We start from the raw sequence: 53,149 nt of genomic DNA on the forward strand, positions 1-53,149 counted from the left end.
AAGGTACCGCGGCAGCGAGGGGTGCTGGCTGAGCCAGCGGCCTACAACCTCGCCGTCCGACTGTAGGGGCTGAGGATGCGGACCGTTCGAGACCGGAAGTCGACCGTCACCGCGGCTGCTTCCACGTCTATGACGCGACCCATGCCATAGGAGTCGTGGGAGACCAGGTCGTTGAGTGCGTACTGCTCGATCGTCGGCTCGGGATCAGGCTTGAAGGGACTGCTGGCCAGATGCCGCCGTCTTCCGGCTGGAGTTGTCATCCCCTCCAGTATCCTCCGGCGTCCGTTCAGTGGGACGGGGCTAGAGGGTTTCGGAACCAGCACGGGTGGCGGTAGCGAGATGGGCCTGCGCGTAGTGCGACCTGCTGTCGGGTCCCAGATCCGAGTTCCTAGTCATCTGGAGGCTGCTGACTCTCGCGATGCGAACTTGACGGCAGATGCATTCAGGGCGGCTTCCACATCCCGCCGCCCGTGGGGGCGTTCCACGCGCACTCGAAGCGCGGGGCGCCTGGGCGGTCGCCCTCAGCCTTCGTCGAGCACTGCCTGCGCGACGTCAACCAGGCGCTTCTGGCTCGACCGTGCTCGACTACGGAGGAGCTCGAATGCCTCGTCGGTAGTGATGCCACGAAGAGCTGCGACGGCCCCCTTGGCCTGCTCGACCACGACCCGGCTGGTCAGGGCGCCTTGCAGCTGCTCGGTGAGCTCTTCGGCACGACGAATGGTGCGTTCCTGCATCAACGCGATGGTGGCGACGTCGGCCAGCGCCTGCACGACGCGCACGTCGCCTGCGTCGAAGAAGGCGTCCGCTGAGCCGAACAGATTGAGCGCGCCGATGATGTGGTCTCGGAGCCGCATCGGGAAGGCGTGGACCGATTGATAGCCCAGCTGGATGGCGCGAGGGGCGAAGGTCGGCCAGCGGTCGGCGGCGTGGGCCAGGTCCGCGTTGACGACCGGCTCTCCGGTGGTGAAGCAGTCCAGGCAGGGACCCTCGGAGTTCTGCAGTTGGAAGAGTTCGAGGGTTTCGCCGTTGGGGTTGGAGGCTGCCATGAACCTGAGGTGGCCCATCTGATCGGTCAGCATCAGGCCGGCTGCGTCGGCTCCGCTGATGCCTGCCGCATGGACCGTGAGGTTGTGCAGGAAGTCGATGACGTCGAACTCGTCGACGAGGGTGTCGGCGACCTCCACGAACAGGTCCGATATGCGTTCTGTGGAGATCATGGTTCGGCCCTTCGTTCGGGGTTGTTCGATGTCATGGTGCTCCGTCCGTGTCCGGTTCCAGGTGTGTCCGCCCGGCGAGTATGTCGGCCGCGACTGCCGCGAGCTCTTGGTTGGACGCGAACGCGTGTGCCCGCATGCGGGCCAAGGCTTCGCGGAGGCTGACTCCCAGTGCGACCATCACCATGCCCTGCGCCTGGTAGATCTCGTCGCGGCGATCGTCTGGTCTGAGGAGAGGCACGTCGACGGGGGTGTGCTCCCCGGCCGGAGCGTAAGTGTCCAAGACGATCTCGGTGGCGAGCTCGGTGAGCATCAGACTGGTCGCGGTGTCGTGGTCGGTCAGGGTTCGGGCCCGGGAGCAGTGCAGGTGGACGACCCCGAACCGGGCCGCTCCGATGAGCATGGGGAACGCGAAGGTCGCTCGTACGCCGGCGGCCAGCGCCGCAGGCACGTAGCCGGGCCACCGGTCGAAGGCCTTTTCCAGGTCAGGGGTGAGAACCGGCCGGGACCCCGAGAACGCGTCCCTTCCGGGTCCTTCCCCGAGGCTGAACTCGAGTTCGTCGACGGATCGCGCCCCGTCGCTGGAGGCGGCCGTGATCGTCCCGGACTGATCGCCCGTCGCGTGGACGGGGGTCATCAGGCTCACCACCGCGCCCGACATCCGCAGTTCTCCGATGGCCACCTCACACAATCGGGTGAGCATCGACGCGCCTGCTGTCGCCGGGCTGCCGCGGACCAGTGCCCGCACCCGTGACCGCTCAAGCTCACCACCCGGTGTGGTGCCGCAGGGCGTGAACTCGGAGATGGCCGCGGCTCCTGCCGGCGAGGTTGTCGTCCGCGATCGAGGGGACCGTGTACGTGTCGTGCAAGTCCTCGTCTCGAGGAACTCCCCAGGCTAACCGGTTCAGGTGGGCAGGGCGACGCACACAGGGGTCCGTGAGCGGCCGGCACCGGGGGACGACGTCGTCACAACGCCGGCCTCGCCGTCCGCGGCTCCCGCAACACCGGATCGGGTCAGGAGGCGATCCTGCTCCGGACCCTGGCGGCGGTGATCGCGGACTTGCCCCGGACCTTGCCGGCCTCGAGGTCGCCCATGGCGTTGGCTACCCGCTCCAGCGGATAGATCTGGTCCAGGGCCGGAGTCAACGTGCCGTCGGCGATGAGCCCAGCGAGTTCGTCGAGGTCCTCGGAGCGTTCCTTGCACAGCATCGTGGTCAGACGCTGACCGCTGAGGCGTGTCAGGAGGAGGGCGCGCAGCTGGCGGCCCATGCCGCCGGTGAGCCGACCACCTTCCTCACCGCCGACGATGACCGCGGTTCCTTCCGGGGTGAGCCCGCGACGAAGCCGCAGCACTCCCGGGTTTCCTCCGAGGTCGAGGATGAGGTCGTAGTGGTGGGTTCCGTCGGCGAAGTCGTTGCGGGTGTAGTCCAGGACGTGGTCGGCGCCCAGCGAGCGCACGAAGGCGGCCTTGGCCTGGCTGCAGACCCCGGTGACCTCAGCGCCGTAGGCGTTCGCCAGCTGGACGGCGTAGCTTCCGACACCGCCGGAGGCGCCGAGCACGAGCACGTGCTGGCCCGCCACGAGCCGGCCCACCTCCCCCAGTGCTTGGAGCGCGGTGAGCCCGGATATCGGCACGACCGCCGCCTCCGCGAAGGTCAGGTTCGGTGGCTTGTGGGCGAGCTTGTCCTCCCGGGCAGCCGCGTACTCGGCGAAGGTGGCTGCGCCGATGCCGAAGACCTCGTCGCCGACCGAGAACTTGGTCACGGCGGCACCGACCTCCAAGACCGTGCCGGATACCTCGCGCCCGAGTCCGCGCTGGCGCGGCCGGAGGAACCCGAAGGCGAGGCGAAGCAGGAAGGGCCGGCCGGTCATCAGGTGCCATGCCCCGCGATCGAGCCCGGCGACTTCCACACGAAGCAGCACCTCGTCCGGTGTACTCCGGGTGCGCAGAATCTGTTCGATCTCGATCATCTTGACTCCGCCGTATCGGAGCCGGACGACCGCACGCATGGTCTCGGCGTCCACCGACCGCTGGGCCTTCGAGATCGGGGGAGCCTGGGCGGCGGGTCGCATCTCGGAGCCTCTCGCGTCGGCAGGTGATCCCGCCGTACTTTGTACGACCATTCTACCGTACTTAGTACGATTCGGCTATCGTCCACGCTGTCATGCCTGTGGGGTCTGATCCGACCGCTACCCGCCCGCGTCTCACCCGCGAGCGGGTTCTCGGGTGTGCTCTCGACGTCGCGGACGCCGGGGGCATCGCGTCGCTGACCATCCGTTCTTTGGCCGCCGAGCTCGGCGTCAAGCCGATGTCGGTCTACCACCACGTCGCGAACAAGGAGGCGATCCTCGACGGCATCGTCGACCTTGTCTTCGCCGAGATGGAGCTGTTCCCCCGCGACGCCGACGGCGCGTGGCGCGACCAGATCGTGCGGCGGGCGCACGCGACCCGGCACGCGCTGCGACGCCATCCGTGGGCCATCGGGCTGCTGGAGTCGCGGAGCACGCCGGGACCGGCGACTTTGCGACACCAGGAGGAGACGATTCGAATCCTGAGGGAGGCCGGGTTCTCTGTCGAGATGACCGCCCACGCCTCGGCGCTGCTGGACAGCTTCGTCTGCGGCTTCGCGGTTCAGGAGGCCGCCCGGCCTTTCGGTGTGACGTCGACGAGGCCGAGCGACGAGCGTGGTGACTCGTCTCCGGTGGATACGGAGGCCTACCCTCACCTCGCGGAGATGGCCGAGAAGCACATGCTCCGCCCGGGCTACGACTTCGGCGAGGAGTTCCAGCTCGGTCTGGACCTCATCCTGGGCGCCCTGAACCGCTCGGCTCACGCCGGCCACCTCGCCCCGAGCTGAATCTTCTCGGTGCCTGCGTGGGACTCTCCGGGAGACGGCTCGTTCTCCCCCTGTCACCGCGCCTTCGCTGCCGCGAGACACGTGTTGTGCCGGGAGCGATGGGCGGGATAGGTTGAGGCCTTCAGACGTGAGTCCCTGATAGTGGTGTAACGCGGTCCGCGTGGTCGTCGCCGGTGTGTCGCCGGGACGAAGCAGCGGTCACCGCGTGATCTTTCGAGTGAACCTCTCACAGCACTCTCGAAAGGGATCATCACGATGACCGCTCCTCACATTCTCAACCCCGTCGCGCTCTTGGAGAAGGGACTCTCCGACGCCTCGCCGGACCTGATGCGGACCCTGCTCGCAACTGTGATCAACGCACTGTTGTCGGCGGACGCGGACGCGGTGTGCGGCGCCGAGTACGGGCAGCCCTCGCCGGAGCGGGTGAACTCCCGCAACGGCTACCGCCACCGCGACCTGGACACCCGGGTCGGCACGATCGACGTCGCGGTCCCCAAGCTGCGGGCGGGCTCCTACTTCCCCGACTGGCTGCTGGAGCACAAGAAGCGAGCCGAGGCCGCGCTGATCAGCGTGGTCGCGACCTGCTACCTGCTGGGTGTGTCCACGCGGCGGATGGACAAGCTGGTGGCCACGCTGGGCATCACAAGCCTGTCCAAGAGCCAGGTGTCGCGGATGGCCGCCGACCTCGACGAGCAGGTCAAGGCGTTCCGCACCCGCCGGCTTGATGAGTCCGGGCCGTTCGCCTTCGTCGCCGCGGACGCGTTGACGATGAAGGTCCGTGAGGACGGCCGGGTCATCAACGCCGTCGTGCTGGTCGCCACGGGCGTCAACGCCGACGGGCACCGCGAAGTGTTGGGCGTCCAGGTCGCCACGTCCGAGACGGGGCCGGCGTGGAACACCTTCTTCGCCGACCTCGTCGCCCGCGGCCTCACCTCCGGTCCCGACGGGGTCATGCTGGTCACCAGCGACGCTCACGCCGGCCTGGTCGAGGCCATCGCAGCCAACCTGCCCGGCGCAGCCTGGCAGCGGTGCCGCACCCACTACGCGGCCAACCTGATGGACACCTGCCCCAAGTCCAGCTGGGGCTGGGTCAAGGCACTGCTCCACAGCGTCTACGACCAGCCCGACGCCGACGCCGTGCATGCCCAGTACGACAAGATGCTCGACGCGCTGGCCGACAAGCTCCCCGACGTGGCCGACCACCTCGACACCGCCCGCGCCGACGTGCTCGCCTTCACCGCGTTCCCCAAGGAGATCTGGCGCCAGATCTGGTCCAACAACCCCAACGAGCGCCTCAACCGCGAGATCCGCCGACGCACCGACGTGGTCGGCATCTTCCCCGACCGAAACTCCGTCACCCGCCTGGTCGGCGCCGTGCTCGCCGAGCAGCACGACGAATGGATCGAGGGCCGCCGCTACCTCGGACTCGAGGTCGTCGCCCGCGCCCGCGTCGCCATCAAGGCCGCCGCAGCCCGAGCCGCCGCGGCACAGCAGACAGACGTCCTAAGCGAGCCTGTCCTGCCCGAACTGGAGCCCGCAGCATGAGCCGCCCGATCACCACACCCGAGTCCAGCCAGCGCGAGCAGGACCTCGCCATCTTGGCCGCCGGGGGCTTCACCGGCTGGTGGGACGAGCACGGCCAGCCCGCCCCCTTCCCCGACGACTTCATCGACCCCGACACCGAATGGAGGCCCACCAACAGCGACACCCCGCCCGAGCTCGCCAACGACGAGCAGTCCTTCTAGCCAGCCCTACTCGGAAGATCCGTCGTTACACCACTCCCGGGGACTTGACCGCCTTCAGTCACCTGAACGGTGCTGCCCCGGACCCTGGTAGCGCGTGCCGAATGCACAGCTACGCAGTGGTCCACCTTTCTTCTCAACCCGCCGCGGCTCTGCCTCGTCACCTCATGCGTGGGTGCGCCTGGCGGCATGCGGGGGGAGCCGCCGGGCGCATTCGCTTGTTCAGGACGCGCGGCTGCGGTCAGCTCGACCGCAGGCTTGAGCCGACGTCGTGCAGGTGCCTGACGGCGGCGGTATAGGAGGCGATGGCCGAACATTGCGCGTAGGGGATTCCCCGTTGGGCGCAGAAGTTCTCGACCACGGGTTGGGCATGGCGCAGGTTGGCGCGCGGCATGCTCGGGAACAGGTGGTGCTCGATCTGGTAGTTCAGCCCGCCGAGGACGATGTCGATGAGCGGTCCGCCTGCGATGTTGCGCGAGGTGAGGACCTGGCGCAGCAAGGGGTCGGTGGCCTGGTCGGCATCGAGCGTCGGCATGCCCTTGTGGTTGGGAGCGAACGAGCACCCCAGGTAGAGGCCCTGGACTCCCTTGTGGAGCCCCACGAACAGCAGGGCCTGGGGCCAGGTCAGGGCAGTCGCCACGAGGACGAGGTAGCCGACGAAGTGGGTGCCGAGGAGGATCGCTTCGGGCACTCGCAGGCGCAGGCCCGGCGCGAACAGCCGGCGGACGCTGGAGACGTGGAGGTTGACCGCTTCGCCGAGCAGGAACGGGAAGAACAGAACTGCTTGGTGGCGGGTCGTCCAGGCCTCGATGCCGCGCCGCTGGTTGGCGTGGCCGGAGTCGAACACCAGCGCCCCGGCCCGCACGTCGGGATCGCGCTCGAGGTCGTTGGGGTGGGCGTGGTGGGCGTTGTGCTTGGCGACCCACCAGCCGTAGCTGAGCCCACCCAACAGGTTCCCGTCGATCAGGCCCAGGATCCGGCTGCGGGCGGAGTTGCGGGTCACCTGCAGATGGCCGACGTCGTGACCGAGGAATCCCAGCTGCGTGGCGATGACCCCGAGGACGGGGGCGAGGAACAGCAGCCACCACGAGTCTCGCCAATGCAGCATCGCGATGACCACACCGGCCATCCCGGCGAGGACCACACCGAAGCTGATCGCATAGGACCAGGGTCTGCGGCGCAGCAGGCCGAGCTCGCGGATGCTGGCGAGCAACTCTCCATATCCGCCGCCTTGAGCAGGATTCGGCCGGTCGGAGTCACCTGGGGACCGTGAGCACCCCCTGGGCCGTCGCTGGCCGGTCGGAGTTGGCCGCGGGGGACCCGTTGTGGCGGCCACTGTTTGGGGCACCGGGGATCGCGCGGGCTTAGAGATGGCCGCCCTCGTTGTCCCACGCAGGCTGCGGCTCGGTGCGGTGGTGGTTGGCACGGACGTCTGCGACGCCCCTCACACCGTCCAGGATCTCCTGCGCGTCGCGATCAGGAGTGTCCGGAGGGATGACGGTGATCGAGCGACGACTTCCATCGAGCAGGGACAAGGTGAGCTGGTGGGTGTCGTCGCGGGGAAACGAACCGGTCTTGACCATCCTTCCCGGCACGTGGACAGAACGAGGGTGGTCCTCCCAGTCCGGTGGCGAGTACAGCACCCGGGCGATACGACCTCGCTCCGGAGGCCAGAACGCGAAGAGCCTCCCGAGCTGGTCGCTCAGCCGGCGATTTTCGGGCCACCAGGCGCCGTCGGGCAGGTGCCGGTCGAAGACCGGCCGAAGTGCGAACCGTGAAGCAGGAGCGTGCGTGGCCATCAGCCGCCGCCTTTTGTTGCTACGGCGGTCAGACTCAGTCGACCGGCCGGGCCGGGGTCCGGGGCCCTGATCTGTGACCTGATGCTCGCAGTGGATCCAGACTACCTCATCTGGCATCACGATCGGACGAGTCGCGGCCCAAGGGTCCAGGGGTGGTGGCCCGGCCGGTGACCGGGTCAGCGTCCCGCCAGATTCCACGCGACGGGCGCGCCGGCGGAGATGAGCTCCCCTGGCCAGGTCAGGCCGGACCGGCCCAGGCAGTTTCGGGCGCCCTGCGCACACACCGGTGGACTGCCCGCGTTGCCGCTGGTGGCCGGAGCGTCGGCGACCGCGAGCGATGCCAGCCCTTCGCATCCAGCGACCCCGACGAGTCGTCGACCATCCCCGGGCGGGTGCGAGCTCAGCAAGCGGGTGCGAAGAGGGCGTGTCGCCCAGGGGGCCTTTCTCACTTCGAACCCCTGGTGATGACTCATTGTGACGGGTTCGCCTCGACATCGGACCCGGCAAGCCCCGCTACTTCTGGCTGCCGTCCCAGATTGACTGGACCGCAGCATCGGCGTCCGATTGCTTCGCGGCGCGGACCCTGGACTCGGCGGACGCAAGAGTGGTGCGAGCCTCGGCCAGAGGGGACAGCCATTCTTTCCGGTACAAGTCGTGGGGGTTGACGAGGTCTTGAGCGCCGTGCTCCCCGTCGCCGCGGATCGCGAAGCCATGGCTGTGAAGAACCTCGACGAGCACATCCATCCGTCGACCGTGCAAGTAGCTGAACAGGGCAGCATCCAGGTGGCGGGTGGGGACCTCGCCGTACCGCACCGACTGCTCCCGTGGCCAGCTGATCTGTGCCGCCCGGATCTCCGTGGCTAGCTGGTCGGCCTTCTCCGCGAGCTCTGCTCGCAAGGTTCTGATCCCGCCGCTCCCGAGCTGCCTGGTGACCTCGGGCTGAGACTCGGCTGCGCGCCTGGCGATGCCGTCGATGGCGCCCGGGAGGCCCGCGGCGATCCGGTCGAGCAGCTCGCGCTCGCGGCGCTCGGTCGTGGTCTGCTCGGCCGCCAGCCCTGCCTCAGCCCTCGCCAGTGCATCGCCGGGTTGATCGCTCACGTAGTCGACGGTAGTCCCCGCCTCACCACCGGTGGCTCGCGGACACCTCGTCAGCGACCCGGGAGGCTAGGCTGGCACCACTGCGGCCGCAGATCACTGAAGACAGGTTCTGGCCGGTTCTTCCGCAGCAACCGAAGGCGGTGGCCCATGGCCACACAGACTCAGCTCTCTCAGACAATCAGTTACCGAGGGCCGACGGTCCTCCTCGGCGCGCTTGCTCACCTTCTGCGTGAGGAAGGGGTCGACTTCACCAGACCACGAGATGACCGAACCAGCGTCGCCGAGGTCGTGGAGGTGACCCTGACTGTGAGACGTGGCGACACGGTCCTTCATCGGACCCTGGAAGACATGGTCGACACCGCGGTGGCGACGTTCAGAAGGCGCTTCGGCGACTCCCCGGCGTCGATCACCGTCGGAGACCTCGACGGTCCCCAGGCGTAGTCGAGCAGCGTCAGCACGCGGCGCTTGGACCTGGTCAGAGCCCGCGCGGGACACTTGCTGCGCGGCGGCTTCCCGCTCCAGGCCGGGTGTCGCCGGCCCAGTCAGTCTTATGCCGCAGTCCGTGCGCGGTGTGGCGAGGTGAGGGCGATCGGGGAGGAGGCACAACACGGGCTGGCCGCGCCTTGACGAGCCGAAGCGGCCTCACCTACCGGAGATGACGAGACTGCTTCGTAGGCCATGTGGCTTGGGACGCGGGCCTCGTCTCGACAATGAGCAACCCTGGTCAACTATCCCGCTCGGCATCGGGCGGCACACGCTGTTCGCCACCCAGGGTCGCCGCCTTGCTCAAACTACGCCGTACAGGTCGCAGCTCGGCCGGGCGCTCCATATCCGGACAGACATCGGCACCGCGGTGGGCATCCCGATGGTGCGTCATGGGCATCGACCGCCATCGAGCCTTCGCCTTCCTGACCCGGAACTCACAGAACCGGAACATCAAGGTCCGAGACCTGGCTCAACGAATCATCGATGGCACCGTCGAGCGCACACCGCGGCGAAGACATTGAGTCGCGGCGGTGTTCTGACTGTTTGACCTGACCCGAACCTGGGTACGTACGCGGGACCCGCCCCGGCATGGGTCTTGCCCGTCCTTGTCCCGGTCCGTGATCTCTCGGCCACCAAGAACAGGGAATGGCATCGGTAGCAGCCTGGTGGCATGAACAGGGTCTTGCCGGGGAAGCCGCCGAGCGTGGCACTTGCCCGTGACTTCGTGTGCAAGCACCTGCTTGCCCACCACCAATCACATCTGGTGGACGACGTGCGCTTGATGGTCAGTGAGCTTGCGACCAACGCGGTCGTGCACGCACAGACGCCGTTCGGCGTCTGCCTGTCGCGCGTGCCAGGGGTCGGTGCTGCTAGCCATCCGTGACGAGTCCAAGTCGCCTCCCGTCCCATCGGGCCCCGACGTCATGGACATGAGTGGCCGCGGATTGATGCTCGTCGAGCTGCTGAGCCAGGAGTGGGGAACCAGGACCGACGATCACGGGTTCAAATCGGTGTGGGCGTCCTTCCCCGGAACGGTCCGGTGACATGCGCAGTCACCTCGGCGTGAGGAGGCCCTCCCGGCGGCCGACGATGAGCGACCATGCGACGGTGACGAGGGCCGCAGTCAAGGTCAAGGTCATGACCGCGCCGCTCTTGATCAGTACGAAGTTGACCGGGGACAGGGTCTCGAGCAGCCACAGCGTGATGCTGCCCTTGACCAAGATCACCAGGCCCCACATGAGCGTGAGCCTTCGCAAGTGTGCGCGCACCTCGGGACGTGCAGCAACCTCGGCGTCCATCGGGTAGAACTCCGGTGCCAGGCGAGCGATGGCTGGCCTGGCCGACCACAGCGACACCAAGAAGATCCCGGCAACGGTGATGTCCACCAGGACCGGTTGAGCGAAGTAGACGAAGGTATTGCCGGTAGCCAGCGTGAAGGCTGTCTTGACCACCAAGATCCCCAAGGTCAGCAGGAGCAAGCCTGACACCGGCCGCCCGGTCGCCCATCGCCAGGTCATGACACCCACCATCCAGACGAGAGCAGCGACCACAGCGGCAGAGACGTTGAAGAAAGCCAGCATCGCCCACAACAACACCGCGGGCGCGACGACCGCGATGCCCAGGCTGGAGACAACCCGGGCGATGACCTCACGCACGCGCGGACCCGGCGGCCGTTCCCCCACAACGGAGGGACAACTGGCGGTGGTGCCCTGGACTCTCGCCATGTCGTGGCCCGTCCCCCGGTCACCGGCCGGATCTCATGGTGCACAACCCAGAACGACGAAGTCGCGCAGTATCGCCATGCTGGCAGGTGCGACTTCTCGGTGCGGAGCAAACCGCCCAACTGGCCCAGAGCCAGCGGGACGGCCCCACCCGGACCGCTCGGGCCGGATGGCCCTCCGACTCGTCCCCCCGGTCGAGTTGGAAGCCACTGCTTGCCAACCTACCCGCCTCGAGCCAGAACCGTGATTCCCCGACGCCGTTCAGCGTCCGGGCCGCATCCCGCTCATCGGCTACTCGTTCCGTTGACCCGGTGCCCGGTGAGTGGCGCCACTCGTGGGGCGAGCCGCGATGTGCTCTCCCGTTGGTCGAGGCGGGTGGACGGGAAGGGGATCTCTGTGTGGCTAGGGGTACTGGCCGGTTGATCCGGGCGTCGGTCGGTCGGCGTGTTCGGGGTGATCCGCGCCGAGCACCACAGCGGCTGCCACGTGCTGCCAGGCCACGACCAAGGTCGTGGATTCTCCCGAACCCGGGTCGAGGATCGGGAGGCGCCCGGTTTCGCTATGGCCCAGCCGAGTGATCGCGGCGTTGACCACGTCCAGTTGGCCATCGTCGATCTGCCATCGCTGGGTCCAGCCGGGACCGTACAGCAGCAGGTAGGCCATGACCACGGCTCTCATTCACATCCAGCTGTGCGGTTCCTCGGTTTTCGACCGGGCGGGGGCAGCCCCATTGGTTGCTCTGGAGGAATCGCCAACCCCGGTGGCCTGCAGCTGCCGGTCCGCCTCGGCCGGGTCGGTGGCGCTGGCGATCACCTTGAGGCTCACCCGCCGTCCGGAGGCGAGCAGAAGGATCATCAGATGGGTGTCGTCGCGGGGGAACGAGCCGACCTTGACCGGGCCTCGCCGGGCCTGGATCCGGCGTACTCCGCGGCCGTCGACCACCGGGTTGTCCCAATCGGGCCGAGAGAACAGCAACCGGTCGATGTGACCGACCTGATCGGGAAAGTGGTCCACCAGGTCGGCGGCCTCGACCTGGAGGTTGCGCGACTGGGGCCACCACGTGCCACTGATAGGGCCGGAGGCGGGAGGCTCCGCCAGGTGCATGCGCAGCGGCACTCGGCTGGCGGGGGCGTGGGCGGGGGTACTCGGCGACGTCGTCATGACGTCCACCCTTCGTTTCTGTCCTGCAGCTCGACGAGCTGGCGCGACAGATTGGTTACCCCCGAACCTACACCGCATCCCTCGACGTTCTAGCGAGAACGCTCCATCGAAGGGGGCCGGCCTTATCGGCGCGTACTGCCCGGCGGCCCCCGCGAGCTCGAAGGTGCTCTTGAACGCCAAGGCCACCGGGGCCGCCGCTCCGGAAGCGGTGACGGCTGATCACCACTACCGGCTGGCGCAGTGTCGACATAGCGCACCACTCAGCGGGACGTCACCGTGTGGACGGGTCATCGCTGTGCCTCGGCGCCGCCGGTCGTTAGCCGCGTGCTAGTTTCGAATCAGGACTGTGATTGTCGGGTTGGTACGCCGCTCCTGGCGTCCTGGATACCGCCAAAGGCAGCGAGGCCGATAGGCGCGGACGAGATGGACTCTTCCGACCACCCCTAGTGGTTCCCACTCAGCAGGCGCACCGTGCGTTCACGCAGCGGCGGGGTGTGCCGTCCAAGACTCCCGGGCCGGACCGTGGGCTCGGGGGTCATGACCGTAAGGTCAACTCCCGGTGGGTGGTGTCGTGTCCAACGACGATCGCTGGCGGCTGCAGATACTGCAGCTGGACCGGCTGTTGGCGCAGGTCGACGACGCCCGGAAGTCGGTGGTCCGGGCACGGCGCGGGAACCGCGACTTCTCGGCGTGGACGCCGGCACGCCGGGCGCGCTCCTGAGCGCCTTGGTGGCCTACGGCGCCGGGCTTGCCTCGGCAGGCGGACCGATGCCGTGCCGGCTGGGCACCGAACTCGTCATCCACCGGCTGCTCGCGGGTTGGCCGCAGCTCTGGTCGGACACCTCACACGAGGGGTGATGGCATGCCCGAGGTCGTGATTCGCGTTCGATTCACCTGTGGTGACCGCACCGATGTCGTCTATGCGGATTCAAACGCAGACACGACGGAGAGCGTCGTGGAAGACGTGATCGCCGTGCTGTCCGAAGATGCAGGGGTCCTTCGATGCCAGCACGGCGACCGCCTGATCGTGCTCTTCTCGCGCGGAGTCGCAGGCATCGAGGTGGCGCCTCGTGGAGCCGTGCTTTGATCTGAGGCCCGGTGCTGATGCAAGCTCGCGGCCGACCGGTCCGCGCTTCGAGTGACCCCAGCTTGCCCGCTGGTCAGGCTTCCCCACCTTCGTCGGGGTCGTCGTACTCGTCGTGGCGTTCGTCCTCACGTTCGTGGTGATCGCGCGCGATCTCTCGCGCACGCTCTTCGATCACCGCGGGGTCTCGGACGTCGTAGAGCTCTTCACGGGCTTGTTCCACGGCCCACGTCGGGATCGCGGCGGGCGCTGCGCCGTCGTCCGGCTCTGGCATCTTGCCCCCTGCGGCAGAACTGGGTCAGGAGTTCGACGCTACGCCACATGGTCAGGCAGGGAGACTTCGGATGCGGCTTCGCGCCAGGCGTACGGTGGTGAGGGGGCCAGCCGAGTGTCCTCACAAGGAGAGCTCATGGCCGACAAGTCACCTCGCCAACACATGTCGAAGAAGGCGGGCAAGAGTCTCAAGCAGAAGCGCGCCGAGAAGCACCTGAAGGCGGCGGCCAAGAACAAGACCGAGATCGTGCTCCCCGGCAACGGTCGCTGAGCCGTGCCACGGCCGGTGCAATAGCCCTCCCACCAGCGATCGGGTCGGTCGAGGCGGCGGTGTGCATCGGACGGTCCTTGCGGTGCACCGTGATGCTGACGAAGTCCACGCCTGGGATGTTGCCGGCGGCCGACACCGCTAACGCTTCCATGGCGGCGGCGTCGCGATCGCTGGACGACGCCTCGCGGTTACGGCCAGCGTCTTGGCGGTCCTGATGGCTAGCGCGCCGGTCGACGGCCCGCGTCCCGATGATCGCTGCGGGCGGCGTGCAGCGGCTCGCGGAGATCCTGCCGGGCCAGCTCCGCCGCAGTGGCCGCCATCTTTCGGTCGATCAGCGCCTGCTCGAGCACGGCGGTGGCATCCAGGTTTGCACCCCGCAGCTGCTCACGTTGGGTACTCGCGTCGATGCGGAGCTGTTCTGCCCACAGTCGGTCTCGGATCGCCTGATCCCGCTGCAGCGCCCACTCCCCGCGCTGGTCTGCGAGCTCACGTCTGTGGGCAGCAGCGTCACGGTCAGAAGCGGTCAGGTCGCGACCCTCGGCGACGTCGTCGCGTTCGGAGGGGGTCCCCGTCGGCTTCATGTCCTGACGCTACCGCTGGATAGCCGACCCGCGTACCCGAGCGCATCGCGCGTGCATGGGAGTTCCGAGCAGCGGGACCGACCGATCGGCGCACTCGACCGGCTCGGACAGTGGTCAACTCGGCCCGCGACCTCCCACCCTCATCCAGTGTCGGAGCAGCGCGGGTTCGGGGGCCCCGGCAAGCAACTTGGACGCGCGTGCCATGGCGTTGGTGAGGTCGTTGGCGTGCTGGGTCTCGATGAGCTGGTCCATGGCCCGGCGTCGCCGGCCCACGCTCGATGGGATCCCCAGCCAGTGGTCGACGGCTCTTTGATGATCCGGGCTGCGGACGCTGGGCGGGTCGATCTTCCGGTAGCCGCGGGTGAGCTGGTGGCCGCGGTCAAGGACGGCGACCAGGGCACCGTCGATGACCAGGCCCCTGCTACAGGCGGTGCCGTGGATCAGTGCGAGCCGGAGGAGGATCTGGAGGTCGGCAGGAAGTAGGCCGGATTCCCAGTCCAGACAGGCGAGGTCGACATCGCGGTCTGTGTGCGCGAGCTTGAGGATGTCCGCGGAGCCCGGTGTGCGGTTGTGCAGCACCGTGAGCGAGGGCGTCGGTTCCAACAGATAAAGCACGTGCTGTCCTTCGTCGAGGGCCGTGCTGAATGGTGGTCAAGCTGCCTGCAGTCAACGGTACGCCCCGTCCGAAGCCTCGCACTCGGCCGCGACGGCGCGGGTGCCACTACCGGGCTGTGGGGTGGTCGACGACAGGCCGGACGGACAGGAGTGTGCCCCGCGGGCTCCGCGCGTGTGGCTTCGGATCGACCTTCGCCCGACCCTGTTCTCCCAACACCGGTGCACCCCGCGAGGATGCAGGCCGGCCTCTTCAGCACTGTTAGAGTGACGGTGTTGAAGAAAGCGCTCGGCGTTTTCCCGTGGCCGTCGGCCGCGGCTCATCTTCACGATCTTGGTCTTCGGTTCCGCTGGACATCAGGCGCAGTACAGGTGTCTTCAGCGTGGCGCTGGGCAGGTCGCTCGGCACCGAACTACCGAAGGTAAGCAAAATGGCACAGGGAACCGTCAAGTGGTTCAACGACGACAAGGGCTTCGGCTTCATCGCACAAGATGGCGACGGCGCCGACGTCTTCGTCCACCACACGGCGATCGCCGGCACCGGCTTCAAGTCCCTCAAGGACGACTCACGCGTCGAGTTCGAGATCACCCAGGGGCCCAAGGGCCCGCAAGCTGAGAACGTTCACTCTCTCTGAGCTCAGCGCAGCGACGGCGGCTCCAGACACGCTCTGGGGTCGCCGTCTTCTGGTTTCACGCCGACTCGGCCCAGACCCGCCCATCACCGCCGCTCACTCGGGCGATCTGACGCAGGCCGATTCGGCCGCATCAGCGTCGACCGCCGCATCCCTTACCCTCCGAGGGCTCCTCCGGTTGGGCCCGCCCCCTCCCCAGCACGGGCCGGCCGGTGAGGGTGTGGGCCATGACGAACCAGCCCACCACCCCCCTCCCTTCTCCCGACGCTCGCGAGTCTCCCGACTGCCGGTCTTCCTGATGGCCCGCCCAAGGCGCCTGCCGGCGGATGTCGGCTCGAGAGTTGCCCAGAGTTCCCCTGATAGGGGCGACCCTGACCGGATCTCTTCGGGGCCATCGAAACTCCGCAGGTGCCACGAACTCACGAGATTCTGGCTGCTAGGGTGAGCCGGTCACATGGGCCGCATGGGTGGCCCAAACCGGGCGTCGTGTGGCAAGGATTGGCGTACGCAGCCTCTACAACCTGGGGCCGTCGCGCGAACCGTGACGGCCTTGGGCGTTTTCGCGGCCGGTTCATCTGGGACTGCCGAAGCCCGTAGGCCGGGAGGTCAGGTCATGAGCGACCCAGACCCGCGCGCGCTCGCTCTCTCCATCTTCCTTCGTGAACAAGCCACCGGCTTCGGGCTGTCGGCCGACGTGAACGACTCGCCCCAGATCGCCGAGGCCGGAATGGCACTGCTCGCGGCTGCCGACTTGGCCGCGAGGCTCTACTCGCGTGAACCGCTGCTGGTCGAGATGTCCGAGCGTGGCATGTTCGAGTCGATGCCCGACCGCGGAGCACGCGTTGTCCCCACAGAAGCAGTCAAGCGCTTCATCCGCCGCGGCGTCTTGGAAGGCCCTCGCGACCCCGAGGCGATCCTGCAAGGGATGCTGGACGCGCTACCTCCGGGACCGCGCGGGTGAGGCGTGGCCGGGACGGCGCCGGGCTCCCTTGCGACCGGTCGGCACCAGCCATCGTGGCGCAGCACGTGAACGAGCTGGGTCTCTAAGACTCGGCCGCCCACCATCTACCCTCCAGATTCAGTCGCAAGTCGATCGGCAGCTGGGGGAGCGTCGCGACCAGCTGTCGCTCGGCCGAGTGGACGAGGCTGCCGCCATCCACGACCGCGCCCGGGAGTCGGCGCGAAACTCGCGCGCCGTCGTCGGTGTGGTTGGGCCATCCGGATCTAGCACGTTCAAGAGCGTCATGGCGGCGCGCATCTTCGGAGATTACGCCGAGGCTCGCCGTCCAGGAAGGCCATGTCATCGCGCTTGAGCGCGCTCGATAGGTGGTAGGAGCGGGCGATTCAGGCCATCGGGCCTTACGTGGGGTCGGGCCGCCAACCTTTCGTCGGCATCGCCCTTCGCGTCGTCGAGAGCTGCAAGCCTGCGGTGCTGGGCAGCCCGGTCGGGTAGGTCCGCCGCCGCGTACATGTCGGCCAGCCGTCGGTGAAGTTCGGCTGCCTTGTGATGTGCCTCCGCTGCCCGTCCTGCCGCGAATGCTGCACGGTCGGTGGCCACATAGGCGGCCTGGATGGCCTGCTCGAGGGCCAAAGGATGGCCGGGGTTCCCCTCACGGAGTTCGGCGAGCCGGTCAGACAGTTCGGTGGCACGTACTAGAGCAGTCCGCGCTCGCTCCGCTGCCTGCTGGCCACGCCGATCCTCCACAGATTCAGTGTGGCAGCCACGGCCGTGACGATCATTGGCAAGAGCCTGCCCGAGCGGCCGCGTGAGCGTGCGTTTCGGGAGGTGTCTTGGGTAGGAAACGGCTCGAGGACCCGCGGTCTGGAGCCCCCGAACCTAGCCGGTGTGACTCCCCGGGGAGGCACTCCAGGTAAGGAGGCGGTACCCGATGCGGGGCGGCGTAACCCACCACACGCGAAGTGCGCACGAGAAGTCGGTGCCCTCAGGGCGAGGGAACCTGACTAGGCCCCCGCTGATTGAGGTGTGCGTCGGGCAAGACACCTGTGTCCACCAGCGTCTGGGCGACCTGGTGGAGCTTGATGTTGTGCGTTTGGGACATGCGTCGGAGCACCCCGAACGCCTGATCTGTGGTGAGCCCGAATCGCTCTCGCAGGATGCCGGTGGCTTCGCCGATCATGCGCCGGGTCTCCAGCGCCCGACGTAGGTGGTCCTCCTCCAGCGTCCCCGCCAGTGCGACGGCGGCGTGTGCTGCCACGATCAGCCCGTCGAGCACATCCTCACTCTTGAAGGCATCGGTCTTCATGGCGTAGCAGTTGAGCGCTCCCATGTTCTGGTCGCTGGTGAAGAGCCGGATGCTCATCGAGGAGTGGACGTCGAGTTCGCGAGCGATGTGCGGACCCCAGTTGGGCCAGCGGGGGTCCTCGGCCAGGTTGTTCACGACCAGAACGTCGGTCTGCTTGAGGGCATCGCGGCAGGGGCCCTCTTCCATCTCGTACTGCAGCTCATCGATCAGGCGCAGGGCTTCGTCGGTGGCCGCTGGGGTGTCGATGCCGGTGGGCCCAACGATGGAGATGCCGGCGAAGTCACAGTGTTCGAGCATGTCGGTGGCCATCTGCACCGCGCGGTCGAGAGTGGCTTGCGTGCCCCTCTCCTCCGACATCGCCCGGGCCGCCTCGGCCAGGCTCCGGTTGAACTCGTAACGATCGCTCATGGGGTCCACCTCGCGCACGCGCTGACAGATGCATGCTGCGGCGGTGACCGTTCAAGGCGCACGTAACCGAGCACCCCCGGGCGAGTCCGACTGCAGCCCCGGTTTGGCCGCCGCGAGCGGGCCCCAACACCCTGCCTCGTACCGCGACGAACCCATTCTGCTCCGCCGAACAAGTGCCCGAAAGGGTGTGCGCACCAGGTTCATCCAGCCGACCGCTCGTCGGAACCGCGAATCGCACAGCGGCATGAGCCGACGCTGACCCCACCCCGCTGAGCACGCGCGTGCGAAGCGGCATCGATCGTGGCCGCATGGTTTGCCCCCAGCGGGTACGTGGGGACTGTCGGACAACTCATGCCTCTCGGCAGCAGGCTGACGGCGGGCGCGCCGACCGTGACCCAGGGGGTGCACGGTGCAGCCGATACCCGAGACAGTCGAGGCACTTCGAGAGTTGACCAGGTACGGAGACGACACGATTGCCCGCACCTTGTTGCACATCAGTCGGGGCGTGGAAGGCGTCGTGCCACAGATGGTCGGGGTCAGCCTGTCCCTGATCGAGGAGGACCAGACCTTCACCCTGACCGCGACCACCGGGCCGGTGGCGGCGCTGGACGGGATGCAGTACCTCGACGGCGGGCCATGCGACGAGGCGGTGCGGACCGGCGAGCTTCACCGGTATCGCGCGGGCGACGTGATCGATGAGGACCGTTGGCAGCTGTTCGCCCGGGCTACCGCGGCGGCGGGTGTGGAGTCCACACTGTCGTTGCCGATCCTGCACGAGGGGCTCGTGGTCGCCGGGGTCAATCTGTACGCCTCGACCTCCGATGCGTTCGACGGACACCACGAGGAGCTGTCCCGTTCCTGCGGCGCGTGGGTGGGCGGTGCGGTCAAGAACGCCGACCTGGGGTTCACGACCCGGTTTGACGCAGCCGAAACCCCGGACCGGGTCCGCGCTCAGGCTCAGGTGGACATGGCCGTGGGCACGCTCATGTCGCGATGGAACTTGTCGGTTGAACAGGCTGAGGAGCGGTTGCGGAACGCCGCCCAGCGCGCCGGGCTCAGTGACGCCCAGATGGCAAGCGCCGTCCTCGGGCTGTTCTTGGAGGCATCAACCGAAGATTCCGACGACGAGGACTGACCCCTGGCTGTGTTCGACAATGACCTGCTCGCCTCCCTGGTGTTCACCGGAGTGTTCCTCGCATCCATCTCTGGGCTTCTCTTCTGCTTGGCCTGGCTCGAGCAGCCGGCCGCGGAGCGCTGGCGGCCAGGGCGGTGCCGGGTTGCGGTTGGGCACGAGTCGTCGGTCTCGCGGGTAGCTCTAGAGCCGAGCGCTGGGCCTCCCCCACTCGCAGGCCAGCGGCCTGACAGGAGCCGCCGTCAGACCCGTGCCGCGGGGGGCTCGAAGCCGTGCTGCAGGCACCAGCCGACAGCCTGGCTGCGCGTGGTGACGTCGATCTTGCGCTAGGCCGCGCGCACATAGGACTTCAGTGTGTTGGGCTTGATTCCGAGGAGCTGGGCGATCGCCTCGTTGCTATACCCCTTGGTGATGCCGCTGAGTACCTGGACCTCGCGCAGTGTCAGTGAGGCTTCCCAACCCAGGTCATGCGAAGTTGTCGGCATCTCACCCGAGCTCGCCACATAGCGGATGGCGGCCACGATCTCGGCGGCATCGGCGTCCAGGGACACCGAGCCAGCCGCGCCCTGAGCCGAGGCCCGAGAGGCCAGGTCCGGGCGGAGGTCATGGGCCACCACAATGATCGGTGGCTCGTTCTTGACCTCGCGGAGGAACCCCGCATCCTCGTCGCTGGCCATCGCAAGGCGTCATGCAGCACCACGTCGGGAACGTCCCCGAACTGCGGGTACCGTTCGATCATCTCGATCCCGTACGCGCTGGCAAGGATGCCGCGCAGACCGGTGTCGATGATGTCGTGCGCGGCCACGATCGCGACTCGAATGGTGGTCCCGGGCACGGCACCGTATCTAAACAGGCAACGATGCGCCGGGTTTCACCCCAAGGGGTGCATCGCCTGCACGGTCATCTCTCAGAGGCGGCTGCGGCCACCTCGGACGCGGGTAAAGATGAACACCGCAAGCGCGACGATTGCCAGGATGATGAGAATGGTCCACAGCATGTCGGAACTCCGTTCGAGCTGATCGTGATGGCCGACGACCACCGACCCAAGAACGGACCGGTCGAGACAACCGTCTAGCACCCGCGCCGTTCCCCTCCTGGCCACGAGGAAACCTCGACACGCCACGTCAGGCATGTCGTTGCGCCAGGCGAGCGCTGGGACACCGCCTCGTTCGAGGCGCCGGACGAATCCGGCGCTTTGATTCCTACCGCTCATCGGCTATCGGAACACATTCTGCGATGCGAGTGCCGCCGCGATCGGGATCTCCACTGACCCCGCCGGGCAACGCTGGGGCAACACAAGGGTCAGAAGCGGCCGTCGACAGCCAACGAGTGCCAAGCTCGGAAGTGCCCTCTGACCTGGGCGTTCACCGGTTTTCGTCGATGTCCGGCGGCGCCTCGATTGCTCTTTCACGGCGGTAGCACGGGTTCGAATCCCGTTGGGGGTGCTGACCGCCCGGCGCCGGACCGGATCAGTCCCGTCCGGACTCCTCGTGCCCCGAGCGCAGCCGGGCAAGCATCTCGTTGTACGCCGCGAGCGCGGCCTCGTCCTCGTCGATCCGCCCGGTCGGGCGCGTCACCTGTACGCCGGAGTGTTCGGCGTGGGCCATGAACGTCGACGTCCGGACCCCCTCGAGCCAGTCGCCGAGGAACCGGTCTCGGGTGGCGCCGGCGAGCAGACTGACCATGAGGCCGATGGCCATGCACATCATCAAGCCGTCGCCGGCCGCCCACATGAGCGATCCGCCGACGTCCAGATCGTGCATGGCGCTCGGCGTCCAGGACGGCCGCATCGCCATGTAGGTCGGGAAGGGGTTGTCCGGCGTCTGCAGCAGGACGATGCCGACGAGGGTGTCGGGGATCATCGCCATCACCAGCAGGACGAGCCGCATCAGGTACGGCGTGCGCCACCGGATCGGCTCCTCGCCGATGGTGGCCAGCAGCAGCCACACGCCCGACCCGAGGTAGGCGACCTGCTCGACGAGCATGAGGTCGGGATCCGAGGCCATCCGGTCCATGAACGGGGTCAGGTGGGTGTAGAAGACGACCACGCCGTACGCCACCAGCCCGACCAGGGGGTGGGTCACCACGGAGATCGGGGGGCTGTGCATGGAGGCGTCGAAGACCCGCTGCCACTCCGGGCCGCCGGCCTGGCGGAGCACCGTGAGCGGATGACCGAGCACGAGCAACGCCGGGACCAGCGTGATGAGCGTCAGGTGCTCGATCATGTGCATCCAGAACAGCGACATGGCATAGGCGTCGACCGCCGAGGTCATGCAGATCGCGAGAGTGACGACCCCGAGGACGAAGCAGCAGACCCGGGTCGCGCTCACCGATCGGTTGCCGCGACGCGCGGCGGCATACAAGCCGAAGCAGTACGCACCGAGCAGAAGGGCGCAGAAGACGAGCCAGCCGGGCCGGAGCTGCCAGGTGGTCAGGAAGGCGTGCCAGTCCAGCGCCGGGGGCGTGTGGTGGTCCATCACGACGGGCTCACGGAGTCTCGGGTCTCCTTCGTGGCGAACGTACAGGTGGGTTCGAAGCGACCGGTCACCCGGCCCGGTGGCCGTGCGCCGACGACTCTCCAGGAACGGCCGCACGGTCGATCCGCGACGACTGAGGATTGGGAGGCGTTCGGCACGATGGGTTAGAGTTCCATCCGCTCCGGCGCTCACGCCGAGCACCACCAGGCCCCGTAGCGCAGTTGGTTAGCGCGCCGCCCTGTCACGGCGGAGGCCGCGGGTTCGAGTCCCGTCGGGGTCGCCATCTCGTGCAGACGCCCTGGTCCATGCGGACCGGGGCGTTCGTCGTCACTGGCTACGCTCGGCCGGCATGGAGCTCGACCGGGAGTCGTTCGAGGTGCTGGTCGAGGAGGCCCTCGACCAGATCCCGGACGAGATCGCGAGCCTCGTGCACAACGTCGTCGTACTCGTGGAGGACGACGCGCCCGGCGACGAGCCAGACCTGCTGGGGGTGTATGACGGGGTGTCGCTGACCGAGCGCGGCAGCGACCACACCGGGCTGCCCGACCGGATCACGATCTTCCGGCGTCCACTGCTGGAGATGTGCGCGGACGCCGAGGAGCTGGTCCGCGAGGTGCGGATCACGGTGGTCCACGAGATCGCCCATCACTTCGGGATCGACGACCGCCGACTGCACGAGCTGGGCTACGGGTGAGCGCGCGAGAGCCGGGAGAGGTGGTTGTTCGTCCACGGCTTCGGCTCGTCACCGGAACCCTGCCGGACGAACTCGCCGAAGAGCCAGGTCTGGAACTCGACCTGCTCAGGGGTGCGGGCGAGCGTCAGCAACCGCTCGTTGCGGCAGAACGCGTCGGCGAGGTCGTAGAGCTCCATCAGCCGGGCAAACCTGTCGGAAGCGTCGAGCGGCGCGGTCACGTCGATGTCGGTGACCTCGTCGCCTTCCTGGATCGCGGTCATCAACGCCTCGCCGCCGAACTGCCAGCGGAAGTCGCGGGCCAGCGCGCTGAAGTACGCCGACAGGTCGGATGCCACGGGGTAGGTGTCCTGATGGGCGACCGCGAGCAGCCGCAGCTCGCGCCGTAGCTCCGCCCCGTGGGCCAGCGTGCCCTGCATGAGCTCCACCGGCACGTCGCGCAGGCGGACCGTGAGGGTCTTCTCGTGCGCGAACGACATCTCCTCGGACTCTTCGTCCCAGCCGAGTACGACGCCGATCGCCGGCTCCTCGGGTGGAGCGGCAGACGGCACGAACCAGACCAGCTTCCCGTCGCCGTCGCGCTCGGCCCCCCACGCTTCGGTGAAGCAGGCGACGATGGCGAGACCACGACCGAACGTGGGCAGGTCGTCGAGGAAGTCCTGCGCCGGGTCGTCGGCGGCCAGCTCGGGCGGCTCCGCAGAGGCGTCGCGCACTTCGACCCGCGGATGTTCCCGCGTGCCGCGCAGCCGCACCGTGATCGGGTCCTTGCCGTGGAGGATGGCATTGGTGACGACCTCGGACATCGCCAGCTCGGCGTTCTCGAGGAGGTCGTCGCGACCGATCTCGCCACAGACGCCGACGACCCAGCGGCGCGCCTGAGCGGCGGCGCGCGGGCCGGGCTCGAGCGGCTCCGCAGGTCGGTTCAGTGGCACTTTCTCTCCACATGGTCAGGCGCGCTGGCCGCACCAGTCCCGGCTCGTGTACCCGGGCGAACGGCGCCTGAAACCTCATCTCGCACTTCAGTTCCACGCGCCCCACGACTGTGAGCAACGAGATGATCGCCCCGATTGTGGCACGAGAGTGCGTCAGGAGGATCGTTGAGGCATGGAAGAGTCGCAGAAACCTGGTCGCCACCAGGTGGTCGTGATCGGGTCCGGATTCGGCGGATTGTTCGGGACGAAGGCGCTGAAGCGTGCGGACGTCGACGTCACCGTGATCGCCCGCACCAGCCACCATCTCTTCCAGCCGCTGCTCTACCAGGTCGCCACCGGCATCCTCAGCGAGGGCGAGATCGCTCCCTCGACGCGGGAGGTCCTGGCCCGTCAGCGTAACGCGCGTGTACTCCTCGGCGAGGTGACCGGGATCGACCTCGCGGCCCGCACCGTGACGTCGCAGGTGCTGGGGCGGGCGACGGTCACGCCGTACGACTCCTTGATCGTGGCCGCCGGAGCCGGCCAGTCCTACTTCGGCCACGACGAGTACGCCGACTTCGCGCCGGGGATGAAGAGCATCGACGACGCGCTCGAGCTTCGCGCCAGGATCTTCGGTGCGTTCGAGCTGGCCGAGCTCGAGGCCGCGCGCGGGGAGAACGTCGACTCCCTGCTCACCTTCGTGGTCGTGGGCGCCGGGCCCACCGGCGTGGAGATGGCCGGCCAGATCGCCGAGCTCGCACATCGGACGCTGCAGCACGACTTCCGGTCCATCAACACCAAGCGCGCGCGGGTGATCGTGGTCGACGCCGCCGGGCAGGTCCTGCCGCCGTTCGGCGCGCAGCTCGGGGCGAGGACCAAGGTCGCGCTGGAGAAGCTCGGCATCGAGGTGCTGCTCGGCGCGATGGTGACCAACGTCGACGAGAACGGCATCGAGGTCCAGTACAAGGACGGCCGCACCGAGCAGATCGCCGCGGTCACCAAGATCTGGGCCGCCGGCGTACAGGCGTCGTCCCTCACCAAGACCCTGTCGGAGCAGACGGGTGCCCCCCTCGACCGTTCCGGCCGGATCCGGGTCAACCCCGACCTCACGCTGCCCGGCTACCCCGAGGTGTTCGTGGTCGGCGACATGATCGACCTCGAGCACCTGCCCGGGGTTGCACAGGTCGCCATCCAGGGCGCCAAGTACGCCGCTGCCGAGATCAAGCGGCGCCTGGGCGGGAAGCCGCCCCAGAAGCCCTTCCGCTACTTCGACAAGGGCTCGCTGGCGACCATCAGCCGCTTCCGGGCCGTGGCCCTGATCGGCGGGTTGCGGCTGACCGGCTTCGTCGCGTGGCTGCTCTGGCTCGGCGTCCACATCGTCTACCTGACCGGGTTCAAGAACAGGGTCACGGCACTCGGGCACTGGGCCGTGTCGTTCGTCGGGCGTGGGCGCTCGGAGCGGACCGCGACCGAGCAGCAGCTCTTCGGGCGCCAGGCCCTCGAGCGGCTCGACGGAGGTACCGCCGGCCTCGTGTCCGCGCCACCCGACGACGGCGCGGCGGTGGCCGCGGCGATCGCCGCGCGGCGCAAGGAGCTCGAGGAGCAGGCGCTCGCCGAGATCCGGCTCACCGACTCCGGGGAGCGCGGCCAGCCGGAGGCGGCGTCCTAGGCCGCGTCGGCAGCCGATCCCTTGTCTGCCGCGCGGGCGCGTCCCTACGCGACGTTCTCGAGCACGACCGCCAGCCCCTGCCCGACCCCGATGCAGATGGCGGCGACGCCCCAGCGCTCGTGGCGCTCGACGAGGACCTTGGCGAGCGTGCTCAGCACCCGTGCGCCGGACGCGCCGAGGGGGTGGCCGATCGCGATCGCGCCGCCGCAGGTGTTCACGATCTCGGGGTCGATCTTCCAGGCGTCCAGGCAGGCGAGTGACTGGACCGCGAAGGCCTCGTTGAGCTCGACCGCGCCGACGTCGGCCCAGCTGATGCCGGCGGCCGCCAGGGCCCGGTTCGCCGCATCGACCGGAGCGATGCCGAACCGCTGAGGCTCGAGCGCCGCGGCTCCCCGGCCGGCGATCCGGGCGAGCGGTTCCAGGCCGAGCTCGGCGTCCTCGGAGCCGACCAGCACGGCAGCCGCGCCGTCGTTCAGGGGCGACGCGTTGCCGGCGGTGATCGTCCCGTCGGGGCGGAACGCCGGTTTGAGGCCGGCCAGGGTCTCCGCGCTGGCGTCCGGCCGGATGCCCTCGTCCCGCTCGAGGCCGTCGACCGGGAGCACGAGGTCATCGTAGAAGCCGTCGGCCCAGGCCCGCGCCGCCTGCCGGTGCGAGAGCACGGCGAACTCGTCCTGCCGCTCGCGGCCGATGCCGAGCTCGTCGGCGAGCTGCTCGTTGCACTCACCCAGCGACGCGGTGAACTCCTCGGGCATCCGGGGGTTGACCAGCCGCCAGCCGAGGGTGGTCGAGACGAGGGTCTCGTGACCCGCGGGGTAGGCCTTGGCCGGCTTCGGCAGCACCCACGGCGCACGCGTCATCGACTCGACGCCGCCGGCGACCACCACCGACGAGTCGCCGGTCTCGACCAGACGAGAGGCGTCCATCGCGGCCTGAAGGCTGCTGCCGCACAGCCGGTTCACGGTCACTCCCGGCACGGTGACCGGCAGCCCGGAGAGCAGCACCGCCATCCGCGCCACGTTGCGGTTGTCCTCACCGGCGCCGTTGGCGCACCCGAGGACCACGTCGTCGACCTCGGCCGGGTCGAGGGACGGCGCACGCTCGACCACGGCGCGGACGACGGTCGCCGCCAGGTCGTCCGGCCGGCTGGCGGCCAGCGCTCCGGCGTACCGCCCGAACGGCGTGCGCAGCCCGGCGTAGATGAAGGCATCTCCCATGTAGGCCCTGTGGGACTCGAACCCACAACCCATGGATTAAAAGTCCACTGCTCTGCCAATTGAGCTAAGGGCCCGCGACGTGGGAGATCCGATCGGGACGAACCTCCCGGACGTCGCTGCCATCATCGCAGGAGCGCCGGACTCCGAGGAGGCTGGAGGGTGGGATCCGAGATGATCGGCCGGTCAGCGGACCAGGCCCACGACCTCCCAGTCCCGGGAGCGGGGCCGGTACGTCGTGACCAGGCCCTGGCTCTCGGCAGCCGCGACCATCGCGTCCGGGGGATGGATGAAGGCCCGGAAGCTGTTCCGGGAGATCTTGCGGTAGAGGTTCTCGCCGCCGAACATGGCGCGGGTCAGGAGGTTGTCGGCGGGGTGGCTGAACACCAGCCGTCGACCGGCATGTGCAGCAGCCGTTGTCAGGAGCCGTTGGTAGTCGGGGTAGCAGCAGACCACCCGGTGGAGCACGACCACGTCGGCCGGCTCCACCTCGTCGGGGGCGAGCGCGATGTCGAGGATGCGGCGGGTGACGCGTCCGCTGAGGCCGGATCGCTCGAGCAGCCGGGCGGCTTCGTCCTCGTACCCGGCCGAGATCTCCAGGTTGGTCACCCGAGCCGCGCCACGCTTCAGCAGCTCGACCTGGAGCTCCCCTACGCCGCCGCCGATCTCCAGCACCGATGCGCCCTCGATGCCCTCCGCCGCGAAGTCCAGGAGCCGGGTCGCGACCGGGGTCAGCCCGCGCTTGCGGTACCGGCGGGACCGGCGTCTGGCGAACCGGCCGCTGAACACCGACCGGTAGTCCTCCGGGTCGCAGCAGTCCGTCATGGCAGAAGTATCGGGGCGCGGTGAGGGTTAGTCACGGTGCTGGGGGTTCCCCTGGCCCATCTGGTTGGTAGTGTCATCCCGCAGCAGATGCAGGTTCCAGCAGGTTTGCGCCAGCGGAGTTTGTGATCCAACGGCGTTCTCTTCGTGGGTGCCACCCATGCAAGTCGGAGCGACGTGTCACCGCATCTGGTGCAGGGCCGTCGCAGTGACGGCCCGTCGTTCCGAAAAACAGGAGTAACGAGCAGATGGCTCAAGGCACCGTGAAGTGGTTCAACGCCGAGAAGGGTTTCGGCTTCATCGCACAGGAGGATGGCGGCGACGACGTCTTCGTGCACTACTCGGCGATCCAGACCCAGGGCTACAAGTCCCTCGACGAGAACCAGAAGGTCGAGTTCGACGTCACCCAGGGCCCCAAGGGTCCGCAGGCCGAGAACGTCCGCCCGCTCTGATCGACTGATCGAGCGGTCCCGGGCTACTCGCCCGGGCCCCAACGGACACGGGACCTCACCCTTGCGGTGAGGTCCTTTCCGTTTGTCCGGAACACCGGCTATTTTCTGGTTTGGGGGTGCTCGGGGCAGGGAAGCCTGGATATTTGACCCCTCACCAGACCCCCGATGGTTCGCAAGGAGTGTCGTCCGTGCCCGACCAGTTCGACGTGTCGCTCGAGGACAGCGACCTCCTGGGCGAGGTGGAGCTGACGACCAACCTGATCATCGCCGCGAGCGAGACCGACCAGCACCTCTCCGACGCGGAGATCGACGAGATCCTCGGCGTCGCACCTCAGGCGCCCGCCTGAGCCGTACGCCCGTACAGGCTCGCCGGCCCGGGTCGGACCGCACTGCTCCGCGAGCGTTTCGTCAGCTTCGTGGCGGTTGCGATCCCCTCGAAGCAGGCGGGTACCCAGCCAGGCGGGTGATCCGACACGGAACGCCCCGTCACCGGCGGCTCACCGGGATTCCGGAGCTCAGCAGGTGGCGAACAGCACCGGCCCGGTGCTGAGGTCCGACAGCACAGACGCGTCCGGCCGCGGCTTCAGACGCATCACGACCAGTGAGCCCCGCGCGGTCACCGACGTCACCGTGAACCGGTCCGGGAAGGTGCCGCCCTGGCCGGGCGCCGGGCCCCGGGCCAGGGTGGCCCGGGTGTCGGCGTTCGTCCGGGCCGTCTCGTCGCCGTCGAACTCGAAGGCGACCCGGACCGTCCCGTCCGGCTGGTCGGACATCGCGAACGCCGAGTAGGGGTTCACCTCCCCCGCGGCGGCGAGGAGCCGCTTGGCAGCGGTTTGGTCGGCGGCGCCCGCGTGCGCCATCGCCAGGGCCCCGCAGGCGTAGTCGCCGCTGTAGACCGCCGCTGCCAGTGGCTCCCCGGCATCGTCGACCACGCCGTCCAGACCGGTGACCGTGGCCCCGTGCCCCTGTACGGCGTCCATGGCGACGCCGAGGAACGCGGCGGAGTCGGAGGTGAGCACCAGGTCGTCGCCCCGGTCGAGGGCGACGTACTGGAGCTCGCCGGTCAGCGAGGGCGAGATCCGGGCGAGAAGGTCCTCGCCACCCAGCCAGACACCGTCGGGATCGTCCGGTTCCCGGTACCCGAGGTCGCCGAGATGGTCGGCGACGTCGTCGAGGTCCACCGACGACGGGAGGTGCAGCATGACGACGGCCCCTTGGTAGGACTGGCTGAACAGCTCCCAGTCGGCGCTCGCCGGCGAGAAGCCGTAGCGCTGCTGGAGCACGGGGGCGGAGGTCACCAGCGCCGAGGTCGAGGTCAGGTCGTCGTCGTACGCGCGGTCGAGGAACCTCCGCACGTCGGCCGCCGACGACCGGGTCGAGAGCGCGGCGTGCTCGTGCTGCCGCACCGCCGCCCAGTCGGTCCAGGAGAGCCGCTGCGTGCCGCCCGGCGCGTGGTCGACGGCCCAGGCGAACGACGACGTACGGTCGTCCTGGCGCCACCACAGGTAGCCGCCCGCAGCCACGACGAGAGCGATCACGACGGCGGCGACCACCCAGAGTCGTCTCGGCACGCGCGCTCCGTCCTGTTCTCGCCGCCTCCCGGTGATGTGAGACTAGTCGTATGCCCTCCACGTCCAGGCCCGGCGAGGTCCGGGCCGCCGGCGCCGTCGTGCTCCGCAAGGGGCAGGTGCTCCTGGTGCACCGTCCGGCGTACGACGACTGGTCGTTCCCGAAGGGCAAGCTCGACCGCGGCGAGGTGGCACCGGCGGCGGCGGTGCGCGAGGTCGAGGAGGAGACCGGGCTCCACATCCGGCTGGGGGTGCCGCTGACCAGCCAGTCCTACCCGAACGGCGGGCGCACGAAGGTGGTCGACTACTGGGTCGGGCGCGTGGCCGGGGCTCACGACGTGTCCGGCTACACGGTCAACGAGGAGATCGACGAGGTCGCCTGGGTCGGCGTCGACAAGGCGGAGAAGCGGCTCAGCTACCGGCGCGACCGCGAGACGCTCGCAGAGGCGCTGGAGACGGGCAAGCAGACGCGGGCCCTGGTCGTCCTGCGCCACGCGCGGGCCAGGTCGCGCAAGGCCTGGCACAAGAACGACCGGAAACGGCCGCTGCTCACGGTCGGCACCGACCAGGCTCGCGCCGCGGCGCCGGTGCTCGGGGCGTTCGGCGTGTCCCGGATCGTCACCTCGTCGAGCACCCGCTGCGTCGACACGGTGGCGCCGTACGCCGAGAGCAGCAGGCGGCCGGTCGACTGCGTCGACGGGTTGTCCGAGGAGGACGCCACCGCGACGTCCGTGCAGGCCGTCGTCGACGAGCTGCTGCGCTCCGGCGAGGACGCCGTGATCTGCACGCACCGGCCGGTGCTGGCGACGGTGTACGACGCGATCGGGATCCCGACCGAGCACCAGTCGACCGGCGAGCTGGTGGTGGTCCACCACCGACGGGGCCGGGTGCGCGCCCTCGAGCGGCACCTCGGCTGATTCCCGTCAGCAGGCTCCCCAGGTCGTGGCCCGGACCGACTTCGCCTCGGCTCAGGGCAGGCGCACGTCCGTGTAGATCATGTTGTGGTCCGACGGCCACGGCGATCCGGTGATCACCTGCTTCCACAGGTCCGCGCCCGGCATGTTGAGGGTCATGATCGTGTCGTACATGCTGCCGAACCCGTACACCGACGGCTCCTCGGGCGACTGGTAGTGGTTGACCGAGTTGTACTGGCCGTTGACGACCGTCGCCGCCGAGATGGTGTTGTACCACCCGTCGTTCAGCCACACCGTGTGCGGCGAGTCGACGCCCTCGCTGGTCTGCGAGCTGTTGGCGTCGGTGGCGATGACCACCGGCAGGTTCTGCTGGTTGATCGCCGCGATGCCGTCGCTGATGGCCTGCGCCTGCTGGCCGCGCAGTGCGTCGGTCGTGGCGTCGTTACCGGCCGACAGGTGGGCGCTGATGAAGTAGAACTCCTGGCCGGACGCCAGGTCCTCGAACAGGGCGTACGCCGCGACGTGCGGATGGAGCGGATCCGGGATCGAGATGTAGCACGACGGCACCGTCTCGTCGCAGTCGCTCATCAGCTGCACCTCGGTCGGGTCGTACAGGATCCGGGTGTCCTGCCCCGCGCCACTCCAGTACGGCGTCGTGCGGGTGAGCTCGTACTGGGGCGCTCCCTGCTGGCTGAGAGCCGTGTCCAGCCCGACGCCGCCGTCGTCGGAGACCCACATCCCGGGCATCAGCTCCTCGATCCCCGCAACCGCCGGGTGAGCCTTTGCGATGTTCGCGGCGATCAGCTGCTGCCGGTCCTTCCACAGGTGGCCGTCGACGTCCTTGCTCGCCACGTGCATGTTGTAGGCGGCGTACCGCATCAGGGTGCCGGTCCCGGTCGAGGCCTGGCCGGCGACCTGCGTCTGCATCAGGAAGGGGTAGCGGCGCGCCGCCGTGTCCGCCTCGCCCTTGCGGACGGCGACGATCCGGAAGAACAGGTGACGGCCCGTGCCGAGCCCGGCGCCCGCCGCGGCGGTCTGCTCCGGGGTGAGTGTGAGGGAGCGCCGGTCGCCGCCGACCCGGAAGGTCATGCTGTTCCGGCCGACCCTGGGGGTCGTCGGTGAGCCGAACCGCGACACCGCCGTGGTGATCCGGAAGAGGTCGGTGTGCCCGCCGTCGGTCCGCCAGCGGAACTTGGTCGTACCGGGAGCGGTGCCGACGACGCTCCAGACCTTCTCGAACCTGTCGGGGATGTGCGCCTTCGTCGCCACGCGCACCGGGGCCGACCAGGGTGACCTGTGCGTGCCGTGGACCTTGCGCACGCGCACCCAGTAGTACGTCGCGTCGCGCAGGTGCCCGACCACCGCGGCCTCGCGGCCGCCGGCCGGACGGCGCGCGCTGTTCCGCTTGCTGCGCTTGGCCACGACCCTCGTGAAGTCCTTCTTCCTCGAGACCTGGACCCGGTAGCCGGTGGCGGCCTTGATCCAGTTCCAGCTGACGTTGACGTACGTCGTGCCGAGGGAGGCGGTGTCGAGCCCGATCCCGCGCAGCACGGTGCGGTTGGCGTCGTAGGTGACCCGGCTGGTGGTGACGCCTGACTGCGTCTCGCGGAGCACGGTCGCGGAAGCGGGGGTGGCGGGCACCACGAGCACCGCAAGAGCGAGCACAGGCCCGATCGCGGGGGCGATCCGACGCATCGGCCGGGTCCTTCCTACACAACCCCCACGAACGTCGTACCCCCGCCTGGAAACGTAGGTGAGCGGCGGCCCGGTGTACGCGGATTCGCGAGTTTTTACCTGGCCCGGCCGGGTCAGGTGGTGCTGGGGTACTAGCCCCCCCGGGACGTACGTCCCGCGTTCACGTGCCGCATGCCTCGCCGGCGGCGAAGGTCGCGATCTCGGCGCTCCGAGTTCACGAGCCGTTCACCGTCGCCCACACAGCCGTCCATCTCGCGTCCCTAGGTTCCGAGACGTGATCGACGAACCGACTCAGGAGCGACAGACGTGAACACTCCAACTCTGCGCCGGGTAGCAATTCCGGCCGTGGCGCTCCTCACCCTGGGCCTCACGCTCTCGGCTTGTGGTGACAAGAGCACGAGCGACAGCGCGGCAGGCCCCGGCGGTGGCGGCACCCTCAACGGGGGTGGCTCGACCGCTCAGGCAGTGGCCGAGCAGGCCTGGCGCGCCAACTACCAGAAGCAGAACGGCGGCACCATCAACTACGAGGAGGTCGGCTCCGGCACGGGGGTCGAGAACTTCATCAGCGGTGCCTACGCCTTCGCTGGTTCCGACGCCTACCTCACCCCCGATCAGGTGTCACAGGCGAAGCAGCAGTGCGGGGGCGACCCCATAGAGGTGCCGGCCTATGTGAGCCCCCTTGCCGTGGCATTCAACCTGCCGGGCATCAAGTCACTGAATCTCGACGGCGAAACGATCGCGAAGATCTTCAACGGGTCCATCACGACGTGGAACGACCCGGCCATCGCGAGCCAGAACTCGGGTGTGAAGCTCCCCAGCACCTCGATCTCGACCGTGCACCGCTCGGATGACTCCGGCACCACCTTCAACTTCACCGACTACCTGTCGCAGGCGGGCGACGGCGCCTGGAGCGACGAGGCGAGCGTGACCTGGCCGGCCAGCGTCAAGGGTGGCCAGGGCCTCGAGGGGACGTCCGGTGTGGTCGGTGGTCTGAACGACACGGTGGGCTCCATCGGCTACGCGGACGACTCGGCGGTCAAGAGCACCGAGCTCGGCGTGGTGTCGGTCAAGGTGGGCAGCGACTACAACCCGCCGACGGCCGAGGGTGCCGCGAAGGTCCTTGCCCTTTCTCCCATCGAGAGCGGGCGCGCGCCGAGCGACATGGCGATCAAGATCGACCGCACGTCCACGGAGCCGGGCACCTACCCCCTTCTCCTGGTGTCGTACCTGATGGCCTGCCCGTCGTACAGCAACCCAGGGACGGCTGACATGGTCAAGGGTTTCCTCAGCTACGTGGTGTCCGGTGACGGCCAGCAGGCCGCAGCGAGCGCGGCCGCCTCGGCGCCACTCGACCCCAAGCTCTCCCAGGACGCGACCGGCATCGTCTCGAAGATCACGTCCGGCAGCTGACCGCCAAGCGGAGGGTACGACGGCGCTCGGGGACCGTCGTGTCCAGCCGCTGACTTCCTGGAGTCCAAGGAGCAGTGTGACCACCACCATCTCTCCGAGTCGGAGAGAGCTCACGACGTCACCGCGTCCGACCCGGCGCGGTGATCGAGCGTTCGCCAACGTCGTAGCCGCCGCCGCGCTGACGATCCTGGTCGTGCTCATCGCGGTGTTCGTCTTCCTGGCCGTCGAGGGCTGGCAGGGCCTGACCGCCGATGCCGCTACGTTCGCGCCGTTCACGTCGTTCGGGAGCTACATCGCTCCGCTGATCGTGAGCACCCTGCTCGCGTCGGCGATCGCTCTGGTGGTCGCAGTGCCGTTCGCGGTCGGGGTCGCGCTGTTCATCTCCCACTACGCGCCGCGCCGGCTGGGTACGGTGCTCGCCTACCTCATCGATCTGCTCGCCGCCGTCCCGTCCGTGGTGTTCGGCCTCTGGGGTGGGCGCTATCTGGCCGGCTACCTGCAGCCGGCCCACGTCTGGCTGTCCGACCATCTCGGCTTCATCCCGATCTTCGGTGACCCGTCGCCCAACGGGCGGTCGCTGTTCACGGCCGGGATCGTGCTGGCGATCATGATCCTGCCGATCATGACCGCGATCTCGCGTGAGGTGTTCCTGCAGACACCTCGGCTCCACGAGGAGGCCGCGCTCGCGCTCGGTGCGACCCGCTGGGAGATGATCCGGTACGCCGTCTTCCCCCATGCCCGCTCGGGCATGGTCTCCGGGATGATGCTCGGCCTCGGTAGGGCCCTCGGGGAGACGATGGCGGTCGCGATGGTGCTGGCCACGACGCCGACCACCACGCTGAACGTGATCGGCACCGCGAGTCCCCCGACGATCGCCGCGAACATCGCGCTCAACTACAAGGAGGCGACGCCGGAACGGCAGTCGCTCCTGATCGCCACCGGTCTCGTTCTGTTCGTCGTCACGTTCCTCGTCAATTTCGCGGCGCGCTGGGTGGCAGCGCGCAGCTCTCGAAGGATGACGGGATGACTACCGGAAGCATGCAGATCTCGCACCCGCGCCTCCCGCCGTGGGCGCCGGTCCTCGTGGCCGTCATGGCGTTGGCCCTGGCAGGGCTGCCGGCCTTGCTGGCGGGTTGGGGCCCGGTGACCTGGGTCGTGGCCGCGATGTTCGCCTTCCTGGTCGCCATGCCCTTGTGGTCGCGGCTGGTCGAAGGGCGGCGCGCCGCGGTCGACCGTCTGGTGACGGTTCTGATCTGGACGGCGTTCGTGATCGCGGTCATGCCGCTGGTCTGGCTGCTGTACGTCGTGATCCGCAGTGGAGCCCCGGCCATCAACAGCCAGTTCCTCAGTGTGTCGATGCTCAACGTGATCGGCGACGAGCAGGGGGGCATCTATCACGCCTTGATCGGCACGTTGCTGATCACCGTGGCGGCGGCGGTCATCTCGGTGCCGATCGGCATCCTGACCGCCGTCTACCTCGTGGAGTACGGGAAGACGTCGCGAACGGCGCGGGTGATCACTTTTCTGGTTGACGTGATGACCGGCATCCCGTCGATCGTGGCCGGCCTGTTCGCCCTCGCGCTGCTCGTCCTGCTCTTCGGGACGGCGTTCCGCGCCGGGATCGGCGGCTCGATCGCGTTGTCGCTGCTGATGATCCCGACGATCGTGCGCTCCGCGGAGGAGATGATGCGGCTCGTCCCCGACGACCTGCGCGAGGCGGCGTACGCGCTCGGGGTGCCGAAGTGGCGCACGATCACCCGGGTCGTGCTGCCGACGTCCCTGGCGGGGATCGTGACCGGCGTCGTGCTCGCGGTCTCGCGCGTCATCGGTGAGACGGCGCCGTTGCTGGTCGTCGCCGGCGCGACCGACGGCGTCAACACCGACCTGTTCGACGGGCGGATGACGACGCTGCCGGTGTTCATCTACTCCCAGTACGCCGCGTCGACCCCGGTCGGCTACCAGCGAGCATGGGGCGGGGCGCTGGTGCTGATCGCGCTGGTGATGGTGCTGAACCTGATCGCGCGGACCATCGGTCGTGTCTTCGCCCCCGCCAAGGGACACTGAGCCCAGGCCTTCAGGAAGGAACCATGGCCAAGAGCATCGACGTCTCGGACCTCGACATCTACTACGGGGACTTCCTCGCGGTGGAGGGGGTCACGATGACGGTCAAGTCCAGGTCGGTGACGGCGTTCATCGGCCCGTCCGGCTGCGGCAAGTCGACCATGCTGCGGTCGCTGAACCGCATGCACGAGGTGATCCCCGGTGCGCGTGTGGAGGGCAAGGTCGTCGTCGACGGCCAGTCGCTGTACGACCCCAGCGTCGACCCGGTCGCCGTCCGCCGGCAGATCGGGATGGTGTTCCAGCGGCCCAACCCGTTCCCGACGATGTCGATCTACGACAACGTGCTGGCCGGCAACCGGCTGAACGCCCGGAGGATGAAGAAGGCCGACGCCGACGAGATCGTGGAGAAGTCTCTGAAGGGCGCCAACCTCTGGAACGAGGTCAAGGACCGGCTGGGCAGGCCCGGCATGGGACTCTCGGGCGGTCAGCAGCAGCGGCTGTGCATCGCCCGGGCCATCGCGGTCGAGCCGGAGGTGCTGCTGATGGACGAGCCCTGCTCGGCGCTCGACCCGATCTCGACCTCCGCGATCGAGGACCTGATCCACGAGCTCAAGTCCGAGTACACGATCGTGATCGTCACCCACAACATGCAGCAGGCTGCCCGGGTGTCGGACGACACGGCGTTCTTCAACCTGAAGGCGGCCGGCCGGCCGGGTCATCTCGTGGAGTTCAACCCGACCAAGAAGATGTTCTCCACCCCCGACGAGGCCTCCACCGAGGCCTACATCTCCGGCCGCTTCGGGTGACCGCGCGCAGGCTCGGAGACGGCTGTCGGATTACCCACCTGAGCGGGTACTCAGCAGCTTCGAGGGGAAGATTCCCCCCGCGAGGCTGACAATTACCCGCCTAAGCGGGTAATTGGACGAGCGCCTCCGAGCCACTCAGCCGAGAAGGGGGTTCAGGATGCCGAAGCAGGCGGCGGCAGCGAGGCCGGCGGCTGGGAAGGTCAGCACCCAGGCGGTGACGATCGAGCGGGCCATGCCCCAGCGGACGGCGGAGGCGCGGCGGGTGGCGCCTGAGCCCATGATCGCCGAGGTGATGATGTGGGTCGTGGAGACCGGCGCCTCCCAGAGGAACGCCGTGGCGTAGAGCACCGAGGCCCCGACCGACTCGGCGGCGAAGGCGTGGGGCGGGTCGAGGTGGATGATCTTGCGGCCGAGGGTGCGCATGATCCGCCAGCCGCCCGAGTAGGTGCCGAGCGAGATCGCGCCGGCGGCCGCGGCGATCACCCAGATGGGCAGGTCGGTGGTGCCGGGGTCGACGTACCCGCCGGTGATCAGGGCCAGGAAGATCACGCCCATCGTCTTCTGGGCGTCCTGGAGGCCGTGGCCGAGGGCCATCGCCGATGCGGACACGGTCTGCGCGAGCCGGAAGCCGCGGGTGACCCGTCCGGCGTTGCGGTTGCGGAACAGCCACAGGATCACCAGCATCACCAGGAACGCCAGCGCGAAGCCGACCAGCGGCGAGACGACCATCGGGACGACGACCTTGTCGACGATCGTGTGCCAGTGCACCGAGGTGCCGGCGGCGATCGCCGCGCCGACCAGGGCGCCGATCAGGGCGTGGGAGGACGAGGAGGGGAGGCCGAAGTACCAGGTGATCAGGTTCCAGATGATCGCGCCGCACAGGCTGGCGAGGACGACGATCAGCCCCTCGCGGCCGTCCGGCGGCACGATGACGTCGGAGACGGTGTGGGCGACCTTCTGGCCGAGGAAGGCCCCGACGAAGTTCATCACCGCGGCCAGGGTCAGTGCGACGCGAGGCGTGAGGGCCCGGGTCGACACAGAGGTCGCGATCGCGTTCGCCGCGTCGTGGAACCCGTTGGTGTAGTCGAAGGCAAGGGCCACGACCACGACCGTGATGACGATCGCGAGATCCATGGGCGGTCCCTATGACTCCTTGACCGCGATCTGTTCCACGATGTTGGCGACCTTCTCGAAGGCGTCGATCGCGCCCTCGAGGGAGGTGACGATGTCCTTCAGCTTGAGCACCTCGATCGCCTTGAAGTCGCCGCTGAACAGCTTGGCGAGGGTACGCCGGTAGCTCTTGTCGCCGCGGTTCTCGAGGCGGTTGATCTCGATCCAGTACTCGTCGAGCTCGCGCATCGTCCGCAGCTTGGGCATCGCCTCGGCGGTGATCTCGGCGCAGCGCTGGATGATCTCGACGGCCTTGACCACCTCGGAGGGGAAGTTCACGACCTCGTACAGCAGGATCAGGTCGACGACCTCGTCCATGTCGTCCATCACGTCGTCGAGCCCACTGGCGAGCGCGTAGATGTCCTCGCGGTCGAACGGCGTCACGAAGCTGCTGTTGACCCGGCGGACGATCGCGTGGGTGTTCTCGTCGCAGATGTGCTCGGCCTCGCGCATCCGCTTGGCGACCTCGTCCCGGTCGGCGTCCTCGGAGATCATCTCGGCGAGGAGCGCGGCACCGGTCACGAGGTACTCGGCGGAGGTGGTGAAGAGGTCGTAGAACGTCGTGTCGGTCGGACGCAGGCGCAACGCCACGGCGTGCTCCTCGGGGGAGTAGGAGGGCGAACGAGCGCCATGCTACGGGCACGGTGAGCCCGACCGCGAGGTGCCCTCTCAGGTGACCACGCGTGGTCGCCGCTGGCGCCCGATCAGCACCTCCTGGAGGTGGTCGGTGCCGTCGTTGAGTGCCCACTCGCCGTCCGGTCCCAGCTCCCAGGCGTACGTCGTGGGCGCGAAGGCCAGGTCGAGCAGGCGCGCGACCTGGGCGACGTTGTCCTCGCTCGGCACCTGGACCAGCACCTCGACCCGCCGGTCGAGGTTGCGGTGCATCATGTCGGCCGAGCCGATCCACACGCTCGGCGTGCCGCCGTTCTCGAACCAGTAGACGCGACTGTGCTCCAGGAACCGGCCGACGATCGAGCGCACCTTGATGGTCTCGGAGAGCCCGGGTACGCCGGGTCGGATCGCGCAGATGCCGCGCACCAGCAACTCGATCGGAACACCCGCCTGCGACGCAAGGTAGAGCGCGTCGACGGACGCCTCGTCCACCACCGAGTTGGCCTTGAGCCGGATGCCTGCCGGGCGCCCGTTGCGGTGGTGGTCGATCTCGCGGTGGATGCGCTCCAGGAGCCCGGTCCGCACCGAGTCGGGCGCGACCAGCAGACGGTCGTAGGTCGGGTTGCGGGAGTACCCGCTGAGGTTGTTGAACAGGTGGGCGACGTCCTCGCCGATCACCTCGTCGGTGGTGAGCAGCCCGAGATCCTCGTAGAGCCGGGCGGTCTTGCCGTTGTAGTTGCCGGTGCCGATGTGGGTGTAGCGCCGGATGCCTTCAGGCTCGTCGCGCACCACCATCGCCAGCTTGCAGTGGGTCTTCAGCCCGACCAGGCCGTAGACGACGTGACAGCCCGCCTGCTCCAGCTTGCGGGCCCAGCGGATGTTTGCCTCCTCGTCGAAACGGGCCTTGATCTCGACGATCACCAGCACCTGCTTGCCGGCCTCGGCGGCGTCGATCAGGGCGTCGATGATCGGCGAGTCGCCCGAGGTCCGGTAGAGGGTCTGCTTGATCGCCAGCACGTGCGGATCGGCCGCGGCCTGCTCGAGGAAGCGCTGCACCGACGTCGCGAAGGAGTCGTACGGATGGTGCAGGAGTACGTCGTACCGCCGGGTCGCCTTGAAGATGTCGACGGGCTTGGCGGACTCGACCTCGGCCAGCTGCCGGTGCGTCGTGGGCACGAACGCGGGGAACCTCAGGTCCTCGCGCGGGAGGTCGGCGATCGAGTGGAGTCCGACGAGGTCGAGCAGGCCGTCGACGCGGAACACCTCGTCCTCGGAGACCCCGAGCTCCTCGGTCAGCAGCTCCAGCACCTGCGGGGCGATCGACTCCTCCACCTCGAGCCGCACGGGCGGCCCGAAGCGGCGTCGCAGGAGCTCCTTCTCGAGCGCCTTGAGGAGGTTCTCGGCATCGTCCTCCTCGACCTCGAGGTCCTCGTTGCGGGTGACCCGGAAGGTGTGGACCTCGAGCACCTCCATGCCCGGGAACAGCCGCTTCAGGTGCTCGCCGATCACGTCCTCCAGCGGAACGAACCGCTCGTTGCCGAGCGGCACGAAGCGGCTGAAGATCGGCGGCACCTTCACCCGGGCGAAGTGCTCCTTGCCGGTCTTCGGGTTGCGCACCAGGACCGCGAGGTTGAGCGAGAGGCCGGAGATGTAGGGGAACGGGTGTGCCGGGTCGACTGCCAGCGGCGTCAGCACCGGGAAGACCCGCTCCTTGAAGAGCCGCTTGCAGTACTTCTGCTCGTCGCGATCGAGCTCGGGCCAGCGGACGAGGTCGATCCCCTCCTTCGCGAGCGCCGGCACCAGCTCGTCACGGAAGAGCCGCGCGTGCCGCTCCATCTGGTCGCGGGTCTCGGCCCAGATGCGCTCCAGCACGTCGCGCGGCATCAGGCCCGACGCCGCGCGCACGGCGACGTCCGCGGCGATGCGGCGCTTCAGGCCGGCCACCCGGACCATGAAGAACTCGTCGAGGTTGCTGGAGAAGATCGCGGCGAACCGCACCCGCTCCAGCAGGGGCAGGTCCGGATCCTCGGCCTGGCCGAGGACGCGGCGGCTGTAGGCCAGCCAGGAGAGCTCGCGGTCCAGGAACCGGTCGTCGTACGCCGTGACCGCGGCGAGCTCGCTGAGGTCCGGCGTGTACGGCGGCTCGACGTCGAACGGCTCGTCGGTCGAGGAGTCGCCGTCGCGCGACGGGTCGACGGACGCGAGCTGCACCATGGGGTTCAGTGTGGCACCGACGGGCGAACGCCGGGTCCGAGGCGCTCGTCTAGGTTGTCCGCGTGTCCGGCTCCCCCTTCCTCGCCGCCCTCGACCAGCGCGCGAAGGCGATCGCGCTCCGGGCGGCCCTCGGCCTTCCCGAGCGCGTGCAGCGGGTCCTGGGCGGTCGGCCGGTGACGATCGACGGCCAGACCCTGGCGTTCGACACCCAGCTGATGCTGCGGCTCGAGAGGATCGTGCGAGAGCCGTCGAGCGAGGACCTGCCCCTGGACGCCGGACGCCGGCTGATGGTCAAGCACACCGCGATCGCGGGTGGGAACCAGCCGATCGGCTCGGTCCGCGACCTCACCGTCGGCGATCGACGCGCCCGGCTCTACGTCCCGTCGGGCGCCGCGTCGCCGGGACCGCTGCTGGTGTTCTTCCACGGCGGCGGTTGGGTGTACGGCGACCTCGACTCGCACGACGCGCCCTGCAGGTTCCTCGCGGAGCGCAGCGGTGTGCGGGTGTTGTCGGTCGAGTACCGGCTGGCCCCCGAGCATCCGTTCCCGGACGGGGCCGACGACGCGATGGCGGCGTACCGCTGGGTGACGGAGCACGCCGCCTCCCTCGACGCGGATGTGTCCCGGCTCGGCGTCGGCGGCGACTCAGCGGGCGGAAACCTCGCTGCGGTGACCGCGATCGGCGCCGCTCGCGAGGGCCTCGCGCTGGCCTTCCAGCTCCTGGTCTATCCCGGGACCGACGCGACGCACGACCGCGAGAGCAAGCGGCTGTTCGGGAGTGGGTTCTACCTCACCCGGGAGTTCATGGACGACTCCCTGGATCGGTATGTGCCAGACCCGGCGATGCGCGCCGACCCGCGGGTGAGCCCCCTGCTGGCTGACGTGCCCGCGGGCCTGGCCCCGGCGTACGTCGCGACCGCCGGGTTCGACCCGTTGCGCGACGAGGGCGAGGCCTACGCCCGCAAACTGGCCGAGGCCGGTGTCGAGGTCGAGCTCCGGCGGTTCCCCGACCAGATCCACGGCTTCCTGAACGTCGTCGGGGCCGGTCGAACGGCGCGGGCGGCGTCGGCCGAGGTGGCGGCGCGGCTCGCGGTCGGGCTGCGCTCGCGCCGTCGGGCTGCATAGACGCCACCCCACCGGCGGTGAGGTAGGACCCCTTCCGGGACAAACAAGGGGGCCCAGCTCACCACTACCCGGCGCCGCCCTCGAGGGGCGGTGAGGTAGGACCCCTTCCGGGTCAGACAAGGGGGCCCAGCTCACCGCTACCCGGCGCCGCCCTCAGCATCGGAGGGACGGTCAGTAGACGAGGGCCTGCACGCCCTCGGCCAGCACCTCTTCGACGTACGACGGGGAGCCGGCGAGGCGGACGCCCTCGAGCAGGTCGCCCTGGCCGATGTCGCGTCGGGCCGCGCACTGCGAGCACACGGTCACGCGTCCGCCCGAGACGACCGCGGCCAGCAGGTCGGACAGCGGCTGGGCGTGGGGGAGGGCGACGTCCGTGGCCCGGCCGGGCACGCCGAACCACGCGCCCTCACCGGTCAGCCACAACGACACCTCGGCGCCCGACGCCACCGCGGTCGCGGCGACCGTGAGCCCCTGGTTGACGCGCTCGGGGTCGTCGGCACCGCAGGTCACCTTGACGACCAGGGAGCGGGACATGCGCGAACTCTAGACTCGGCGGTATGCCCTTCGAGATCCCGGAGAACATCCACCCGCTCACCGCGCGGCTGGCGTGGCTGATCGGGCGCTGGGTGGGCAACGGGCACGGGGAGTACGCGACGATCGACCGCTTCCAGTTCGGCCAGGAGGTCGTCTTCCAGCAGGACGGGCGGCCGTTCATCCATTACTTCAGCCGGGCGTGGATCGTCGACGCCGAGGGCAACCATGTCCGTGAGGCCGCGCAGGAGACCGGGTTCCTGCGCCCGCAGGAGGACGGCACGCTGGAGATGGTGATGTGCCACAACACCGGGTTCGTGGAGATCTGGACCGGCGAGATCCACCCCGAGCAGCCCCGGTTCGAGATGGTCACCGACGCCGTCGCTCGCACCGCGACCGCCAAGGAGTACGTCGCTGGCAAGCGGCTCTACGGCTACGTGAACGGCGACCTGCTGTACGCCTACGACATGGCCGCGATGGGTCAGGAGCTCCAGCCGCACACCCACGCGCAGCTGGTGAGGCAGTAGCGGCTCGATGTCCGGCGACTGGCGCGTGCGGCTGCGGGAGCAGGGCTACCGGCTCACCCCGCAGCGGGAGCTGATCCTGGAGGCGGTCGAGCGGCTCGGGCACGCCACGCCCGACGAGGTGCTGGCCGAGGTGCGGACGCACTCGACCGCGGTCAACGCCTCAACCGTCTATCGCACCCTGGAGATGCTCGAGGAGCTCGGACTCGTCCGGCACGCCCACCTGAGCGACCGCGCGCCGACGTACCACTCGATGGACGAGCACGAGCACTTCCACCTGGTCTGCCGGAATTGCCACAAGGTGATCTCCGTTGACCCTGATGTGCTGACGCCCGTATCCGAACGCCTGTCCGCCGAGCACGGCTTCACGATCGACGTCGGCCACCTGACCGTCTTCGGCATCTGTGGTGACCATTGATGACCTCCCCTCTGCTGTCCCTGCCCGGCGCCGTCGCCGGCGGTGGTGTCGACGCGCCGGTCGCCGCGCACTACGGCTCGTTCTACGGCGAGCAGCGCACGCTCGAGTCGGGTGAGGGGTTCGTCGACCTGTCGCACCACGACGTCGTACGGATCTCCGGACCCGACCGGCTGCGGTGGCTGCACGACCTGACCACGCAGTACTTCCTCGACCTGCCAGCCCGCACGTGGGCGCAGGCACTGATCCTGAGCCCGCAGGGGCATGTCGAGCACGCCTTCGCCGGCATCGACGACGGGGAGGGCTTCACGGCTGCCACCGAGCCGGGTCGGGTTGCGGCACTGATCGACTTCCTGGACCGGATGCGTTTCATGTCGCGCGTCGAGATCAGCGACGTGACCCCCGAGCTGGCCCTGACGTACCGGCCGGCGGCCGGGCACGAGCTGATCCCGCGCGAGAAGCTTCCGACGTACGCCGAGGCGGCCGGGCCCGCGTGCGGGCTCTGGGCCTACGAGGCGCTGCGGATCGCACGCGGCGAGCCGCGGCTCGGCCTCGACACCGATGCCCGGACGATCCCGAACGAGGTCGGCTGGACCGGCACCGCCGTGCACATGGACAAGGGCTGCTACCGGGGCCAGGAGACCGTCGCGCGCGTGCACAACCTCGGCCGGCCGCCACGCCGGCTCACGCTGCTGCACCTCGACGGCTCGGAGAACCGGCTCCCTGCCGTGGGCGCCGAGCTGAAGCAGGGCGAGAAGGTGGTCGGCTTCGTCGGCACCTCGGCCCGCCACCACGAGCTCGGGCCGATCGCGCTGGCCCTGGTGAAGCGGAACGTCCCCCTCGACGTCCAGCTGTCCGTCGACGACCTCCCCGCGGCCCAGGAAGTGATCGTGGATCCCGAGGTCGGCCTCCACTTCAAACGCTGAGTCGGGCCGATCCCTCCCGGGCGTACTGGACGTGGGTCGAGGCGTGCTCGAAGCCGAGCCCGGAGTACGTCGCGATGGCCGGCTCGTTGTCGGACTCGACGTACAGGATGATCCGGCGTACGCCGACCGACGCCAGGTGGGCGAGGCCCGCGGCCGTGATCGTCCGGCCGAGTCCGCGGCCCTGGGCGGCCGGGTCGACGGCGACGACGTACACCTCGCCGTGCTCTGCGTCGTGGACCTTCGTCCAGTGGAACGCGACCAGGCCCTCTCCCGCGTCGGCGACGAGTAGTCCCTCCGGGTCGAACCACGGCTCCGCCATCCGCTCGGCCAGGTTGGCGGCGTCCATCGAGCCCTGCTCGGGGTGGTGGGCGAACGCAGCGGCGTTGACCCGGAGCACCTCGTCGGCATCGGAGTCGCGGTAGCCGCGGATGGTCACCCCGTCGACCTGGGGTACGTCGACCGGTCCGGCGCCGCGCGACATCACCCACAGCGCACGCACCGGCGAGAACCCGAAGGACGCGGCCAGGCGTGCGGCGGCCGGGTGGTCGGCGTGCGACCAGGCGGTGACCTCAGGCGGGGCGTGGTGCAGGGCAGCCTCGACCAGTGCGCGTCCGGTGCCGTGCCCTCGTGCCTCGGGCGCGACCGCGACGTCGAGGTCGTGTCCGTGCAGCAGGGCGAACCCGTCGTCGGCCACCCAGACGGCGTTCCCGTCGACGCCCCGGTGTGCCAGCGACATCCGCGCCGCCTCGTCGATGGGCTCGGCGCCGTCGACCCGGGCGGAGGCCGCGACCACGGAGTCGACCACACCCAGTGCGTGTGCCAGACCGGACGCTCCGACGCGGGTGACGGTCAGGACCGGGCCTCTGTGGCGGACGCTGGCGCCACCGAGGGCGAGCTCTCCTTGGCCGGCAGCACGAAGCGGTAGCCGACGTTGCGGACCGTGCCGATCAGCGTCTCGTGCTCCGGCCCGAGCTTGGCCCGGAGCCGGCGTACGTGCACGTCGACCGTGCGGGTGCCGCCGAAGTAGTCGTAGCCCCAGACCTCCTGCAGCAGCTGGTCGCGGGTGAAGACCCGGCCGGGGTGCTGGGCGAGGTACTTGAGGAGCTCGAACTCCTTGAACGTCAGGTCGAGGGGCCGCGAGCCGACGGTCGCGCTGTACGCCGCGTCGTCGATCACCACCTCGCCGGTGCGGATCACGTGGTCGTCGGGCTCGTCCTCGTTCCGCGCGGCGTGCAACCGCCCGATCGAGAGCCGGATACGTGCCTCGAGCTCGGCGGGACCGCACGTGTGGAGCACGACGTCGTCCATGCCCCAGTCGTGCGCGACCACGGCGAGGCCGCCCTCGGTGACGATGAGGAGGACGGGGCAGTCGGTGCCGGTGGTGCGGAGCAGCCGGCACAGGTCGCGGGCGTGGGCGAGCTCGTGGCGACCGTCCACCAGCACCAGGTCGGCCTCCGGAGCATCGATCAGCGCGCTGCCCTCGGCGGGGAGGATCCTGACGTGGTGGCCGAGCAGGGCGAGACCGGGCAGCACCTCGGCGCTCGGCTGGAGGGCGCTGGTGAGCAGCAGCAGGGCGCTCATCCCCATCACCTCCGGCCTGGTCCGATGCGTCAGGATAACGAGCATGGAGTCCCGAACCGGAGCCGACGCGGCAGATGAGACCGTGCCGAGCGAGCAGCCGATCACCGTGCGCTACTGGGCCTCCGCGCGCGCGGCGGCCGGCGTCGAGACCGACGCGCTGCCCGTGGCCGGACCGCTCACCCTGGCCGACGTCGTACGACGGTCCGCGGCGCTGCACCCCGGCACCCGGCTCCCGGGGGTGCTCGAGGCGTGCTCCATGCTGGTCGGGGACCAGCCGGTGAAGTCCCGCGACCCGGAGGAGGTCACGGTGCGTCCTGGCCAGACCGTGGAGTTCCTGCCGCCCTTCGCCGGCGGCTGAGCCGAACCGCCCCGCCGCCGGGATCGGCGAGGAGCACACCGATCCCGACGACGGGGCGGCCATCGGCACGGCCGGGGCCGGTCGGCGTACGCCGGCCCCGAGACGGATCAGGCCTCGATGGCCGTGCGCTGATCGGTCGAGGAGATCTCGATCCGGCGCGGCTTGGCCCGCTCGGCGACCGGGACGGTCAGGTGCAGCACGCCACCGTCGTACTGGGCCTCGATCTTCTCGAGGTCGAGGTTGTCGCCCAGGACGAGCTGGCGGCTGAAGACCCCGCGCGGCCGCTCGGACGCGAGCATCTCCCAGTCACCGTTGCGGGGCACCCGCTCGGCTCGCACCGTCAGCACGTTGCGCTCGACGTCGAGGTCGATCGACTCCCTCGCCACACCGGGCAGGTCGAACTCGATCTGGAAGACGTCGCCCTCGCGCCAGGCGTCCATCGGCATCACGGCCGGGCGATTGGTGGTGCCGAGCAGCTGCCCCGCAAGTCGGTCGAACTCTCGGAACGGGTCGGTCGTTCGCAGCAGCATGGTGGTGGTCCTCCTTGTCTGACTCGGGGTTGATATGTAACGTCCGATACAGGTTTTATATAGCGCGCAGTACACATGCCGTCAAGTGCCGTTCGAGAAGAGGATCCATGCCCGACAGCCGAGGCCTGTTCGCCATCTCGGTGGCGGCCGAGCGCGCGGACATGCAGATCCAGAACCTCCGCGTCTACGAGCGCCGAGGCCTGATCGAGCCGGCTCGCACGGCCGGCGGCACGCGGCTGTACAGCGAGGCCGACATCCTCCTGCTGCGGCGCATCGCCGAGCTCCTGGCGGACGGCCTCAACCTGGTCGGGATCGGTCGAGTCCTCGAGCTCGAGGCCGAGGTCGCGCGGCTGCGGCGCCGCCTCGGAGAATGAGGCGCTACGACGCCAGGTTGCGTAGGAGCTCGACGGGGGTCATCGAGCCCGGGCCGTCGCCGCGTGCGGCCGCATGTCTGATCAGCGCCTGGAGACCGGCGTTCGAGGGCGTCGGTACGCCGTGCAGCCGGCCGAGGAGCGCGATCTCGCCGTTCAGGAAGTCGGTCTCGACGCCGGACCCGCGCGCCAGACTCTGCCAGGTGGAGCCCCCGGCACGGGTCTCGCCGGAGATCCCCCGGATCTGCAGGTGGTCCGCGCGGCGCTCGACGTCCTCCGCCTCGGTGACCGGGTCGATGCCGGCCGCCGCGAGGACCGCGTCCGCCTCGGCGTGGAGCATCGCGAGCACCTCGCGAGTCGCGTCGTCGGTGCCGTGCCCTGCACCGCAGAGGGCCTGAACGGCGTTGCCGAGGTTGGTGAGCAGCTTGCGGTACTTCCAGCGCATGATGTCCGTCCGCGGCTCGCTCTCGATCCGCGACGCTCGTAGCGCCGCGGCGAGCTCGACGTCGACGTCGTCAGCGCCGGCCGGGTGACGCCCGAGGTCGAGGATCCCGGTGGCCGCCGCCGAGTGGGCCATCACGACGCCGGGCTCGAGGTGCGCGGTCGGCATCATCACGCACATCCCGTGCACGTCGCCGAACCAGCGCGAGAGGGTCCGCTCGTTGGCGACGCCGTTCTGGGCCGCGACGACCGGGACCTGTCCGGCCGCGGCCACGAGGTCGCGGGCTGCCGCCTCGGTGTCCTGGCTCTTGGCGGCGAGCACGACCACGTCGCCGTCGCGCCAGGTGAGTTCGCCGGCGTGCCCGTACGCCGGGATCCGGAGCGTCACCCGCTCCTCGGGCGTGGCGAACGTGAGGCCGCGCTCGCGGATCGCCTCACCGTGGGCGCCGCGGGCGATCAGCACGACGTCGTACCCGGCCTGGTGGAGGCGAGCGCCGATCGTTCCGCCGATCCCGCCTGCTCCCAGCACCACGACGCGCACCCGCTCAGCGTAGGAACCGGAATGTCCCGCCCGTCTGCGGGGTTGCGCCGTTATGAGCCTCGGAGCGTGGGTGCTGGTCGCGGCCGTCGTGGTGGCGGTCGTGATCGGTGGCTGGTGGACGCTCACCAACGGGGTGTTCCGGGGGACCAGACGAGTCAGGCAGCGGGTACGGGCCGGTGGTTCCGAGACGGTCGCAGACCGCCCTCCTCAACTCCAGGTCACCGCGAGCGTGCTGGCGGGGACGGCGTACGACGAACGGCGGGGGGAGCGGGCGACGTTGCTGCAGTTCTCCTCGGCGTTCTGCGCGCCGTGCCGGGCGACCCGGCGGACCCTGGCCGACGTGGCCCAGGTCGTGCCGGGCGTGACCCACGTCGAGGTCGACGCGGAGCAGCATCTCGACCTGGTCCGCGACCTGGGCGTGCTGCGGACCCCGACCACGCTGGTGCTCGACGCCGACGGGCGGGAGCTCACCCGGGCGACCGGAGCGCCGCGGCCCGGCCAGGTGCTGGCGGCGCTGGACGCGAGGCTGGCGTGATGTCCAGCATGTGGAGCGACGTCTCACGTGACGGACGATCCGGTGGTTGGCCCGGTGCCCGGGTGCCTACAGTTCCGATCATGTCCACGACGCTTCTGACGCGGCGGCGCGCCGTCGACCACTGCCGCGTCCGCTCGTCGCTGTGTCGCATGTCCTGACGCCGTCCGTCGTCTCGCCGCTGCCCCGGCATCCGAACCGACGGATTCCGATCCGAGCCGTTCCGAACGTCAGGAGATCCATGTCCGCCACCACCGTCACCAGCCCCGCCTACTCCGGCATCGACCCGCGCGGTCCACGGGTGGCGGCGTCCCTGACGTCGGTGGTGCTGGCCCTGGTGCTCGTGACGCCGACCCCGGTCGCTGCGGTGCTCCTCGCCGTCCAGGCCGTGGTCTTCGGCATCGGGGCCGTCCGCGGCGTCCAGCACACGCCGTACGCCGTGCTGTTCCGGACCGCCGTCCGGCCTCGTCTTGCACCGCCGGCCGAGCTCGAGGATCCGCGACCGCCGCGCTTCGCACAGGCCGTCGGTCTGGCGTTCACCGGCGTGGCGTTCGTCCTGCTGCTGGCGGGTGCCACCGTGGCGGCGCTGGTCGCCGTCGGGCTGGCGCTGGTGGCCGCCCTGCTGAACGCGGTCCTGGGTCTGTGCCTGGGCTGCGAGCTGTACCTGATCCTGCGGCGGGCGACCACCCGCTGACCTCCATCACGAACCAGCGCCGAGACCCGGCGTACAAGAAAGGTAAGAACAGATGAGCCGCGACACCGCTCTCGTCTCCGCCCAGTGGGTGGAGGACCATCTCGACGACCCGAAGGTCGTCCTCGTCGAGGTCGATGAGGACACCGCCGCCTACGACAAGGGGCACATCAAGGGCGCGATCAAGCTGGACTGGACGACCGACCTCCAGGACCAGGTGCGCCGCGACTTCGTGAGCAAGGCGCAGTTCGAGACGCTGCTGTCCTCGCGCGGCGTCGCCAACGACGACACCGTGGTGCTCTACGGCGGCAACAACAACTGGTTCGCCGCCTACGCGTACTGGTACTTCAAGCTCTACGGCCACCAGGACGTCAAGCTGCTCGACGGCGGCCGGAAGAAGTGGGAGCTCGACAGCCGCGAGCTGACCGACGAGCTGCCCTCGCGGGAGGCGACGTCGTACACCGCAGGCGAGCAGGACAAGAACATCCGTGCCTTCCGCGACGAGGTCGTGCAGGCGATCGGCGTGAAGAACCTGGTCGACGTCCGCTCGCCCGACGAGTACGCCGGTCGGCTGATGGCGCCGGCGCACCTGCCGCAGGAGCAGGCGCAGCGCGCGGGTCACATCCCGACCGCCGCGAACGTGCCGTGGAGCAAGGCGGCCAACGACGACGGGACGTTCAAGTCCGACGACGAGCTGAGGCAGCTCTACACCGATGCCGGCGTCGACTGGGACAAGGACACCATCGCCTACTGCCGGATCGGCGAGCGCTCCTCGCACACCTGGTTCGTCTTCCACGAGCTGCTCGGACAGCAGAACGTGAAGAACTACGACGGCTCGTGGACCGAGTACGGTTCGCTGGTCGGCGTACCGGTGGTGCTCGGTGACGAGCGCGGGGAGGCTGACGCCTGATGTGCGGAGCGACGGCGGGAGGACTGTCCCTCGACGGGGTCGACGTCGCCAAGGAGGCCGTGGTCCAGGGGCAGGTCGTGCGTGACGGGCAGCCGGTGCCCAACGCCTACGTGCGGCTCCTGGACCGGACCGGTGAGTTCACCGCCGAGGTCCCGACCTCGGCGACGGGTCACTTCCGGTTCTTCGCCGCCGACGGGGAGTGGACGTTACGCACGCTCGCTCCCCGGGCGGAGACGGTGGACCGCCGGGTGAAGGCCGCTGTCGGGACGGTCGCCGAGGTGACGATCGCGATCTGAGGTCGTTGGCGACGGGATACCCGGTTCACCGGGGATCCCGCCACTCGTCGGGGGTTGCAACGGCCGAGAAGTGACAGCAGCTCCTGGGCGCTGTGACACGTGGGACTCGTGATACTGCAGCCGGAGCTTCCGCGGCCCGCTCCCACCGCGGCGAGGTCAGCGCTCGAGGAGCACGGTGAAGGGGCCGTCGTTGACCGAGGACACCTCCATCGTGGCGCCGAACACACCGCGCTCGACGTGGGCGCCGAGGTCCGACAGGGCTGCGCAGACGGCGTCGTACAACGGCTCGGAGACCGGTGCGGGCGCGGCGGCCTCCCAGGTGGGACGACGGCCCTTGCGGGCCTCGCCGTACAGCGTGAACTGCGAGACGACCAGCACCGGGCGCCGATGTCGGAGGCCGACTGCTCGTCGGGCAGGATCCGCAGCGTCCAGATCTTGCGGGCCATCCAGTCGGCGTCGGCCTGTCTGTCCGTGTGGGTGACGCCGAGGTAGACCAGCAGGCCGGGGGAGTCCAGTGACCCCACGATGCGCCCACCAACGCTGACGGAGGCGGACGAAGCCCGTTGGACCACAGCGCGCATGGCGTGACTCTCGCATGCCCTGACACGATGGCCCTGTGACCGACCCGCTGCTGATCACCGTTGCCCCGACCGGCGCCGAGACGGCGAAGGAGGACTGCCCCCACCTCCCCACGACGCCCGAGGAGCTGGCGCAGACGGCGAAGGACTGCGAGCAAGCCGGCGCGGCGATGATCCACATCCACGTTCGTGACCGGCAGCACCAGCCGACGCTCGACCTCACACTGCTGCGCGAGTGGGTCGCCGCGGTCCGGGAGTCGACCGACCTGATCGTCCAGCTCTCGACCGGAGGCAGCGTCCACGACCCGCTCGACCAGAGGTTCAAGGTCCTCGATGCCGAGCCCGACGCCTGCAGCCTCACCATGGGTACGACGAACTTCGGCAACGACGTGTTCTCGAACCCCTGGCCGTTCGTCTGTGACCTCTACCAGCTCACCCAGCAGCGTGGCGTCGTCCCGGAGTTCGAGCTCTTCGACCTCGGCCAGGTGCATGCGATGCGCCGGCTGCTCGACAAGTACGGGCTCCCGGCCGGCGGGAAGGTCCACGTCGACCTGGTGATGGGTGTGCCAGGCGGCATGAACGGGACGACCGACGCCCTCGTCGCCGCCGTGCGCGACCTTCCGCGCGAGACCACCAGCTGGTCGGCGACCGGCATCGGCCGCTCGACCCTGAACGTGATCCTGGCCAGCCTGTCGAAGGGCGGCCACCTCCGAGTCGGCATGGAGGACGTGCTCACCATCAGCAAGGGGGTGCCGGTCGAGTCCAATGCCCAGCTCGTCGAGCGGGCGGCCGCGATCGGCGCGCTCGCGCAGAGGCACCCGATGACGCCGGACGAGGCCCGCGAGCTGATCGGCGTAGGCCGCTGACGCTCAGGCCTTCGTCGCGGGCTGCTCCTTCGGACGCCGCGCCTTGTTCTTCCGGCGGCCGGCGTCCGGTTTGTACTCGTACCGGTAGTAGTCCCCGCCGTAGAACCCGCTGGTGGCTGTACGCCGCATCCGGTTGAAGACGATGCCCAGCGTGCGGCCGTGCACCGCGGAGATGTTGCCGAGCGCCGCGGAGAGCTCGGTGTCGAGGGTCCCTCCGTAGGAGACGACGACGATCGCGCCGTCGGCGGAGCGGGTGAGCACGGCGGCGTCGGTGACCGGGAGCAGCGGCGGGGCGTCGATGATCACCATCGCGTCCTTCGACAGCTCCCTGATCAGGCTCTGCATGGTCTTCGAGCCCAGCAGTTCGCTGGGGTTGGGCGGAATGGCCCCGGAGGCCATCACCTGCAGGCCGGGGATGTCGGGATGGTCCTGGATCACCTCAGCCGCCTTGACCCGCCCGACCAGGACGTCGGTCAGCCCGGCGCCGTCGACCATGGCCAGCGAGTCGGCCACCGTTGGCCGGCGCAGGTCGCCGTCGATCAGGGTCACCGGCTGGCCGCCGATGGCGATAGCGGCGGCGAGGTTGGCTGCCACGGTGGACTTGCCGTCGGACTGCTTGGGACTCGTCACCACGATGACCCGAGGCGGGTCGTCGACGTCCATGTAGGCGAGGTTGGTGCGCAGCTTGCGGAAGCCCTCTGCCGTGCTCGCGGAGCTGGCACCCGCCGGGCCGGCAACGGCGAGAGTCAGGGCACGACCGTCCTCGGCTCGCATCTGGGACGACGACGCGATCATGCCGATCACCGGGTGTCCGAACCTCTTCTCGACCTCCTCGCTGGAGCGCAACCGCCGGTCGAACTGGTGCCGGATCATCGCGTAGCCGAATCCGAGGATGAGCCCGAGGAGGAGGCCGATCAGGAGGTTCAGGTTCGTGCGGGGCAGGACGAGGGAGCCTCCGGTGGCCTGCGAGAGGGTCACGATGTGGGGACCCTTGATCTGCTTGACCTCTTCGCTGCTGAGAGTCGAAGGCTCAGGCGTCCCGGCGATGTCCCCGACCTCGTCCGCCAGCGCCTTGACCCACAGGTCCGCGAGCAGGACGGCCCGCTCCGGGCTCGAGGCCCGGGCGTTGATGGTGAGCAGCACCGTGTCGACGGGCTGGTCGACGCTGATGTCGCCCGCCAGAGCGCCGGACGAGTCGGGGAGCCCGGAGCCGGCGAAGTCGGGGAAGCGCGAGACCCGGTCGGCGACGTTGGAGCTCTTGGCGATGGAGACGTAGGAAGTGACCAGGTTCCTCGCGAGCGAGTCGTTGATGCTCGACGTACTGGCGTTCTTGGAGTTGCCGACCGACACCAGCCCGGTCGCGCTGGCCTGGTAGACCTTCGGCTGGGTGGCGTTGTAGCCGGCGGCAGCGAGGACACCGACGACGGCGAGGAGCACGACGCCCACCCAGTGCGAGAGCACGATGCGGACGTAGTCCTTGAATTCCATGAACGTCTCCTCCCCGCGGGGTCCGCGGGTTCTACACTCCCCCGGGTGCGAGGTTCCAGCGTAGGTGATCCGCCGCGCGTGCGTCTGGAAGCTCTGGAAGTCGGCTTCGAGATCCACTGCGAGGGCTCGCGCGCGGGCGACCTGGCCGACTCCGTCCTGGCCGCCTGGGACTGGTGCCTGGTCTCGGGGGACGATGGTGCGGGGCCGTTCCAGCAGGTCAAGGTCGAGCTCGACCCTGGGCTTACGACGCCTGCGAGGTCTTCCGGCGCCACCTCGCTGTCCGGGCACGACCTGCCGACGCTGATGGACCGGCTGAGCCCCCTGGTCACCCGCCTGGCGGTGACGGAACGTCGACACGACCTGGTCATGTTCCACGCTTGCGCCGTCGCGGATCCGAGCACAGGCGACACCGTGGTGCTCTACGGCC

Annotated in this window: 62 protein-coding genes, 2 tRNA genes and 1 pseudogene (1 of these 65 cut by a window edge); 34 read left to right on the top strand and 31 right to left on the bottom strand. The window is 69.2% G+C overall.

Annotated elements, in window-relative coordinates; translation table 11 throughout:
• Positions 1 to 521 precede the first annotated feature (521 nt).
• The 3 genes from VGK78_RS08510 to VGK78_RS08520 form a co-directional block, all read right to left on the bottom strand.
• A complete protein-coding gene (locus VGK78_RS08510) occupies positions 522 to 1,184 on the bottom strand; it encodes a GAF and ANTAR domain-containing protein (RefSeq protein WP_331527180.1) in 663 nt (220 codons plus the stop codon).
• Positions 1,185 to 1,248: 64 nt separating this feature from the next.
• Positions 1,249 to 1,917: a GAF and ANTAR domain-containing protein gene (locus VGK78_RS08515; protein WP_331527181.1), complete on the bottom strand. Its 669-nt coding sequence runs from the start codon at positions 1,915 to 1,917 to the stop codon at positions 1,249 to 1,251.
• Positions 1,918 to 2,228: 311 nt separating this feature from the next.
• Positions 2,229 to 3,287: an NAD(P)-dependent alcohol dehydrogenase gene (locus VGK78_RS08520; RefSeq protein ID WP_331527182.1), complete on the bottom strand. Its 1,059-nt coding sequence runs from the start codon at positions 3,285 to 3,287 to the stop codon at positions 2,229 to 2,231.
• Between the two features lie 92 nt (positions 3,288 to 3,379).
• Here VGK78_RS08520 and VGK78_RS08525 point away from each other — a divergent pair, with 92 nt between their 5' ends.
• The 3 genes from VGK78_RS08525 to VGK78_RS08535 all read left to right on the top strand — a co-directional run bounded on the left by VGK78_RS08525 (position 3,380) and on the right by VGK78_RS08535 (position 5,817).
• Positions 3,380 to 4,072 (top strand): TetR/AcrR family transcriptional regulator, encoded by a 693-nt coding sequence (locus VGK78_RS08525; protein ID WP_331527183.1) that lies wholly within the window; start codon positions 3,380 to 3,382, stop codon positions 4,070 to 4,072.
• A gap of 255 nt (positions 4,073 to 4,327) precedes the next feature.
• Entirely contained in the window at positions 4,328 to 5,617 is a 1,290-nt protein-coding gene (locus VGK78_RS08530; RefSeq protein WP_331527184.1) for an IS256 family transposase, read from the top strand.
• Positions 5,614 to 5,817 (top strand): hypothetical protein, encoded by a 204-nt coding sequence (locus tag VGK78_RS08535; protein ID WP_331527185.1) that lies wholly within the window; start codon positions 5,614 to 5,616, stop codon positions 5,815 to 5,817. Before VGK78_RS08530 ends, VGK78_RS08535 begins: the two co-directional genes overlap by 4 nt.
• 238 nt (positions 5,818 to 6,055) lie before the next feature.
• Here VGK78_RS08535 and VGK78_RS08540 read toward each other — a convergent pair whose 3' ends face one another.
• The 3 genes from VGK78_RS08540 to VGK78_RS08550 all read right to left on the bottom strand — a co-directional run bounded on the left by VGK78_RS08540 (position 6,056) and on the right by VGK78_RS08550 (position 8,711).
• Positions 6,056 to 7,027 carry an acyl-CoA desaturase gene (locus VGK78_RS08540; protein ID WP_331527186.1) on the bottom strand — a complete coding sequence of 324 codons (972 nt, stop codon included), beginning with the start codon at positions 7,025 to 7,027 and terminating at the stop codon, positions 6,056 to 6,058.
• A 151-nt stretch (positions 7,028 to 7,178) separates the two neighbouring features.
• Positions 7,179 to 7,613 carry a DUF5994 family protein gene (locus VGK78_RS08545; protein ID WP_331527187.1) on the bottom strand — a complete coding sequence of 145 codons (435 nt, stop codon included), beginning with the start codon at positions 7,611 to 7,613 and terminating at the stop codon, positions 7,179 to 7,181.
• 513 nt (positions 7,614 to 8,126) lie between these two features.
• Complete coding sequence (locus VGK78_RS08550) at positions 8,127 to 8,711, bottom strand: hypothetical protein (RefSeq protein ID WP_331527188.1); 585 nt, start codon at positions 8,709 to 8,711, stop codon at positions 8,127 to 8,129.
• Between the two features lie 875 nt (positions 8,712 to 9,586).
• Between VGK78_RS08550 and VGK78_RS20340 the strand changes: the two genes are divergently transcribed.
• Both VGK78_RS20340 and VGK78_RS08555 read left to right on the top strand, forming a co-directional pair.
• On the top strand, positions 9,587 to 9,718 hold the full coding sequence (locus VGK78_RS20340; RefSeq protein ID WP_414690658.1) for an ANTAR domain-containing protein: 132 nt from the start codon (positions 9,587 to 9,589) through the stop codon (positions 9,716 to 9,718).
• A 149-nt stretch (positions 9,719 to 9,867) separates the two neighbouring features.
• Positions 9,868 to 10,080, top strand: a complete 213-nt coding sequence (locus tag VGK78_RS08555) for a hypothetical protein (protein ID WP_331527189.1) — start codon at positions 9,868 to 9,870, stop codon at positions 10,078 to 10,080.
• 169 nt (positions 10,081 to 10,249) lie between these two features.
• On the opposite strand, the gene VGK78_RS08560 is transcribed toward VGK78_RS08555, so the two are convergent.
• The 3 genes from VGK78_RS08560 to VGK78_RS08570 all read right to left on the bottom strand — a co-directional run bounded on the left by VGK78_RS08560 (position 10,250) and on the right by VGK78_RS08570 (position 12,079).
• Positions 10,250 to 10,852: a VC0807 family protein gene (locus VGK78_RS08560; protein ID WP_331527190.1), complete on the bottom strand. Its 603-nt coding sequence runs from the start codon at positions 10,850 to 10,852 to the stop codon at positions 10,250 to 10,252.
• Between the two features lie 468 nt (positions 10,853 to 11,320).
• Complete coding sequence (locus VGK78_RS08565; RefSeq protein ID WP_331527191.1) at positions 11,321 to 11,581, bottom strand: hypothetical protein; 261 nt, start codon at positions 11,579 to 11,581, stop codon at positions 11,321 to 11,323.
• A 15-nt stretch (positions 11,582 to 11,596) separates the two neighbouring features.
• On the bottom strand, positions 11,597 to 12,079 hold the full coding sequence (locus VGK78_RS08570) for a DUF5994 family protein (protein ID WP_331527192.1): 483 nt from the start codon (positions 12,077 to 12,079) through the stop codon (positions 11,597 to 11,599).
• Positions 12,080 to 12,650: 571 nt separating this feature from the next.
• Here VGK78_RS08570 and VGK78_RS08575 point away from each other — a divergent pair.
• Both VGK78_RS08575 and VGK78_RS08580 read left to right on the top strand, forming a co-directional pair.
• Positions 12,651 to 12,800 carry a hypothetical protein gene (locus VGK78_RS08575; RefSeq protein ID WP_331527193.1) on the top strand — a complete coding sequence of 50 codons (150 nt, stop codon included), beginning with the start codon at positions 12,651 to 12,653 and terminating at the stop codon, positions 12,798 to 12,800.
• Positions 12,801 to 12,941: 141 nt separating this feature from the next.
• Positions 12,942 to 13,166, top strand: a complete 225-nt coding sequence (locus VGK78_RS08580; RefSeq protein WP_331527194.1) for a hypothetical protein — start codon at positions 12,942 to 12,944, stop codon at positions 13,164 to 13,166.
• Between the two features lie 73 nt (positions 13,167 to 13,239).
• Here the strand turns inward: VGK78_RS08580 and VGK78_RS08585 are convergent, their stop codons facing one another.
• The gene (locus VGK78_RS08585) at positions 13,240 to 13,437 is read right to left on the bottom strand and encodes a hypothetical protein (protein WP_331527195.1); all 198 of its coding nucleotides are present in this window, start codon (positions 13,435 to 13,437) and stop codon (positions 13,240 to 13,242) included.
• Between the two features lie 135 nt (positions 13,438 to 13,572).
• On the opposite strand from VGK78_RS08585, the gene VGK78_RS08590 reads away from it, so the two are divergent.
• Positions 13,573 to 13,707, top strand: a complete 135-nt coding sequence (locus tag VGK78_RS08590) for a hypothetical protein (protein WP_331527196.1) — start codon at positions 13,573 to 13,575, stop codon at positions 13,705 to 13,707.
• Positions 13,708 to 13,925: 218 nt separating this feature from the next.
• On the opposite strand, the gene VGK78_RS08595 is transcribed toward VGK78_RS08590, so the two are convergent.
• A complete protein-coding gene (locus tag VGK78_RS08595; protein WP_331527197.1) occupies positions 13,926 to 14,288 on the bottom strand; it encodes a hypothetical protein in 363 nt (120 codons plus the stop codon).
• A 114-nt stretch (positions 14,289 to 14,402) separates the two neighbouring features.
• Complete coding sequence (locus tag VGK78_RS08600; RefSeq protein WP_331527198.1) at positions 14,403 to 14,903, bottom strand: hypothetical protein; 501 nt, start codon at positions 14,901 to 14,903, stop codon at positions 14,403 to 14,405.
• A 428-nt stretch (positions 14,904 to 15,331) separates the two neighbouring features.
• Here VGK78_RS08600 and VGK78_RS08605 point away from each other — a divergent pair, with 428 nt between their 5' ends.
• A complete protein-coding gene (locus VGK78_RS08605; RefSeq protein WP_331527261.1) occupies positions 15,332 to 15,535 on the top strand; it encodes a cold-shock protein in 204 nt (67 codons plus the stop codon).
• Positions 15,536 to 16,145: 610 nt separating this feature from the next.
• Positions 16,146 to 16,493: a hypothetical protein gene (locus VGK78_RS08610; protein WP_331527199.1), complete on the top strand. Its 348-nt coding sequence runs from the start codon at positions 16,146 to 16,148 to the stop codon at positions 16,491 to 16,493.
• Positions 16,494 to 17,475: 982 nt separating this feature from the next.
• On the opposite strand, the gene VGK78_RS08615 is transcribed toward VGK78_RS08610, so the two are convergent.
• Complete coding sequence (locus VGK78_RS08615) at positions 17,476 to 18,204, bottom strand: GAF and ANTAR domain-containing protein (protein WP_331527200.1); 729 nt, start codon at positions 18,202 to 18,204, stop codon at positions 17,476 to 17,478.
• Between the two features lie 505 nt (positions 18,205 to 18,709).
• Between VGK78_RS08615 and VGK78_RS08620 the strand changes: the two genes are divergently transcribed.
• Positions 18,710 to 19,339 carry a GAF and ANTAR domain-containing protein gene (locus tag VGK78_RS08620; RefSeq protein WP_331527201.1) on the top strand — a complete coding sequence of 210 codons (630 nt, stop codon included), beginning with the start codon at positions 18,710 to 18,712 and terminating at the stop codon, positions 19,337 to 19,339.
• Between the two features lie 323 nt (positions 19,340 to 19,662).
• Here VGK78_RS08620 and VGK78_RS08625 read toward each other — a convergent pair whose 3' ends face one another.
• Positions 19,663 to 20,013, bottom strand: coding sequence for a response regulator transcription factor (locus VGK78_RS08625; RefSeq protein ID WP_331527202.1), 351 nt, complete (start codon positions 20,011 to 20,013; stop codon positions 19,663 to 19,665).
• Between the two features lie 11 nt (positions 20,014 to 20,024).
• On the opposite strand from VGK78_RS08625, the gene VGK78_RS08630 reads away from it, so the two are divergent.
• Positions 20,025 to 20,411, top strand: coding sequence for a hypothetical protein (locus VGK78_RS08630; RefSeq protein WP_331527204.1), 387 nt, complete (start codon positions 20,025 to 20,027; stop codon positions 20,409 to 20,411).
• Positions 20,412 to 20,805: 394 nt separating this feature from the next.
• On the opposite strand, the gene VGK78_RS08635 is transcribed toward VGK78_RS08630, so the two are convergent.
• On the bottom strand, positions 20,806 to 21,813 hold the full coding sequence (locus VGK78_RS08635; RefSeq protein ID WP_331527263.1) for a cytochrome c oxidase assembly protein: 1,008 nt from the start codon (positions 21,811 to 21,813) through the stop codon (positions 20,806 to 20,808).
• Between the two features lie 206 nt (positions 21,814 to 22,019).
• Between VGK78_RS08635 and VGK78_RS08640 the strand changes: the two genes are divergently transcribed.
• Positions 22,020 to 22,096, top strand: a tRNA-Asp gene (locus VGK78_RS08640).
• A 66-nt stretch (positions 22,097 to 22,162) separates the two neighbouring features.
• Complete coding sequence (locus VGK78_RS08645; RefSeq protein ID WP_331527205.1) at positions 22,163 to 22,507, top strand: metallopeptidase family protein; 345 nt, start codon at positions 22,163 to 22,165, stop codon at positions 22,505 to 22,507.
• On the opposite strand, the gene VGK78_RS08650 is transcribed toward VGK78_RS08645, so the two are convergent.
• Positions 22,498 to 23,436: an ATP-binding protein gene (locus tag VGK78_RS08650; RefSeq protein ID WP_331527206.1), complete on the bottom strand. Its 939-nt coding sequence runs from the start codon at positions 23,434 to 23,436 to the stop codon at positions 22,498 to 22,500. The two genes, VGK78_RS08645 and VGK78_RS08650, sit on opposite strands and share 10 nt — an antisense overlap.
• 172 nt (positions 23,437 to 23,608) lie before the next feature.
• Between VGK78_RS08650 and VGK78_RS08655 the strand changes: the two genes are divergently transcribed.
• Positions 23,609 to 25,084: an NAD(P)/FAD-dependent oxidoreductase gene (locus VGK78_RS08655; RefSeq protein WP_331527207.1), complete on the top strand. Its 1,476-nt coding sequence runs from the start codon at positions 23,609 to 23,611 to the stop codon at positions 25,082 to 25,084.
• Positions 25,085 to 25,128: 44 nt separating this feature from the next.
• On the opposite strand, the gene VGK78_RS08660 is transcribed toward VGK78_RS08655, so the two are convergent.
• From VGK78_RS08660 to VGK78_RS08670, 3 genes are all read right to left on the bottom strand, one after another.
• Complete coding sequence (locus VGK78_RS08660; protein ID WP_331527209.1) at positions 25,129 to 26,298, bottom strand: thiolase family protein; 1,170 nt, start codon at positions 26,296 to 26,298, stop codon at positions 25,129 to 25,131.
• A gap of 1 nt (position 26,299) precedes the next feature.
• Positions 26,300 to 26,372 (bottom strand) — tRNA-Lys (locus VGK78_RS08665).
• A 109-nt stretch (positions 26,373 to 26,481) separates the two neighbouring features.
• Complete coding sequence (locus VGK78_RS08670) at positions 26,482 to 27,120, bottom strand: class I SAM-dependent methyltransferase (RefSeq protein WP_331527210.1); 639 nt, start codon at positions 27,118 to 27,120, stop codon at positions 26,482 to 26,484.
• 245 nt (positions 27,121 to 27,365) lie between these two features.
• On the opposite strand from VGK78_RS08670, the gene VGK78_RS08675 reads away from it, so the two are divergent.
• Positions 27,366 to 27,569, top strand: coding sequence for a cold-shock protein (locus tag VGK78_RS08675; protein ID WP_134720686.1), 204 nt, complete (start codon positions 27,366 to 27,368; stop codon positions 27,567 to 27,569).
• 188 nt (positions 27,570 to 27,757) lie between these two features.
• On the top strand, positions 27,758 to 27,916 hold the full coding sequence (locus VGK78_RS08680; protein WP_331527211.1) for a hypothetical protein: 159 nt from the start codon (positions 27,758 to 27,760) through the stop codon (positions 27,914 to 27,916).
• 168 nt (positions 27,917 to 28,084) lie between these two features.
• On the opposite strand, the gene VGK78_RS08685 is transcribed toward VGK78_RS08680, so the two are convergent.
• Positions 28,085 to 29,140: a hypothetical protein gene (locus VGK78_RS08685; protein WP_331527212.1), complete on the bottom strand. Its 1,056-nt coding sequence runs from the start codon at positions 29,138 to 29,140 to the stop codon at positions 28,085 to 28,087.
• Positions 29,141 to 29,190: 50 nt separating this feature from the next.
• Here VGK78_RS08685 and VGK78_RS08690 point away from each other — a divergent pair, with 50 nt between their 5' ends.
• Complete coding sequence (locus tag VGK78_RS08690; protein WP_331527213.1) at positions 29,191 to 30,054, top strand: NUDIX hydrolase; 864 nt, start codon at positions 29,191 to 29,193, stop codon at positions 30,052 to 30,054.
• Between the two features lie 51 nt (positions 30,055 to 30,105).
• Here VGK78_RS08690 and VGK78_RS08695 read toward each other — a convergent pair whose 3' ends face one another.
• Positions 30,106 to 31,746, bottom strand: coding sequence for a hypothetical protein (locus VGK78_RS08695; RefSeq protein ID WP_331527214.1), 1,641 nt, complete (start codon positions 31,744 to 31,746; stop codon positions 30,106 to 30,108).
• Between the two features lie 345 nt (positions 31,747 to 32,091).
• Here VGK78_RS08695 and pstS point away from each other — a divergent pair, with 345 nt between their 5' ends.
• The 4 genes from pstS to pstB all read left to right on the top strand — a co-directional run bounded on the left by pstS (position 32,092) and on the right by pstB (position 36,023).
• Entirely contained in the window at positions 32,092 to 33,156 is a 1,065-nt protein-coding gene (pstS, locus tag VGK78_RS08700; protein WP_331527215.1) for a phosphate ABC transporter substrate-binding protein PstS, read from the top strand.
• 76 nt (positions 33,157 to 33,232) lie between these two features.
• Entirely contained in the window at positions 33,233 to 34,183 is a 951-nt protein-coding gene (gene pstC, locus VGK78_RS08705) for a phosphate ABC transporter permease subunit PstC (RefSeq protein WP_331527216.1), read from the top strand.
• Positions 34,180 to 35,220: a phosphate ABC transporter permease PstA gene (pstA, locus tag VGK78_RS08710; RefSeq protein WP_331527217.1), complete on the top strand. Its 1,041-nt coding sequence runs from the start codon at positions 34,180 to 34,182 to the stop codon at positions 35,218 to 35,220. Before pstC ends, pstA begins: the two co-directional genes overlap by 4 nt.
• 23 nt (positions 35,221 to 35,243) lie before the next feature.
• Entirely contained in the window at positions 35,244 to 36,023 is a 780-nt protein-coding gene (gene pstB / locus VGK78_RS08715) for a phosphate ABC transporter ATP-binding protein PstB (protein ID WP_331527218.1), read from the top strand.
• A 135-nt stretch (positions 36,024 to 36,158) separates the two neighbouring features.
• On the opposite strand, the gene VGK78_RS08720 is transcribed toward pstB, so the two are convergent.
• From VGK78_RS08720 to VGK78_RS08730, 3 genes are all read right to left on the bottom strand, one after another.
• Positions 36,159 to 37,157: an inorganic phosphate transporter gene (locus tag VGK78_RS08720; RefSeq protein WP_331527219.1), complete on the bottom strand. Its 999-nt coding sequence runs from the start codon at positions 37,155 to 37,157 to the stop codon at positions 36,159 to 36,161.
• A 9-nt stretch (positions 37,158 to 37,166) separates the two neighbouring features.
• A complete protein-coding gene (locus VGK78_RS08725; RefSeq protein ID WP_331527220.1) occupies positions 37,167 to 37,784 on the bottom strand; it encodes a DUF47 domain-containing protein in 618 nt (205 codons plus the stop codon).
• Positions 37,785 to 37,862: 78 nt separating this feature from the next.
• Positions 37,863 to 40,019, bottom strand: coding sequence for an RNA degradosome polyphosphate kinase (locus VGK78_RS08730; RefSeq protein ID WP_331527221.1), 2,157 nt, complete (start codon positions 40,017 to 40,019; stop codon positions 37,863 to 37,865).
• A gap of 62 nt (positions 40,020 to 40,081) precedes the next feature.
• Here VGK78_RS08730 and VGK78_RS08735 point away from each other — a divergent pair, with 62 nt between their 5' ends.
• Positions 40,082 to 41,143: an alpha/beta hydrolase gene (locus VGK78_RS08735; protein WP_331527222.1), complete on the top strand. Its 1,062-nt coding sequence runs from the start codon at positions 40,082 to 40,084 to the stop codon at positions 41,141 to 41,143.
• A gap of 171 nt (positions 41,144 to 41,314) precedes the next feature.
• Here VGK78_RS08735 and VGK78_RS08740 read toward each other — a convergent pair whose 3' ends face one another.
• Positions 41,315 to 41,677, bottom strand: a complete 363-nt coding sequence (locus VGK78_RS08740; protein WP_331527223.1) for a DsrE family protein — start codon at positions 41,675 to 41,677, stop codon at positions 41,315 to 41,317.
• A 23-nt stretch (positions 41,678 to 41,700) separates the two neighbouring features.
• Between VGK78_RS08740 and VGK78_RS08745 the strand changes: the two genes are divergently transcribed.
• The 3 genes from VGK78_RS08745 to VGK78_RS08755 are packed head-to-tail and all read left to right on the top strand — an operon-like array spanning position 41,701 to position 43,539.
• Positions 41,701 to 42,201, top strand: coding sequence for an FABP family protein (locus tag VGK78_RS08745; protein ID WP_331527224.1), 501 nt, complete (start codon positions 41,701 to 41,703; stop codon positions 42,199 to 42,201).
• A gap of 7 nt (positions 42,202 to 42,208) precedes the next feature.
• Entirely contained in the window at positions 42,209 to 42,616 is a 408-nt protein-coding gene (locus VGK78_RS08750) for a transcriptional repressor (protein WP_331527225.1), read from the top strand.
• Positions 42,616 to 43,539, top strand: coding sequence for a folate-binding protein (locus VGK78_RS08755; RefSeq protein WP_331527226.1), 924 nt, complete (start codon positions 42,616 to 42,618; stop codon positions 43,537 to 43,539). Before VGK78_RS08750 ends, VGK78_RS08755 begins: the two co-directional genes overlap by 1 nt.
• Here VGK78_RS08755 and mshD read toward each other — a convergent pair.
• Together mshD and VGK78_RS08765 are read right to left on the bottom strand one after the other, a co-directional pair.
• The gene (mshD, locus tag VGK78_RS08760) at positions 43,529 to 44,344 is read right to left on the bottom strand and encodes a mycothiol synthase (RefSeq protein ID WP_331527227.1); all 816 of its coding nucleotides are present in this window, start codon (positions 44,342 to 44,344) and stop codon (positions 43,529 to 43,531) included. The genes VGK78_RS08755 and mshD overlap by 11 nt on opposite strands.
• Before the next feature lie 44 nt (positions 44,345 to 44,388).
• Entirely contained in the window at positions 44,389 to 45,120 is a 732-nt protein-coding gene (locus tag VGK78_RS08765) for a response regulator transcription factor (protein ID WP_331527228.1), read from the bottom strand.
• A gap of 43 nt (positions 45,121 to 45,163) precedes the next feature.
• Here VGK78_RS08765 and VGK78_RS08770 point away from each other — a divergent pair, with 43 nt between their 5' ends.
• Positions 45,164 to 45,478: a MoaD/ThiS family protein gene (locus VGK78_RS08770; protein ID WP_331527229.1), complete on the top strand. Its 315-nt coding sequence runs from the start codon at positions 45,164 to 45,166 to the stop codon at positions 45,476 to 45,478.
• A gap of 107 nt (positions 45,479 to 45,585) precedes the next feature.
• Here the strand turns inward: VGK78_RS08770 and VGK78_RS08775 are convergent, their stop codons facing one another.
• Positions 45,586 to 46,008: an HSP20 family small heat-shock protein gene (locus VGK78_RS08775; RefSeq protein WP_331527230.1), complete on the bottom strand. Its 423-nt coding sequence runs from the start codon at positions 46,006 to 46,008 to the stop codon at positions 45,586 to 45,588.
• Positions 46,009 to 46,115: 107 nt separating this feature from the next.
• On the opposite strand from VGK78_RS08775, the gene VGK78_RS08780 reads away from it, so the two are divergent.
• Positions 46,116 to 46,382, top strand: a complete 267-nt coding sequence (locus tag VGK78_RS08780) for a MerR family transcriptional regulator (protein WP_331527231.1) — start codon at positions 46,116 to 46,118, stop codon at positions 46,380 to 46,382.
• Between the two features lie 4 nt (positions 46,383 to 46,386).
• On the opposite strand, the gene VGK78_RS08785 is transcribed toward VGK78_RS08780, so the two are convergent.
• Positions 46,387 to 47,361: a 2-dehydropantoate 2-reductase gene (locus tag VGK78_RS08785; RefSeq protein WP_331527232.1), complete on the bottom strand. Its 975-nt coding sequence runs from the start codon at positions 47,359 to 47,361 to the stop codon at positions 46,387 to 46,389.
• Between the two features lie 52 nt (positions 47,362 to 47,413).
• On the opposite strand from VGK78_RS08785, the gene VGK78_RS08790 reads away from it, so the two are divergent.
• The 4 genes from VGK78_RS08790 (at position 47,414) to VGK78_RS08805 (ending at position 49,790) form a co-directional block, all read left to right on the top strand.
• On the top strand, positions 47,414 to 47,896 hold the full coding sequence (locus tag VGK78_RS08790; protein ID WP_331527233.1) for a thioredoxin family protein: 483 nt from the start codon (positions 47,414 to 47,416) through the stop codon (positions 47,894 to 47,896).
• Between the two features lie 238 nt (positions 47,897 to 48,134).
• Positions 48,135 to 48,587 carry a DUF4395 domain-containing protein gene (locus VGK78_RS08795; RefSeq protein ID WP_331527234.1) on the top strand — a complete coding sequence of 151 codons (453 nt, stop codon included), beginning with the start codon at positions 48,135 to 48,137 and terminating at the stop codon, positions 48,585 to 48,587.
• 52 nt (positions 48,588 to 48,639) lie between these two features.
• Entirely contained in the window at positions 48,640 to 49,494 is an 855-nt protein-coding gene (locus VGK78_RS08800) for a sulfurtransferase (protein ID WP_331527235.1), read from the top strand.
• Complete coding sequence (locus VGK78_RS08805) at positions 49,494 to 49,790, top strand: DUF1416 domain-containing protein (protein ID WP_331527236.1); 297 nt, start codon at positions 49,494 to 49,496, stop codon at positions 49,788 to 49,790. Before VGK78_RS08800 ends, VGK78_RS08805 begins: the two co-directional genes overlap by 1 nt.
• Positions 49,791 to 49,946: 156 nt before the next feature.
• Here VGK78_RS08805 and dtd read toward each other — a convergent pair.
• Positions 49,947 to 50,371 (bottom strand): annotated as a pseudogene (gene dtd / locus VGK78_RS08810) (D-aminoacyl-tRNA deacylase).
• A gap of 35 nt (positions 50,372 to 50,406) precedes the next feature.
• On the opposite strand from dtd, the gene VGK78_RS08815 reads away from it, so the two are divergent.
• Positions 50,407 to 51,234, top strand: a complete 828-nt coding sequence (locus tag VGK78_RS08815; protein WP_331527237.1) for a 3-keto-5-aminohexanoate cleavage protein — start codon at positions 50,407 to 50,409, stop codon at positions 51,232 to 51,234.
• Between the two features lie 3 nt (positions 51,235 to 51,237).
• Here the strand turns inward: VGK78_RS08815 and VGK78_RS08820 are convergent, their stop codons facing one another.
• A complete protein-coding gene (locus VGK78_RS08820) occupies positions 51,238 to 52,722 on the bottom strand; it encodes a polysaccharide biosynthesis tyrosine autokinase (protein ID WP_331527238.1) in 1,485 nt (494 codons plus the stop codon).
• Between the two features lie 78 nt (positions 52,723 to 52,800).
• On the opposite strand from VGK78_RS08820, the gene VGK78_RS08825 reads away from it, so the two are divergent.
• Positions 52,801 to 53,149, top strand: the 5' end (the start) of a protein-coding gene (locus VGK78_RS08825; protein ID WP_331527239.1) for a hypothetical protein. Its footprint extends 455 nt past the window's final position; 349 of the gene's 804 nt are visible here — the first part of the coding sequence; it begins with the start codon at positions 52,801 to 52,803; the stop codon falls past the right edge of the window.

The sequence above is a fragment of the Nocardioides sp. genome (genome assembly GCF_036503465.1).
GTDB lineage: Bacteria > Actinomycetota > Actinomycetes > Propionibacteriales > Nocardioidaceae > Nocardioides.

Excerpts from the sequence above, each read along its gene's own strand:
- VGK78_RS08660 (WP_331527209.1), bottom strand. The coding sequence starts at position 26,298 with ATGGGAGATGCCTTCATCTACGCCGGGCTGCGCACGCCGTTCGGGCGG.
- VGK78_RS08590 (WP_331527196.1), top strand. The coding sequence starts at position 13,573 with ATGGCCGACAAGTCACCTCGCCAACACATGTCGAAGAAGGCGGGCAAG.
- VGK78_RS08745 (WP_331527224.1), top strand. The coding sequence starts at position 41,701 with ATGCCCTTCGAGATCCCGGAGAACATCCACCCGCTCACCGCGCGGCTG.
- VGK78_RS08515 (WP_331527181.1), bottom strand. The coding sequence starts at position 1,917 with ATGCTCACCCGATTGTGTGAGGTGGCCATCGGAGAACTGCGGATGTCG.
- VGK78_RS08595 (WP_331527197.1), bottom strand. The coding sequence starts at position 14,288 with ATGAAGCCGACGGGGACCCCCTCCGAACGCGACGACGTCGCCGAGGGT.
- VGK78_RS08765 (WP_331527228.1), bottom strand. The coding sequence starts at position 45,120 with ATGAGCGCCCTGCTGCTGCTCACCAGCGCCCTCCAGCCGAGCGCCGAG.
- pstB (WP_331527218.1), top strand. The coding sequence starts at position 35,244 with ATGGCCAAGAGCATCGACGTCTCGGACCTCGACATCTACTACGGGGAC.
- VGK78_RS08615 (WP_331527200.1), bottom strand. The coding sequence starts at position 18,204 with ATGAGCGATCGTTACGAGTTCAACCGGAGCCTGGCCGAGGCGGCCCGG.
- VGK78_RS08720 (WP_331527219.1), bottom strand. The coding sequence starts at position 37,157 with ATGGATCTCGCGATCGTCATCACGGTCGTGGTCGTGGCCCTTGCCTTC.
- VGK78_RS08780 (WP_331527231.1), top strand. The coding sequence starts at position 46,116 with ATGCCCGACAGCCGAGGCCTGTTCGCCATCTCGGTGGCGGCCGAGCGC.
- VGK78_RS08675 (WP_134720686.1), top strand. The coding sequence starts at position 27,366 with ATGGCTCAAGGCACCGTGAAGTGGTTCAACGCCGAGAAGGGTTTCGGC.
- VGK78_RS08535 (WP_331527185.1), top strand. The coding sequence starts at position 5,614 with ATGAGCCGCCCGATCACCACACCCGAGTCCAGCCAGCGCGAGCAGGAC.
- VGK78_RS08775 (WP_331527230.1), bottom strand. The coding sequence starts at position 46,008 with ATGCTGCTGCGAACGACCGACCCGTTCCGAGAGTTCGACCGACTTGCG.
- VGK78_RS08530 (WP_331527184.1), top strand. The coding sequence starts at position 4,328 with ATGACCGCTCCTCACATTCTCAACCCCGTCGCGCTCTTGGAGAAGGGA.
- VGK78_RS08670 (WP_331527210.1), bottom strand. The coding sequence starts at position 27,120 with ATGACGGACTGCTGCGACCCGGAGGACTACCGGTCGGTGTTCAGCGGC.
- VGK78_RS20340 (WP_414690658.1), top strand. The coding sequence starts at position 9,587 with ATGGGCATCGACCGCCATCGAGCCTTCGCCTTCCTGACCCGGAACTCA.
- VGK78_RS08520 (WP_331527182.1), bottom strand. The coding sequence starts at position 3,287 with ATGCGACCCGCCGCCCAGGCTCCCCCGATCTCGAAGGCCCAGCGGTCG.
- VGK78_RS08645 (WP_331527205.1), top strand. The coding sequence starts at position 22,163 with ATGGAGCTCGACCGGGAGTCGTTCGAGGTGCTGGTCGAGGAGGCCCTC.
- VGK78_RS08635 (WP_331527263.1), bottom strand. The coding sequence starts at position 21,813 with ATGGACCACCACACGCCCCCGGCGCTGGACTGGCACGCCTTCCTGACC.
- VGK78_RS08690 (WP_331527213.1), top strand. The coding sequence starts at position 29,191 with ATGCCCTCCACGTCCAGGCCCGGCGAGGTCCGGGCCGCCGGCGCCGTC.
- VGK78_RS08740 (WP_331527223.1), bottom strand. The coding sequence starts at position 41,677 with ATGTCCCGCTCCCTGGTCGTCAAGGTGACCTGCGGTGCCGACGACCCC.
- VGK78_RS08610 (WP_331527199.1), top strand. The coding sequence starts at position 16,146 with ATGAGCGACCCAGACCCGCGCGCGCTCGCTCTCTCCATCTTCCTTCGT.
- VGK78_RS08585 (WP_331527195.1), bottom strand. The coding sequence starts at position 13,437 with ATGCCAGAGCCGGACGACGGCGCAGCGCCCGCCGCGATCCCGACGTGG.
- VGK78_RS08770 (WP_331527229.1), top strand. The coding sequence starts at position 45,164 with ATGGAGTCCCGAACCGGAGCCGACGCGGCAGATGAGACCGTGCCGAGC.
- VGK78_RS08755 (WP_331527226.1), top strand. The coding sequence starts at position 42,616 with ATGACCTCCCCTCTGCTGTCCCTGCCCGGCGCCGTCGCCGGCGGTGGT.
- VGK78_RS08750 (WP_331527225.1), top strand. The coding sequence starts at position 42,209 with ATGTCCGGCGACTGGCGCGTGCGGCTGCGGGAGCAGGGCTACCGGCTC.
- VGK78_RS08630 (WP_331527204.1), top strand. The coding sequence starts at position 20,025 with ATGCAGCACCACGTCGGGAACGTCCCCGAACTGCGGGTACCGTTCGAT.
- VGK78_RS08795 (WP_331527234.1), top strand. The coding sequence starts at position 48,135 with ATGTCCGCCACCACCGTCACCAGCCCCGCCTACTCCGGCATCGACCCG.
- VGK78_RS08565 (WP_331527191.1), bottom strand. The coding sequence starts at position 11,581 with ATGGCCTACCTGCTGCTGTACGGTCCCGGCTGGACCCAGCGATGGCAG.
- pstA (WP_331527217.1), top strand. The coding sequence starts at position 34,180 with ATGACTACCGGAAGCATGCAGATCTCGCACCCGCGCCTCCCGCCGTGG.
- VGK78_RS08800 (WP_331527235.1), top strand. The coding sequence starts at position 48,640 with ATGAGCCGCGACACCGCTCTCGTCTCCGCCCAGTGGGTGGAGGACCAT.
- VGK78_RS08605 (WP_331527261.1), top strand. The coding sequence starts at position 15,332 with ATGGCACAGGGAACCGTCAAGTGGTTCAACGACGACAAGGGCTTCGGC.
- VGK78_RS08525 (WP_331527183.1), top strand. The coding sequence starts at position 3,380 with ATGCCTGTGGGGTCTGATCCGACCGCTACCCGCCCGCGTCTCACCCGC.
- VGK78_RS08545 (WP_331527187.1), bottom strand. The coding sequence starts at position 7,613 with ATGGCCACGCACGCTCCTGCTTCACGGTTCGCACTTCGGCCGGTCTTC.
- VGK78_RS08730 (WP_331527221.1), bottom strand. The coding sequence starts at position 40,019 with ATGGTGCAGCTCGCGTCCGTCGACCCGTCGCGCGACGGCGACTCCTCG.
- VGK78_RS08790 (WP_331527233.1), top strand. The coding sequence starts at position 47,414 with ATGAGCCTCGGAGCGTGGGTGCTGGTCGCGGCCGTCGTGGTGGCGGTC.
- VGK78_RS08820 (WP_331527238.1), bottom strand. The coding sequence starts at position 52,722 with ATGGAATTCAAGGACTACGTCCGCATCGTGCTCTCGCACTGGGTGGGC.
- VGK78_RS08570 (WP_331527192.1), bottom strand. The coding sequence starts at position 12,079 with ATGACGACGTCGCCGAGTACCCCCGCCCACGCCCCCGCCAGCCGAGTG.
- VGK78_RS08655 (WP_331527207.1), top strand. The coding sequence starts at position 23,609 with ATGGAAGAGTCGCAGAAACCTGGTCGCCACCAGGTGGTCGTGATCGGG.
- VGK78_RS08695 (WP_331527214.1), bottom strand. The coding sequence starts at position 31,746 with ATGCGTCGGATCGCCCCCGCGATCGGGCCTGTGCTCGCTCTTGCGGTG.
- VGK78_RS08625 (WP_331527202.1), bottom strand. The coding sequence starts at position 20,013 with ATGGCCAGCGACGAGGATGCGGGGTTCCTCCGCGAGGTCAAGAACGAG.
- VGK78_RS08580 (WP_331527194.1), top strand. The coding sequence starts at position 12,942 with ATGCCCGAGGTCGTGATTCGCGTTCGATTCACCTGTGGTGACCGCACC.
- VGK78_RS08805 (WP_331527236.1), top strand. The coding sequence starts at position 49,494 with ATGTGCGGAGCGACGGCGGGAGGACTGTCCCTCGACGGGGTCGACGTC.
- VGK78_RS08555 (WP_331527189.1), top strand. The coding sequence starts at position 9,868 with ATGAACAGGGTCTTGCCGGGGAAGCCGCCGAGCGTGGCACTTGCCCGT.